The following is a 57,671-nucleotide window of genomic DNA, read 5'->3' on the forward strand; positions in this document are numbered from 1 at the left end:
CTGCGGGGGCCTCCCGCCTGCCGCCGTTTTACAGGCTGTTCACCGCCCGGGCGAAGAAGTCCCGCGCGCCGAAGTTGCCGGACTTCAGCGCCAGCGCCAGCGGCCGGCTGCCGCCGGAGACCAGCGCAGGCACGCCGGTGTCGATCTCCCGGCCGATGGTCAGCGCACCCAGATCCAGCGCGCTGACTACCGCGCCAGAGGTTTCGCCGCCGCCGACCACCAGCCGCCTGACGCCCGCCGCCACCAGCTGACGGGCGGTCTGGCCGAACAGGTCGTCCAGCGCGGCGGCAATACGTTCGCGGCCATACTCTTTCTGCAGCCGTTCGACGGTTTGCGGATCGCCGGACGAGTACACCAGCGGTGCCTCTCCCTGATGCATAAGAATAAATTCCACCAGCTGCTGCGGCCCGGTTGTGCCGTTCAGCACCGATTCCACCTCAATCATCAGCACCGGATGCTGCTTCTGATGCTCGTCGATTTGCCCGCGGGTTGCGCCGGAACAGCTGCCGACGAGGATCGCTTCAGCGCCGCCGAGGGGCGTAATGCCCGCCTGCCGGCCGTGCGCCCTGCCCTGAGCGATAAAGTTGTGCGGCAGCGCCAGCGCGATGCCCGAGCCGCCGGTCACCAGCGGTGCCCCCCGGCAGGCGCGGCCCAGGGTGGTCAGGTCGTGATTGCTGATGGCGTCCACCACCACCAGCGTTCGTTCTGCCTGCCCCTGCTGTGACAACGCCTCGCGCAGCGCCTCGCTGCCCTGCGCCACCTTGTGCCAGCCCAGGTGCGTTACCTTAAGCGAGGTCTGCCGCTGCAGCACCCGCCGCAGATCGGCATCGGTCATCGGCGTCAGCGGATGATGCTGCATGCCGGACTCATTCAGCGGCCGGTCATACACAAACAGGTGCCCCTGATAAACCGTCCGTCCCATCGCCGGAAAGGCCGGGCAGACCACCACGCTCCGCGCGTCAAGCTGCGCGGCCAGCGCCTCGGTCACCGGGCCGATATTGCCTTCGTCGGTTGAGTCAAAGGTGGAGCAGTACTTAAAGACGATCTGTTCACACCCCTGCGCCTGCAGCCAGCGACAGGCGGCCAGCGACTGCGCCACGGCCTCGGCGGCCGTGAGCGAACGGCTCTTCAGTGCGATAACCCCCGCCTCAACCCCCGCTGCGGCCGGGGTGGACGGCACGCCCAGATACTGAACGGTGTGCAGCCCGCCCTCACCCTCCAGCCCTTTTGACAGGGTGACAGCGATATCGCTGGCCCCGGTAAAATCGTCTGCAATCACGCCAATTAACATCATTTCTCCTCGCCACAGTGGTTAACAGTGGCCTTAATCAGGCTGACGGCGGCGTGTGGCGCGGTCAGCACCGGGATGCTGACCCGGCTGCGTACCGCCTCAGCCGCATTAGAGGTTGAAAAGTGCGCCAGCATGATCACGTCGCAGTGCGCCAGTTCGTGCGCCCGATCGGCCACCAGCCGGTTATGGCTCTCACGGTCACCTTTGCGCAGCAGATCGATGGCGTCCGCCACCAGCACCGTGGTCAGCCGTGCCTCACTGCCTGCCTGCGCCACAAACTCCTCAAATTCGGCGGTCATTGTCTCCACCGCCGGGCCGAAGGTGGCCAGCATGCCGATATTTTTGCCGCTGTTCAGCGCTTCGCGGAACATCGCCTCGTTGGGTTTAAGCACCGGGATCGACAGTTCAGCGGCAAGCCGGTCAATGGCCGGGCCGAACGCCGAGCAGGTGACCAGGATAGCCGCCGCCTGCATATCGTGGGCGTATTCGCCCAGTCGGACAAAGCGGTCGGTGAGTTCAGCGGTCAGCCCGGGGGTTTTCGCACGGTCAATCGTCAGGCCGTCGTCCAGCAGGTTAACCAGTTCCGCTTCCGGCCACAGATCGGTAAAGGCACTGTGGATCGGTGCCATCGCCACCGGCGTGGCGTGCAGTAAAACAATTCGTGAAGTCATGTCAGTTTCCGTTCAGTCGGGTTCAGCATAATGTAAGGGCTTACAAATGTTTCTGTAAAGTGATGCTCGTCACATAAAATAGCGATACTTCTCACCGCACAGTGTTGAAATTTTATGCCACAGACAGCAATATTGAAAGCGCTTACAAAAATTCCCGCCAGCCGCCGACGACGTAACCCTTGTCGTGGCGCGTGGCAGCACCGCCAATGGAGTGTGAAACCTGTTATGACAACCTCAGTCAGCCCCTCATCGTTGACCGCCGCGGCTCCGGCCGTGACAACAGCCCCAGAGCCGGCAAAGAAAACGCCGCGTGCGTTCCGCGATCTGCTGTCGCTGGACGACTTTGAGCGCCATGCGCGCCGCCGGCTGCCGAATATGATCTATCAGTACGTCGCCGGCGGCGTGGAGAGCGGCCAGGGGATTGCCGGTAACTTTGACGCCTACCAGCGCTTTAAATTTATCCCGCGCATGTTCCGCGACGTCTCGGGCCGCAGCCAGGCCACCACGCTGTTCGGCCACACGTATCAGCATCCGTTCGGCGTGGCACCGCTGGGCGGCGCCTCCTTTGTCGCCTATCAGGCCGATATTGCGCTGGCTAAGGCCGCGCGGCAGATGAACGTGCCGATGATCCTCAGCGCCTCGTCGCTGGTCAGGCTGGAGGACGTGCACGCCGCCAATGCCGATGCGTGGTTCCAGGCCTATCTGGCCGGCGATCAGCCGCGCATTGACCGCCTGGTGGATCGCGTTGAAGCCGCCGGATACCAGACGCTGGTGGTTACCGGCGACACGCCAATGCTGGGCAACCGCGAGCACAACATCCGCAGCGGTTTCAGCATGCCGATTAAAATCACCCCGAAGGTGGCGTTTGAAAGCGCCATAAACCCGCGCTGGCTGCTGGGCACCGTCGCGCAAACCTTCCTGCGCCACGGCGCGCCGCACTTTGAAAACACCGACGCCGAGCGCGGCCCGCCGATGATGTCCGGCAAGGTGCGCAACACCAACGCCCGCGACAAGCTGTGCTGGAAAAACGTTGAGGCCATCCGCAAAAAATGGCGCGGCAATCTGGTGATTAAGGGGCTGATGTCGCCGGAGGATGCGTTTATCGCCCGCGACCTTGGTGCGGACGCGGTGATCCTCTCTAACCACGGCGGACGTCAGCTCGATCACACCATTCCGCCGCTGTATACGCTGGCGGAGATCGCCGCCAGCAAAGGCGCAATGAAGGTGATTATCGACAGCGGCATCCGCCGCGGCACCGACGTGATGAAGGCGATGGCGCTGGGGGCCGACTTTGTGTTTCTCGGCCGTCCGTTCCTCTACGCGAGCGTTATCGGCGGCCAGCGCTGCGTGGAGCATGCGATGCATATTCTTCGCGACGAGATCGACCGCGACCTGGCGCTGATCGGCGTGCGAACCCCGGCAGAGCTGGATGCCAGCTACCTGCGTAAACTGTAAGGAGGCGGAGATGAGCGCCCAAAGACCCGTTAAGCTGTTCAGCGTACTGGCGATCCGCGCCGCCTTTGACCGGCTGCTGCCGCTGTGGCAGCAGCGCTGTCCGCAGGTGGAACTGCAGGTAGAGTGGGCCCCCACCACCCGCATTGAGCAGTGGATAGCCGATGGCCGGCGCGCCGACGCGGTGATTGTCACCACGGAAGCCATGGACCGGCTGGTGGAGCAGGCGGTGGTGGAGGTCGGCAGCCGCCGCGAACTGGTGGATTCAACCATCGGGGTGGCGACGCTGCCTGATGCCGCACAGCCGGACCTCAGCAGCGCGGCGGCGCTGAAGCAGAGCCTGCTCCAGGCCCGCTCGGTGGGCTATTCGCTCGGCGGTGCCAGCGGCATCTGGTTTAAAACGGTGCTGGAGCGGCTCGACATCACCCAGGCGGTGAACGCCCGCGCCAGCACTATCGACGAGGGATTTACCGCCCGGCTGCTGCTGGAGGGAAAAGCGGATCTGGCCGTGCAGCAAATCAGCGAGCTGCTCACCGTGCCGGGCATTAAAATCGCCGGGCCGCTACCGGATGAGCTACAAAAGGTGCTCTCATTCCCCGGCGCGCTGTTCCGCAACGCCGGCCGGCCCGCTGAAGCCGCCGCGCTGCTGGCGTTTCTGCGATCGGACGCAGCACGCGAGGTGTTTCAGGCCTGCGGCCTGACGCCACGAGCCTGATCGTACTGCGCGATGAAGCAGAGATAAGACAGGCCTCAGCGCGGCTGGCGCGGCGGTGAGCCGGTGCTACCGCGCACGATCAGCTCCGGCTTCAGCAGCGTCTGGCGCGGCGCGGGCTGGTCGTTCAGCGTCGCCAGCAGGTAGTCGGCGGCGATCAGGCCTATCTGGTCCAGTTCCACCCGCATGGTGGTCAGCGGATGCTCCAGATGTTCCGCGTACTCGTAGTCGTTAAAGCCGGTGATCGAAATGTCGTTTGGAATGCGCAGGTAGCGTTCGGCCGCCGCGCGCATCGCGCCAAACGCCAGCAGATCGTTACCACAAATCACCGCCGTTGGCGGCACCGGGCCGTCCAGCAGCCGGAACATGGCCTGACGGGCGTCATTCATGGTAAAAGCGCTGTTGATCAGATTCTCCTCCGCCAGCATCAGCCCCGCCGCCGACAGCGCTTCGCGCGTGCCGGTAATACGATCGGAGACGCGGTCGTTCGACGGCGGGGTCCCCACAATCACCGCAAACTGCTTATGCCCCAGCCCCAGCAGATGGGACGTTATCTCAGCGGCGGCCTGCTCGTTGTCGTAGCCAATGCTCGGGTGGCCCGCGTCGACCGAGAAGGTCTGGATGCAGGGGATCCCCAGCTGGTTGATGCGCTCCCTCAGGCGCGGGTGGTGAGAATTCCCCACCAGCATCAGCGCATCGATGCCGTACTCGATCAGCTTGTTGACCTCTTTCAGCTCGGTATCCGGGTCGAAATCGGAGTTGGCCAGCAGCAGCGTGTAGCCAGACTGGTGGATCTTCTGCTGAAACGCCGCCAGCGGCCGCGAGAACGTTTCCGTCGCCAGCGTCGGCACCACCGCGCCAATGGTCATGCTGCGCCGGGAAGCCAGCGTGCGCGCCGCGCGGTTAATCACGTATCCCAGCTCCTCGCAGGCGCGTTCCACCGCCTGACGGCTGGCGGCTTTCACCGAGGTGCTGCCGTTAAGCACCCGGGAGACGGTGGCCGTTGAAACCCCGGCGTGGTGGGCAACGTCTTCCAGCGAGACCCGCGCGGGGGCGGGGAACTTGTCGGACATGTTGGAACTCCTGACTGAAATTAGTGACCTCGCCCACAAAATTTGCAGACAATCTGAGGTTCATTTTGAAAGCGCTTACTTTTGGCTTGACTGATTTTTGTAATCGCTTACTTTTAACGACATGTTATCAGACACCCGGAAAATTTCACCCGATGATAACAAAAAAAACCGGGACAACGGCTTCCCTGCGTTTCCACCTCAGCCGTGGAAAACACCGAGATAATAAAGGAATTCACCATGCGTAGATACCCACGAATCCGATGGCTGATGATCGCCTTCTGCTTTTTCGCTATCGCCATCAACTATATAGACCGTATTAACCTGGCCATCGCCGCGCCACATATTAAAGCCGACCTCGGGCTGGATGACACCAGCATGGGGCTGATCCTCGGTGCCTTTTTCTGGACCTATGCGCTGATGCAGATCCCCGCAGGGCGCATGATCGACCGCCTGGGCGCACGCGCCGGTCTGGCCATCGCGGTCGGCTGGTGGTCACTGTTTACGGTGTTCACCGCGTTTGGCCGCGGCTTCACGTCCCTTTTCGCCTCGCGTCTGCTGCTCGGCATCGGTGAGTCCGGCGGCTATCCCGGTTGCGCCAAGGTGGTCTACTCGTGGTTTGCCAAAAAAGAGCGCGGAACCGCCAGCGGCATCTTCGACGCCGGCCCGCGCGCGGGAAGCGCTATCGCCCTGCCGCTGGTGGCCTGGCTGATCAGCACCTGGGACTGGGAGACCTCCTTCGTGGTCACCGGCGCGCTGGGACTGATCTGGGTGGTTATCTGGCTGATGTTCTACCGCGAACCGGAGGAGATGAAGAGCCTCGACGAGCAGGAGCGCCAGAATCTGCTGGAGGACCGCAGCGTCAACGTGGTCGACAAAAGTGAGAAAGTCAGCATCCGCGCGCTGTTCCGCTACCGCACCGTCTGGGGGATGATGATCGGCTTCTTCTGCATGAACTTCGCCACCTACTTCTTCGTGACCTGGTTCCCGACCTACCTGACCATCGCCCACGGCTTCTCACTGAAAGAGCTGGGGACGCTGGGTGCGATCCCGGCGCTGATGGGTATCCCGGGCAGCCTGCTGGGCGGTATCTGTTCCGACTGGATGTACCGCAAAGGTTTCTCGCTGACCACCGCGCGCAAAACCTGCCTGATCGCCGGCATGCTGCTCTCTTCGGTGATCGCCTTTGCCGCCTTTACCACCAGCATTCCGCTGATCCTGACGCTGTTCTCACTGACCTACGCGGGCCTGGCCTTTACCGCCTCCAACATCTGGACCCTGCCTGCCGACGTTGCGCCCAGCTCCGGCTATGTCGGCACGCTGGGAGGGATCCAGAACTTTGCCGGCAACCTGGCGGGGATCGTTACCGCTTCGTTCACCGGCCTGATGCTGACCCTGAGCCACGGCTCCTTTGTCGTGCCGCTGCTGGTCGCAGGCGGTATCTGCCTGTTCGGCGCGTTTAACTTTATGTTCATCATGGGCAAGGTTGAACCGCTGGTGCTGAAAAACGCGGATCCTGACGCCAGACCTGCCGCAACCCATTCATAACTAACGAACCGAGAAACGCGATGAACAATGAACAACAGCTTCGTGAAGAGATCGTCTGGGCCGGTGCCAGCCTGTTCCGGCGCGGCTATACCGTCGGCACCGCCGGCAACATCAGCGCCCGGCTGGATGACGGCTGGCTGATTACGCCCACCGACGCCTGCCTCGGGCGTCTGGAGGCGGCGAAAATTGCCAAAGTCTCTGCCACAGGAGAGTGGCTCTCAGGCGACAAGCCGTCCAAGACGCTGCTGCTGCATCGCCAGGTGTATGACCGAAACCCTGAGGTGAACAGCGTGGTGCATACCCACTCCACCCATCTGGTGGGGCTGACGCTGCAGGGCGTCTGGCAGCAGAGCAGCATTCTGCCGCCGATCACCCCGTATCAGGTAATGAAGGTCGGCCGCATTCCGTTAATCGGCTATCGTCGTCCCGGCGCGGCGGACGTTGCGCACCAGGTTGCGCAGCTGGCCTGCGAAGTACGCGGCGTGATGCTGGAACGTCTTGGCCCGGTTGTCTGGGGCGGCAGCGTCGTCAGCGCCTGTGCGGCGCTGGAAGAGCTGGAAGAGACCGCCCGCCTGTGGCTGCAGGCGGCGGAAAAACCGCAGCCCCTGAGCGAGCAACAGGTTGCCGAGCTGTGTGAGACGTTCGCCACCCGCTGGTAGGCGGACTGCCGAACCCTGCCCACAAGGAGTCATAATGAAAAAAATGCTTACCGCGGCCGCGCTTCTGGCGCTGACCGCAGGCTGCGCCCAGGCGCAGAGCCGGGTTTACGTCTCCAACGACGTCAGCGGTACGGTGACCGGCTACCGGCTGGACACGTCACGCGGCACGCTGGAGCCCATTGGCACCTTTCCTGCCGGGAAAAAGGCGATGTCGTCGGTGGTCTCACCGGATCATAAAATGCTGTACGTTTCGGTACGCAGCCAGCCTTACCGCGTGGTCGCGTATCACATTGAGGCCGACGGCCAGCTGCAGAAGCGCAGCGAAACGCCGCTGCCGCAGAGCATGGCGTATCTCTCCACCGATCGTTCTGGCCGTTTCCTGCTGAGCGCGTCGTTCGGCGGCGATCTGGTCAGCATCAACGCCATTGACGGCCAGGGTAATGTGGTGGAGAAGCCGGTGCAGGTGGTGCATACCGGCAAGCGCGCCCACGCCGTGCAGGTTGACGCGGAAAACCGCTTCCTTTACGTGACGCAGCTCGGCACCGACCAGCTGCTGCAGTTCCGCTTTGATGCCGGCAGCGGCCGCGTCACCCCGCTCGATCCGCCGTTTATCAATATCCAGCATGAGGCGGCCACCGGCCCGCGCCATTTTGTCTTCGCCCCGTCGCGCGACGGCCACGGCCAGCGCAATATGTACATCCTCAACGAGATGGCGGGCAATATTACCCGCGTCACGCTGGACGACCAGGGCCGCGCCACCGCGCATGAAGACGTTTCGTCCGTCTCACCGGATGAAGACATGCAGCGCGGCGAGGCGCGGCCGCTGACCGGCGATGACGATTTGCCGCCGTCGGCGAAGCCACGCATCTGGCAGGCGGATATCCACATAACGCCGGACGGCCGTTACCTCTACGCCACCGAGCGCACCAGCAGCACCCTGACCTCGTTCCGCGTCGATCCCACCGACGGCCATCTGACCCGCCTGGCCAGTATTAAAACCGAAGCGCAGCCGCGCGGATTTGCCATCGATAACAGCGGCCGGTTTCTGATTGAGTCCGGCCAGAAGTCAGATCACATCTCGCTGTACCGCATCAATCCGGCAGACGGTGCGCTGACGCTGGCCGGCCGCTATCCGGGTGGCGACGGTGCCAACTGGGTGACGCTGGTCGAACCCTGAACGTTCCTCCCGCCCGGCATAAGCAGCCGGGCTTTTCCCCTGCATTAAGGAGTTTTAATGAACCTCAAACCTCACGCCCTGCTCTGCGCCCTGCTTGCCACCGGCCTGATGACCGGCAGCGTTAACGCCGCCACCGCAGAGAAAGCGGCGGTGGCCGACGGCAAAGAGCAGGTGGTGGCGACCGATCTGGAGCCGCTGCACCACGTGATCCTGGAAAACCAGTACGTGACGGTAATGCGGGTGATGATCCGCCCGGGCCAGTCCACGCTGTTCCACGAGCAGCATCTTGACTACGTCAACACCCACGTTGACGGCAGCATGGTGCATATCTCCTACCCGGATAAACCGGCCAAAGACCACTGGATGAAAACCGGCGACGTGAAGTTTGGCCAGCACCAGGGCAAGTCGGACGAAGACAAGGTCACCAATACCGACACCACGCTGAACCACCAGGTTTCCTTTGAAATTAAGCAAAACGGCCCGCAGAACTTCGGCGACGCCAGCCGTCCGGCGGTAGCGCAGTTCCGCCAGGTGCTGGATGAGAAGACCGTACGCGGCTGGAAGGTTGGCCTGCAGCCGGGTGAAGTCGCGCCGGGCTACGTCCAGCACGGGCCGGGGGTGCGGGTGTTCTTTACCGAAGGCCGCCTGCTGCTGGCGGTGCCGGGTAAACCCAACCGCACGCGGGAGATTTGGGTACACCGCGGTGACGCCTTCCTGACCGAACCCGGCGAGGTGCAACTGACCAACGGTGGCGACACGCCGCTGCAGTTTAACGACTACGAACTGCTGTAACTCTTTTTTGCCCGCGCGCGGTGATGTGGCCACGCGTGGGCGTTTGCCGTACCGAAGTCCCTATAAAACTACAAAAGTTTTTTCATTTTACAGGAGCAAGTCAGGTGAGACGTCTTAGTCTTCCGCTGGCCGTCAGCCTGATCCTTTTCAGCGGGATGAGCACCGCTGAACCGGTTGATTCCGGGGATCGGGCGCTGATGGCCAGGGGACAATATCTCGCGACCGCCGCCGACTGCGGAGCCTGCCACACCTCGCCGCATCAGGGCGAGCCGATGGCCGGCGGTTATGCGATCGCTTCCCCGATGGGAAGCATATATGCCAGTAATATCACCCCCTCCCCCACCGCCGGTATCGGCGGCTACAGCGAAGCGGAGTTTGCCCGCGCGGTGCGTGAAGGGATCAATAAACAGGGTCAGCACCTTTATCCGGCGATGCCTTACCCCTCCTACGCGAAAATCAGCGATGAGGATATTCACGCCCTCTACGTCTGGTTTATGCACGGCGTCAGGCCGGTGGACGTTGCCGCACCGCAAACCCGCCTGCCGTTTCCCTTCAACCTGCGCGCGTCAATGGCGGTGTGGAACCTGCTGTTTGCTGAAAACACGCGCTTTGTCCCCTCACCGACGGCGAGCGATGAGGTCAACCGGGGTGACTACCTGGTCAACGCGCTGGCCCACTGCGATACCTGCCACACGCCGCGTAACCTGCTGATGGGCCAGCAGAATGACCAGCCGCTCGCCGGCGGCAGCCTCGGCAGCTGGTACGCGCCCGATATCACCCCGGATGTGCATTCGGGGATCGGCGGCTGGAGCAAGGCCGAACTGGTGCAGTATCTGAAAACCGGCCACGTGAAGGGTAAAGCCCAGGCCGCAGGCCCGATGGCCGAGGCGGTTGAACACAGCCTGCAGCACCTGACGGACCCGGATATCAACGCCATCGTGGCCTATCTGCAGCAGGTGCCCGCCTCCGGCGGCGGCGCGGCGCGTTCCCGCGATGGTTTTGGCCAGCCCTCGTCCACAGAGCAGCAACGGCGCGGCGATAACAAGGCGGATGACGCCGGCTGGCAGATTTACAGCAGCACCTGCGCCGCCTGCCACCAGCCAGACGGCCAGGGCACAGCCCGTTATCCTTCGCTGTTCCACAATACCGCCACCGGCGCAGAACAGGCCGATAACCTGATTGCCACCATTCTGTTCGGCGTGCAGCGCAAGGTGCAGGACGAAGCGGTGGCAATGCCCGCCTTCGGCCCCGCAGCGGCGTGGACCGACCGCCTCAGCGACCGTCAGGTTGCCGACGTCAGCAACTATGTGCTGCAGCAGTACGGCAATCCCGCGCTGCACGTCACCGAACAACAGGTACAAACCGTGCGCGAAGGCGGTGAAACGCCGCTGCTGGTCAGGCTGACCCGGCCATGGGTACTGACCGCAGTGGTTATTGTTGCGGGTGCGATGGTCGCGGGCGGCCTTGCCCTCACACGCAGAAAACGGAGGCGTTATGGCACAAAAAAATAATTCAGGCGCGGGATTAAGCCGTCGCCGCCTGCTGCAGGGGATGGCGGTGCTGTCGCTCAGCGCCGCCTGCAGCGCTCTGTTCCCCGCGGAGATGGCCCGTGCCGCGGCCAGCGTCGTTCCGGTACAGCGCTTCAGCGAAGTGTCTGCTTTCCTGGTCAGCCGCCCGGTCGGGGCGATCCTCAGCCGCCGCTATCTGGAGGCGCTGACCCGTCACTACCCGGACTTTCCGGCGCAGCTCGACGCGCTGGCCACCGCGCTCGGCCAGCGTAGCGATACGCACGTGGATGCGTTTCTGCAGGATACCGCCGCCGGTACGCCGCTGCACGACACCGCCACGCTGATCGTCAGCGCCTGGTACACCGGCGTGGTTGGCGAGGGGGCGAAGACGGAGCTGATCGCTTATGCGGACGCGATGATGTACCTGCCCACGCAGGGTATTCTGGCGGTACCCACCTACGGCGGCGGGCCGGATTCATGGGGCGAGAAGCCCGGGGTTTCAACGGCACAACAGGGAGCAACGGCATGAACCAGTATGATGCTGACGTGATTATTATCGGATCCGGGGTGATGGGCGGCCTGATCGCCACGCAGCTGGCGAAAGCAGGCAAATCGGTGATCATCGTTGAGGCCGGGCCAAGAGTGAAACGCCAGGACATCGTGGAGCGGTTCCGCAGTTCGCCGTTCAAGATGTCGCTGACCAATATGAAGCTGCAGGGGGTGGGTTCGCCTTATCCCGACCTGCCGCACGTACCGTCCACCTACGGCAGCTACCTGCAGCAGACCGGCCCGGTTAAGTACCCGACCAAATATCTGCGCGTGGTCGGCGGCACTACCTGGCACTTTGGTTCGGCGCTGTGGCGGATGATCCCCAATGATTTCAGACTCCACAGCCTGTATGGCCGCGGCCGCGACTGGCCGATTGGCTATGACGAGTTGGAACCCTGGTACGGCGCGGCCGAGCATGAGCTGGGCGTTTCCGGCGTCGACGGTCAGGATGAGAGCGGCCAGGGCGGTAAAGCATGGCCGCCGCGTTCAACGCCGTTTCCGATGCCGGGCCTGGAGCCGAGCTATCTGTTTAAGCGCCTTTCCGTGCTGCTGGGTAAGGGCGGGTTTAACCCGGTGATGGAGCCTAACGGCCGCGCCACCCGGCCGTGGAAGCGCCGTCCGGTGTGCGGCGGTAACAATAACTGCAACCCGGTCTGCCCGATCGCCGCCAAATACGATGGCTCGATGCACATTGATGAGGCGGAAGAGCACGGCGCGCGGCTGCTGGATAACTCGGTGGTCTGCCATATCGAAGCCGGTGACGACGGCGCGATCCGCGCTATCCACTATAAGAAGCCCGACGGCAGCCAGCACCGGCTGACGGCGAAGCATTTCGTGCTGGCCGCTTACGGCATCGAGTCGCCCAAGCTGCTGCTGATGTCCACCTCAGAACGTTATCCCAACGGCATCGCCAACCGCTCCGATCAGGTTGGCCGCAATCTGATGGGCCATACCGGCATCAGCATGAACGTGATGATGAACGAGGACGTCTGGCCGGGCCAGGGCCCGACCGAGCTGCTGGTGTATCTGAACAACCGCGACGGCGCGTTTCGCAAGGATTTCCCCAGCTATAAGATCAAGGTGCGCAATACGGTGCCGACGGCGGACTATGCGGCCTCGCTGATCCAGAAAGGCGTGCTGGGATCGCAGTTGGACGCCGGGCTGAAAAAACTGTCGGCACGCTCGCTTAACTTCGCCATCGATTTTGAGACGCTGCCGCTGGCGGAAAACCGCGTGGTGCCGAGCAAAACCAAAAAGGATGCCATCGGCATTCCGCTGCCGGAGATTTACTACAGCGTGAACGATTACTGGCACGCGGGTAAGGAGCAGGGGCTGAAGGATTTTGCCGAATTTGCCCGGCTGCTGAACGCGGACGTGTCAAAGATTGATACCGGCTATCAGGATCGCCAGCATATTATGGGTACCACCATTATGGGTGACGATCCGCAGGATTCGGTGGTCAACCGGCACTGTCAGAGCCACGACCACCCTAACCTGTTTATCGCCGGCACCAGCGTGATGCCGTCCGCCTCCTGCATGAACCCGACGCTGACCGGTGCAGCGCTGAGCCTGCGGCTGGCGGATTATCTGCTGAATACGGTGAAGGTGTAAACGTAAGGCGGGGAGCCGGGGGTTACCCGGCCCCCTGCCTCAGGGTTGCGCATAAAAACCGCACGCCTTTCCGTCAGAAGTTGTAGTACCACGTCATCCAGGTTGAGTTGGGCTCTTTACTGCCGCGCGCCGAGAGCGTCTGTTCCAGCGTCACCGAGACACCGTGACCAAAGTCAATGTTGGTTCCGAGATAGGTATGGGTTGCGTGGTACGGGTTTGAGCTGCCCAGCTGCAGGCTGTCTTCAGCCACGTAGGGTTGAATGCTGTTCAGGAAGGGTTTACCCAGCCTGAAGGTATAGCCGACATAGCCCTCCAGCCCGTAGCCCGAACCGGCAAAGTAGTGTGAGAGGTTTTTGCCACGCGTATCCGGCACAAAATCTTTGTAGTAGCTGGCGGTACCCACAATGTACCAGTTATCCGGCTGCCAGGTGGCCGCAAGGCCGGATAGCTGCTGCCGGTAGCTCTTCTTCTCTGAACGCCCCCGGTTCTCCATCACCGCATCGGTGTAACTGTAAGCCGCACTGAGCATCAGCGTTTTCGTGGCGCTGTAATCAAAGCCAAAACCGCCGCCGCGACGCCGCCGGTAGGTGTTACCGTCCGCCATATGCAAACCGTCCTCAGGCAGCAGGTAATTGGCATAGAGCGTTACCGGCCCAAAGGTATTGGTGTACATAAAGCTGCGTTTAGGGCGGTTGGCACCGTCGTAGTCGCCGCTGATGCCGTTAGCGGTGCCGCCCGCCAGGCCGTCGTTGTCCCACATATCACTCTTCATCCCCACCACCGAGTAGTAAATGCCAAACTGGTGGCCGTAGGTCAGCGTACCGAAGCGTTCATCCTTAAAACCGCCGTAGAATTTACGCTGCCATTCGCGCTTGCTGCTCTCGTCATAGTGACCGCCCCAGCTGAGCACGTGAGGCAGATCCACGCCCCACTCGTAGTGGACTATCGCGGAGGTCTGTGGGGTCAGCGCGTAATCACCACCAAAGCGAAAGCGCGTGCCGCCATCATGTCCGCGCCGATACCAGCCGGGTTCCACCCCCGCATTAGAGATCCACTCGGGGCGGATGCTGCCGCCAACGGTCAGGCTGAGGGGGGCCAGCAGCAGATTGCTGTCGGGGTTTTTATCTAAAACGGTAATTTCAGCACGCACGCCTGCAGAAAAAATTAACGACAGTGCTGAGATAGCAGTACAGAATTTAATTCCACGCATTGTTATCACTCCCTGTAAATTATTATCCAGACGCGTAACAGGCCGTCTGTCGGATCCCGGCGTAAACCGCGCGTCACCCTCATCAGGCGATGAGAATGAGAAATAACGCAGGGTAAAACCAGAGAATTGATAAGAAACAATATGATGCTCAAACTCTGCCCTCGATGAACCGGGGTTAAATTTGAGCCATCATCAACTAATCGTAATTAATCCATTTATTACGAAATTAACGCGGAGAATTTTATCGTCCCTGCCCTTAATTAGTATTCAGCCGGCAGAAATTGAATAAAAGCAGAAACAGGACGGACAGATAAGAGGTGATTGACGTTATTTAGCGTCAGCTCACAAAATTAATGTTGCGGCGAGAAGAAAAACGACGGCTATTTAGCTGGCTTACAAATTCGTATTCAAAATGACGGCAGATCGTCTGCGCCCGGGTTCGGAGAAACGCACAGCGATGATACGGCGGCCTTCCCTGGCGACCGTGAGGTGAAAGTTAAAGCACGCTGGCAAGAAACTCGCGGAAGCGCGGATGCTGCGGAGCATCCAGCAGGGTGCGGGCGTTGCCGCTCTCCACCACCTTACCGTCATCCATAAACACGATGTTGTCCGCCACTTCGCGGGCAAAACCGATTTCATGGGTGACCACCACCATAGTGATCCCGGAGTGGGCCAGCTGCTTCATCACCTGCAGCACTTCGCCCACCAGTTCCGGATCCAGCGCCGAGGTCGGCTCATCAAACAGCATCACCTCCGGCTCCATCGCCAGCGCGCGGGCAATCGCCACCCGCTGCTGCTGGCCGCCGGACAGCTCGCGTGGCCAGGCCATCGCGCGGTGCGCCAGCCCGACCTGCTCAAGCAGCTTCAGCGCGCGTGACTCGACCAGCGGCCGCTTCTGGCGACGAATGCGCAGCGGCGCATCCATCACGTTCTGCAGCACGGTGCGGTGCGGAAACAGGTTGAACTGCTGGAACACCATGCCAATGCTCTGGCGCTGCAGGGCCACCTGATGTTCAGGCAGCTCGACCAGCTGCTGACCTTTGCGGCGATAGCCGATCAGCGTCTCCCCGACGTGGATGGTGCCCGCGTCGAGTTTTTCCAGATGATTGATACAGCGCAGCAGGGTGGATTTTCCCGAGCCGGAGGGCCCAAGGATCACCGTTACCGAACCGGCGGCAATGTCCATATCGATGCCGTGCAGCACCGTTTTACCGGAAAACTGTTTGCGAATACCGCGCAGACGGATGGGCTGACTCATAAACGTTCCTCCTGGGTCCCCGGCGAACGTTTAAACCAGCGGCGCGCCTTAGCGGGCGCGTTGCCGCGGCTGTACCACTGCTCAACGTAATACTGCCCTACCGAGAGCACCGAGGTCATCAGCAGATACCAGGCGGTGGCCACCAGCAGCAGCGGGATCACCTCATAGGTACGCTGATAGATGATCTGCGCCGAGTAGAGCACGTCCTGCAGCGCGATTACCGAGACCACGGCGGTGGTTTTCAGCTGTCCGATCACCTCATTACCCGCCGGTGGCAGAATAGTGCGCATCGCCTGCGGCAGCACGGTCTGACGGAAAATCTGCCCCGGGCGGTAGCCCAGCGCCTTCGCCGCTTCCAGCTGGCCGGGGTTCACGCTCTGGATACCGGCACGAATAATTTCTGCCGCATAGGCCGACTGGTGCATCACCAGGGCTATCACCGCCGCGCTGAACGGGCTGATAATCTCATTGGTGGTGGCACTCCACACTTCCCCCAGCCCGGGAAGGCTGAGCGACAGCTTAGGATAAAGCGCGGCAATGTTGTACCACAGGAACAGCTGCACCAGCATCGGCACCGCGCGGAAAAACCAGGTATACGCCCAGCTGACGCCGACCAGCACCGGGTTCGCCGACAGGCGCATCAGCGCCAGCAGCGTGCCGCCGGCAAAGCCAAACAGCACCGAAATCAGCGTCAGCCTGATGGTCATCACCACCCCGGCGAGAATCGAATCCGCCGTCAGGTTCTCGGCCACCACGTCCCACTCAAACCGTGGGTTGCTGACCACCGACGAGGCCATCAGCGCCACCAGCAGCAGCACGATCAGGGCGCTGAACCAGCGCCCGTAGTGACGATGTCCAACGATCGGCAGCCCGGCGGTGTTGTCGTCAGGCCGCAGACTCATTTAGCAATCTCTTCGTTAAGACCGGCGGATTTCACCGCGCCAAAGCCGATTTCCCACTTGTCGAGGATCTGCTGATAAGTGCCATCCTTAATCAGCGAGTTCAGCGCCGCCTGAACCGGTTTTTCCAGCGGTGAGCCTTTCGGCAGCGCGATGGAGACAATGGTGTCTTCAATGGTGATCTCACCGGCCAGCGCCAGCGCTTTTACCTGGCTGGCCTGGTAGCGAAGGCCTTCGTACGGGCCAAAGAACATCGGCACGCGGCCGCTGATCACCGCCTGCACGCCCGCCGGGCGGTCCGGGAAGATCGGGATAGTTATCGCCGCTTTCTTGTCAGCGACGCAGGCGTCGCTGGCCTGCTGCAGGCGGGTCACCTGCGAGGTGCCGGCACCGGCGCCCACGGTCTGACCACAGAGTTCAGTAAAGGTGTTAAACGGCCCGAGGCCGGCATCCTTGCGTGAAACCAGCGCCAGTTTTGAGGCATTGTAGTAGCCGACAAAATCGACCTGCTGCAGGCGTTTCTTGTTGGCGTCAATGTTGGAAGCCGCCACGTCATAGCGGCCGGACTTCAGGCCCGGAATAATATTGTCAAAGCCGCCGGTATCGCGCCAGCGCACCGGAATACCCAGACGATCGGCCACCGCGCTGACGATATCAATTTCACGGCCCGCCAGCGTTTTATTATCCGCCTGATAGAAGGTGGTCGGCGGCGTGTTCGGGTTAGTCCCCGCCACGATATAGCCTTTTTTAAGGATATCCGCAGGCAGCGTGGCGTGCAGGGCTGCATCCGCTTTGGGCTTAACGCTGCTGCTGAAGGCCACGTCCTGGTCTGCGGCAAGCGCGGAGGTCACCGGGATCAGTGCCAGTACGGCAACGGTCAGGGCTTGATATTTCATTGCTTATTCCTTCTCAGTCGCCAGTGCGGGCACGGCGGCAAAATTGGTTTCCACGGACGGCAGGCCGAGGTTCTCACGCAGGGTCGCGTACTGGTATTCGGTGCGGAACAGGCCGCGGCGCTGCAGCTCAGGTACCACCAGCTCGACAAACAGCTCCAGCTGGTTTGGCAGCACGGCAGGCATGATGTTGAAGCCATCTGCGCCTTCCTGCTCCAGCCACTGCTGGAAGTCATCGGCGATGTCAGACGCGGTGCCGACAATCACCCGGTGACCGCGGGAACCGGCCGCAACGGCCGCCAGCTGACGCAGGGTCAGGTTTTCACGGGCGGCGAGGTCGGTTAACAGCTTGACGCGGCTCTGGCCGCCTTCGGTGCCGCCGATTTCCGGCACCGGACCGTCCAGCGGGTAAGCGGTCATATCGACGCCAAAGCGGGCAGAGAGCTGCTCAATGCCGTTATCGATATCCACCAGTTCATTGAGCTGGTTCCAGGTTTCCTGCGCCTCTTCCCGCGTGCGGCCAACGATCGGCATCACGCCCGGCAGGATCAGCAGATGGTCCGGGTGGCGGCCGGCGTCACGCACGAACTGCTTCTGGCTGCGGTAGAAGGCCTGGCCCTCTTCCAGCGAGGCGGCGGCGGTGAACACCACTTCCGCCGTCTCTGCGGCCAGCTTCTGCCCGGCAGGGGAAGAGCCGGCTTCGATAATCACCGGGCGGCCCTGCGGCGAACGGGCAATATTCAGCGGGCCCTGCACCTGGAAGTACTTCCCGGTGTGGTTAGCCGCGTGGATCTTCTCTTCGTCGGAGTAACGGCCGGTGGCTTTTTCACGCACGATAGCGCCCTCTTCCCAGCCGTTCCACAGCTTGAAGGTGACGTCGAGGAACTCACGCGCCATATCATAGCGCTCGGCGTGATTCGGCAGGTCGGCGCGGCTGAAGTTGCGCGCGGCGTCGGTGGAGAACGAGGTCACCACGTTCCAGGCACCGCGGCCACGGCTGATATGATCGACCGACGACAGCGCGCGCGCCAGGTGGAACGGCTGGTCGAAGGTGGTAGACGCGGTCGCCGCCAGGCCGATATGGCGGGTCTGTACCGCCAGCGCGGAGAGCAGCGTCAGCGGCTCCAGGCGGGACATGGTGGACGGCAGACGATGCACGCTGGTGGCCAGCGCATCGCCGACGAAGAACATATCGAATTTACCCTCTTCGCCCTTTCTGGCGATCCAGGTAAACCAGTCAACGTCGGTCGGCGAGCCTTGCGCACCTTCCGCGCGCCAGCCGCCAACGTGGTGGCCGAGCGCCTGAACAAACAGGCCAAGACGCAGCTGGCGGGGTGCTGGTTTTTGCACAGACATGGGAGATCCTTTTAATTATTTGCTAAGCAGTGAAATAAGGCGCTGCAGCGCCGCGTCGTCGGCGAGGCGGGCGTCTTCGAAGATGCGTTCCGCCAGCGAGGCGGGCAGTGCGCGAAGCTGGGTGTGCAGCTTTGCCTGTACGTTGGTGGGCAGCGCAGCGGTTTCACGACGGGTGACGCAGTGGCTCAGCCGCTGGCCGTTGCGCAGCAGCAGCGTGACGCGGTGGAAGCGCAGATCGGGATCCAGTTCGTCCGCCGGCGCGGTGCGGTCGGGATGGCGGCTGACGCGCGCGGCCAGCGCGGCAATATGCGGTTTAACCGGCTGTTCGGTGTAATTTTCCAGCGCCACGCTGCCGTTGATCAGCGCGTCGGCGATCACGTACTCCAGGCTGAAGCGCGCCTCAACGCCGTTACGCGGCGCGATGATGTTCGGTGCGGTATCGGCTCCGGGCGGGAAGCTGACCTCGATACGGTCGATCGCCCCGATATCCGGCCCGTCAGGCGTGAGCAGCTGCTCACGCAGTACAAACGCGGCCTCGGCGGCGCTGTGCGTGCCGCCACAGGTAGGGTAACGTTTGAACTCCAGTCCGGGCGAGACGATGCGCCAGGGCGCGCCCCAGCCTTCCAGCAGCTGCTGCGGCTGTTCGGCACCAAAGCCCAGCGCCTGCAGGAAGCTTTCGACCACGCCATCGGCCTGGCCGGCAAAGCCCGCCTGGGCCAGCAGCGCGCTGCCGACGGCGCTCCGCGCGGCCAGCCCGGCGTGCAACGGCTTGGCCGCGGAGCCAAACTGGCTGCGCAGGCCGGAGGCCTGGGTGGCGGCCAGCCCGAGGGCAATCTGCGTCTGGCTGAGGGTAAGGTTCAGCAAACGACAGGCGGCACCTGTCGCGGCAACGGTACCCAGCGTGGCGGTGCTGTGGAAGCCCGCGCTGTAGTGGCGGGTGCCGATCGCTTTGCCCAGCCGGCCGGCCAGCTCAACGCCGACGATATAGGCGTCAAGGAACGCCTGTACGCCCACCGCGGGCGCTTTATGGCTCAGGGCCATCAGCGCGGAGAGCACCACCGTGGTAGGATGGCCGCGGAACGTTGCGTGGTAATCGTCAAAATCCAGCGCGTGGCTGAGATAGCCAAACTGCAGCGCCAGGTTCTCCGTGGAGTGCTGAGAGGGATAGACGTGGATCACCGGTTCCAACCCGCTGTCATGCACGCTGCCGTACAGCACCGGCACCATGCTGGCCAGCAGATCGGTAACGCCGTCGCGGGCGTGGTGGCGCTCCTGTTCTCCAGGCTGGCGGGTATGCAGGAGTTCGGCAAGTTGTGCGGTAAGCGACATAACTGGAAAGCACCTTTATTAACAAGGTATTGACATAAATCAAAAGATTATAAATTATCACCATTCTGTTTCCTTCACTGCCGGACAGCCAATAACCAACGGTTATAGCTCATAGCAAAATAATCTAAGCGCCCCCGTTTTATAAATTCCCGTTGTTTCCGGTTGACCACGCCTTGTAAATGGCTGACGCTGTTCCCATATCAGGCACGACCACAAAGACGTTTTGACAGGAGTGACCAACGATGGCGACAGAATACGCAACGATTGCCGGCGGCTGTTTCTGGTGTACGGAAGCGGTGTTTAAGCAGATTAACGGCGTTGAATCCATTGAGAGCGGCTACATCGGCGGCCATACGGCCAACCCCACCTATCGTGAGGTGTGCGGCGGCGATACCGGCCACGCTGAAGCTATCCGCATTGGCTTTGACCCCGGCGTGATTGGCTATGGCGACCTGCTGGATATCAGCTTTGCCACTCACGATCCGACCCAGCTGAACCGTCAGGGCAACGACGTCGGCACCCAGTATCGTTCTGCGCTGTTCCCGGCCACGCCGGCACAGGCGTCAGAGGCGAAGGCGGCGATCGCCCGCGCGCAGGCCGACCACCAGGATCCGGTGGTGACCACCGTCGAGCCGGATGCGACCTGGTACCCGGCGGAAGAGTATCATCAGAACTACTGGGCCGGCGAAGGCCAGGAGAATCGTTACTGCCTGGCGGTGATCCCGCCGAAGCTGCAGAAACTGCGCAAGCGTTTTGCCGCCAGGACCATCGACGGCTAACCTGTGCTCTGGCCTGCCGCGTCCGTTCTCTCTGCCCGGACGCGGCGAGCCGAGCTCAGCGCCGTAAGCGCGCCTGCCAGCGCCAGCGCCGCCAGCAGCCACATCACCCACCGGTATCCTGCCCCTTGCCCCCCGGCCCGATAGATCTGCGTTGCCACCGACAGCCCCACTACCCCACCAAGGTTATGCAGCGTCCACGACAGCCCGATGCCCTGCGCATGAAGCGCTGACGGCATGGCGCCAAGCGCAGCGGCGACCGAGGGCCCGAGGATCGCCCCCCAGCCCACGCCCATCAGCGCAAACGCCGCGATGGTCAGCACCAGCGGTTGCCCGACGATGAAAAGACTTTGCAGCAGCGCCGAGGCGGCCAGCATAACAAACCCCAGCGTCAGAACCGGCCAGGGTCCGAAGCGGTCGCCGTAATGACCGGCCAGCGGGGAAACAATCGCCATCACCAGCGTCACCGGCAGTAACATCAGGCCCAGCCGTGCATCGCTCAGCCGGTAGATTTCCAGCAGCCTGAAGGGCATCAGCAGAAACGCGGCGCAGTAAAAGATCGCCAGCAGCACCGACAGCAGGCAGGCACGGCGAAACAGGCGGTTGCGGAACAGGCCGAAGGCTATCAGCGGTTCCGGCGTACGCTTCTCAATCCTGACCAGCGTAATGCCGGCCACGGTACCGATGACCATCAGCGCTGCCGTGGCCCAGGTCACAGCACCTCCCGGTGACAGCGTCACGCTTGCCAGCAGAACGGGGACCAGCGTGGCCACCAGCCACAGCCATCCGCGAAGATCGACGCTGCCGGCGTTCTCAGGACGCCTGGTGTTCACCACGCCCGCGCAACAGCTGTAGCTCAGCAGCAGCAGCGGGACGTTAATTAAAAACACGCTGCGCCAGCCGCTGAGGCTGACCAGCACGCCGCCGGCAACCGGGCCAAGCGTCAGCCCCAGGCCGTTGACCGCGAACAGCATCCCCAGCGCGCGCCCCCGTTTTGCCTCAGGGATAATCTCAATCAGGATCGCCGCACTCAGGGTATACAGTACCGCGCAGCCTGCCCCCTGTAACAGCCGGAACAGGTTCAGGGCAGCCGGCCCCGTCGTCAGCCCCGCCCCGAGTGAGGTCACGGCAAACAGCAGCATCCCGGCATAAAGCAGGCGGCCGCGGCCATACACTTCACCGAGCCTCGCGCTTAACACCATGCAGCAGCAGAGCGACATAACAAAAAGCGTCATCACCCAGTGCAGTTCATCCACGTTGCTGTTGAACTGACGCCCGATGGCGGGCAGGGCGGTATTCACGATGGTAAAATCGAGGCAGCCGAGAAAGCTGGCGAGGCAGATGCCCGCCTGCAGTCGGATTAGCGCGACGCGCGGCAGCGCCGTGGAGGGTGTGGACATACTCAAACCTCTGTAGAAAGTAAAGTATCAGAGTGACATAACGCGCGGCGACGATTGCCGCCATTTCATCGACGGACTGGCGAACGGAGTTCGCCTCTCTGGCACAACCCGCTCCACACGCGTTAAGGTAGAGCCCACTACAACGCTACAGCGCCCACGGCGAACCAGGTCAGTTATGGCCTGGCTAAGGATTTCATATGATCAACACTGACCGCCTTAACGGCATACGGGCGTTTGTTCAGGCAGCGCAGGCCGGTGGTTTCAGCCTCGCGGCAGAACAGCTGGGGCTGTCACGGTCGACGGTCGGCAAGGCAGTCGCCCGGCTGGAGGCACGTCTGCAGGTGACGCTTTTTCTGCGCACCACGCGCACGCTGTCGCTGACCAGCGAAGGACGACAGTTTTATCAGGACTGTGTGCAGATCCTGGCGAACCTGGATGCGGCAGAGAATCGTCTGACCACTCAGGCGCAGCAGCCCAGCGGTCGGCTACGCGTGGCGGCACCGCCGCTGTTTGGCGAAAAATGGGTGATGCCGCAGCTGCTGCCGCTGACCCGGCGCTGGCCGGGGCTGGCGTTAGAGATGCTGTTCTCGGTTAAGCGAATTGACCTTGCCTCGGGGGGAACCGACCTGGCGATTCGCATTGGCGATCCGGGTCCCCACAACGATCTTACCGCGCGGCTGCTTGGCCAGCAGCGGTTAGTGCTCTGCGCTTCCGCTGACTACTTCTGCCGGCTGTCCCAGCCTGCCACCCTCGGCGATCTCAGGGCGCATGCTCAGCTCGGCCTGCTGGAACGGGGCAGGAGCCAGCCGTGGCTGCTCCGCAGCGGCGATGAAGATATCCACTGGCAGCCCGCTGACCGGCTGCGTTTCAGCAGTATGAGTGCGGTCTGTTCCGCCGCGCTTGCCGGTTATGGCATCGCCCAGCTGCCACGCTGGCTGGTCGGCGACGATCTTGCCAGCGGCCGTCTGGTCGAAGTGCTAGCGGAGTCTGCCGGAGAGGGCCTGCCGGTTTATGCCGTCTGGCTGAAAACAGCCGCGATGCCACAACGCCTGCGCGTTGCGATTGATACTCTGATGGCGGCGCTGTCTGATACGGGATTTCGGGTATATCCACCTTCCGGTAATCCTAATCACAATAAGTCTGTCGCCTGCCGGAACGGTGAATGATAGCGTCTGCTGCATCAACATGGAGGCTATTGCATGACACAACAACTTCATCGCCCGGTGGCGATTGTCACCGGCGGCACCTGCGGTATCGGCCGCGCGGTGGTTACCGACCTGGCCACCGACCATCAGGTTTATGCGCTGGGCCGATCGCCACAGGCGCTGGCAGAGCTGGAGTCCGTTGCCGGCGTCATTCCGGTTCAGCTGGACCTGATCGATAACGCCGCGCTGCGGCAGTTTATCAGCCAGTTCAGCGCCATTGACGTGCTGGTACACTCTGCGGCGGTTTCCGAACGGCTGAGCCTCGAGCAGGCTACGCCGGAGCAGTGGCAAAGCCAGTTTGCCATTAACGTGTTTGCACCGGCAGAGCTGACGCGTCTTGCGTTGCCCGCCCTTCGCCAGCAGCGCGGGCAGGTGGTGTTTATCAACTCCGGCTCCGGCACGCTGGCGCTGGCCGGGCACACGGTCTACTCCGCCAGTAAATTTGCGCTCAGCGCGCTGGCACACTCGCTGCGTACCGAGGAGAGCGGGCACGGCGTGCGCGTCGCCACCGTGGCACCAGGGCCGACGGATACCCCAATGAATCGCAAAAGCCGTGAACGTGCGGGTGACTTTACCGACATCGATCCGCTGGCGTACAGCACACCCGGGTCGGTCGCTGCCGCCGTTCGCCTGGTGGTCAACGCCACCGAGGATACACAGATTACCGATATTGCGGTAAGACCGCGTCGGGATGTTGCCCGCCGCTGAACAGGAGAACAAATGGTCAACTCAGAACACCGGTGTCGCTCATTAAGGCACCTTCTGCGCTGCTGTTACTGGAACGAACTGTGCGCGTAGTCGTTTCCTAAGCCAGCCGGTCATATTTCCTGTCCTGCCTCTTATTTTTCAGGCAGGGGATATCGCCGGCTGGTTTACTTCTCACTCAACGCTTGCATCACGCTCTCTTCTGTTTTTTTGTACTCTCACCCTCTTCCCATCCGCTAAGCCCTTGCCACAGAACGATGCTGATTCCATGGAGATTTCACGGTGAAATCCCTCTGGCATTCATATCAAAGTCATTATATTTCAACAAGCTAACAATAAAATTCAACTGGAGAACTCAAGGAGTTTCACAGGGGTGTTTCATGTCCACTCGCCTGTGGCACGGGCTTATCCCTAAACGCCTGCGGGGGAACGTTGCAGGGCTAAGGGCATGCATTATCCGTAATAAAAGATGCCTTCCTCATTCGTCAGGCTGGCCTCTTTACAGCGTATAAGTACTTCCACCCTACAGCGGAAATGACGCTTTCACGCTCATCAGGTACGGTCATTCACGCTGAAAAGCGACACTGCTGCCGAGTAGCGTAAATCCGAGTCTCTTATAGATGGAAACACCTGCCTCTGAGGCCTCAAGGAAACACGTCTCAACGTTCTGAGATCTGGCGTATTCCAGTGCATGGCAAATAAGAGCGCTGGCGTAGCCTCTTCCCTGCAACGTGCTCCGGGTCCCGACGTCATCTAAACGTGCAACCCCGCTTTGCATGGATAACGTCAGCGAACAGACTGCCCGGTCTGCGACAAAAAGAGAAAAATGGCGCAGCTGCCGGCCGGCCTCAACAGCATGCTGATGTCTTATCCGATACTGCAGCATGACTCTGTCATCCGTTTCGAACGCACTTGTCAGCGGTGCTCCCCAGTCCTCGAGACGGTAATCCGTAGCACAGATGTGATAATCATCGCTGCGTGGCTTTTGCGTCGTTAACGTCTTCATCGTCAGCTGCATCGGTGAAGATTTCCAGGCGACGCTCAGACCCAGCTCTCTGAGCGAATGCCCGATCCTGTCAGGATCATTATCGGGCAGCACCACGGAGAACGGCACACCTGCAGCATCAAATAACCGCATGCCTTCTTTGATGATGGATTCTGTTTCAGCATCCCGCTGCTTCACAATCAGCAGATTCAGGCTGCCAGCGTCAACGCCAGTGAGATAAGCCGATGCCGTATTACCCAGAGAGTAAGTTTGCTGACTGACCGAGGAGAAGAAATAGTCTTCCATACTGTGGTAAAGCGTCATCCGCGAAACCTGGCCTGATACATTCATCATCGATGGTCCTGAAAAAATTTTGTCGAAGTAACACCCGGTTTATTCCGGGTTATCTGATGATATCAGTGTACCCGAATCTCTTCGTGTGGATCGGGTCTTTGGGTCAGGGCACAGGGTATATCCTATTACGCATGTTGACGGTCGCCAGGGGGCAGGATGAAACTCAGCATCGGCAGGAGTGAAATAGTGGAGATTTCATCGTGAAATCCCCACGTAAAAGCACTTTATTTCATGCAGTTAGCGACGAAAATCGCCGGGAGAGGAGAACTTATTTCAGATGCCTGGCCAGCACGTTTGCAATCGCGCCATCGATAGCATCCTGCAGTTCGGCGGGCAGCCGGTTGAACTCATAGCTGAACGCGCGTCCGCGACTCTTTTTACGCGCATAGCGGTTTTTGTCCGGAAACTGCCACAGCGGCGTGGTGACGACCTTCTCTCCGGCTACCGGCTGGACAATCAGCGCGGCCTCTTTGCGAACTTCAGCGACGATTTTGTTTTTTATCTCATCTTCTGCCAGCGTTGCCTGATCGCGAATGGCAGACACGGACTCGCTGATGCTGTCCGTCAGGTGGGATAAGGCAATCTGTTTCTCCTGCAGCAGCTCCTGCGCGGTCAACAGCGTCCTGTAGTCGCCGTAGGTCAGCTCGGACTGAACCGGGAACAGCGCCAGCAGCTCTGCTGACACGCTGGCGGCCTGCAGCGCACGGGTGACTTTCGCCTGAGACATATTCTCATCTTCGGCAATATCCTTCTGCGAAAGGCCGCTGTCGCGCAGCGCCATCAGGCGCAGGCCAATCTCGCGGATGTTATGTTCGCGGGCGGTCTGAATTTCCTGGGCCAGCGTGCGGGCTTCCGCAGCGCTGACCGCAGAGTCGGTCACCAGAACGTCAAGACCGGCGCCGATTAACAGCGCGGCAGCGCGACGTCGTGAACCATCAAGCACTTCAATTCTGTCGTCTGCCCGGCGGACGCCGATCGCCGGGAAGAACTGCTGCAGGCTCAGGGTGCGGGTAATATCTTTCAGCGACTCCGGCGTCAAACCCGCCTGATCGCGACCGTTGTTCTCCTGCACGACGTAGGTCTGTGACGCCACCTCGTCAGCACTCAGGGTAACGCGGCTGAATATCGCCTTCTTGCCTGAAGAGAGCGTAAAGACCTGTTTGAACGGTTCAGAGGCCGCTTCACTGTTCAGTACTGGCGCATTAAAGGTGCGTCCGATAGTGGTTCTTTTCATGGGTACCGGTGCCTCAGTTAATACGGATAAATTCGATACGGTCAAAAACCGCTTTGGCAAAATCTTCTGCCGCGGCGCGTGCGTTCTTCAATGCCTCACTGCTGCCAACGTAGGTCGACGGATTCGCTGAGATCACCGTGTCGAAGGATTCACCACAGCGCTCAAAGCCATCCAGACGGGGCAGGGCGGCGTCCAGCATGTCGCCGCCGAAAATCTCCTTGGCCAGGCTGTGACAGACTTTGTGATCGGGCTTATTCGACAGCTTGGACATAAAGCCGATATTGCCCAGCAGGCGGCAGTGGCAGCCCGATGACTCGATGATGCTGATCAGCTCAGGTAAACGGGTCAGATACTTAAGCGTTGAGTGGAAGTCGACCTGCGCGGGTGGAACCGGCGTCATCAGCAGATCGGCTGCGGCAATGGCGTTCTTAAGAAAGGCATCCAGATGCGGGCCGCTGTCGACAAAAATAAAGTCGTAATCTGACTTCAGTTTATCAATGATATTTTCACGCAGTACGGCGTGAGGATTCTGGCCCGGCAGATGTTCACTGCACAGCACCTCCCAGCCTGATGCGATGAAGGCATCATCAATTGACGCGGGTAATACATCAACGCCGGGCACCACCGATGAGACGATAAACTCTTCCAGCAACTCTTCACGCGTCACGTTCTGTAGCATTGCCTGCGCCGATGTGGTTTCCACCATACCCACAGCTCTTGTGTGGTTAAGGAACATCGTAGCGGATGACTGGGGATCGAGGTCGATCACCAGTATGCGCAGATCTTCAAACAGCAGGTGAGGGTGCGCGCGCATGGCGTGCGCCAGAGAGACGGTGGAGACCGTTTTAGATACGCCCCCCTTCAGATTACCGACAAACACGGTCAGGGCTTCATCATGGCGATCGCGATACTTAGGAACGCCGCGGTGATGGTAGATATCAACGATGTTCTGGATGGTCATCGCATATTTGGAGGACGATCCGGCGGCGCGTTTATCAAAGGCGTAACCGTTCTCTTCCATTTCGCTGACCGCGTAATCAACATTGGCACGGGTCAGTTTAGGCAACTTAGCGAGCGCCGCTTTGGCATAAACCTGAAAGTACTCGTTTTCACGCAGCTCTTCCTTCTGTGCCTGAATGTGCTCGGTCAGTGACGTGAGCATCTTTCCTGCGCGCTGGGCAATCTTGTCAGTCTGATGCGGATCGCTATTCATCATTGACTCCATTTATGTAGCATATCATCTTAAAATCAATAATCCTGCATATCAGTAATAATTGCAACATGATTTTGTTCATAAATAGTGCACTGAGCCGGATAAAGATGACGTTATCAGGTTTGCATCGCGCTGATGACCGACGGGTGCTGTCGATACGATGTCTGAAATATCCTCAGGGATTTATCCCCGTTATTCACCGATCAGATCCAATTATTTGATCCCAGAGAGATCCCGATAAGATCCTAAAGAGATCCCCGCACCCTCTCAGGCCTTGTCACGCCTGGTCTGGAGGCCTGTTACTATCCACTAAAGAGAGTAAGCCAACCGCTGTAAAGAGTAATATAACCGCTGTAGAGAGCACTGATAACCACGCTGGTGAGTGCTGTTTAACCACTGTAGTGAGCGGGCGGGGTATTGCTCTGTGATTAACTTTTCCGGGGTGAAATGCCGGCCAGACCGGATCTGTCGGGGATGTTCAGCGTGCAGACACGATCCTGAGATAAGTTATTCAGAGATATCCCCATTTTTAGTGGATCGGATAACCGTTTTTATTCACCGATACGATCCAATAACAGATCCTTTTAAGTTCCTGAAAGACCCATAAAGATCCCCGATCGCCGCAAGCCCCGTGCTGCCTGCCCTCAGAGGGGATCGTTAACCACTGTGAAGAGTAAATTAACCACTGAGGAGAGCAGATTAACCGCTGTAGTGAGTAGCCTATCCGCTATAGTGAGTGCTACTATCCACTGTATTCAGTAACGGCGACGCGTGCTTGTGAGTTAAGGGAAACCTGGAATGACAAAAAAAGAACCTGAAAACAAGATGATAGCTGAAGCTTTCAGTGAGACAGACAAAAGAACGGGTGAGGTTGTTACCCTGACGCCAAACAGCAATAACACCGTTCAGCCGGTGGCACTGATGCGGTTGGGGTTGTTCGTTCCTACCCTGAAATCCACGGCGCGCGGCAGAAAAAATCAGATGGCGACGATGGACGTCACCGATGAGCTGAAACAGCTGTCGATCGTGAAGTCAGAAGGCTATGAGAATATCAAGATCACCGGCGCCCGCCTGGATATGGATAACGACTTCAAAACCTGGGTGGGGATCATTCATGCCTTCGCCCGCTACAAGGTGCTGGGAGACAGCGTAACGCTGCCTTTCGTCGATTTTGCCAAACTCTGTGGGTTCCCCTCAGTGAGGTCCTCTGCGAAGCTCAGGAGCCGTCTGGACGCGTCTCTGACCCGTATCGCCACCAACACCATCGCCTTCAGCAGCAAAGAAGGGGAGTATTACATCACGCACCTGGTGCAGTCGGCTAAATACAGCACCAAATCCGACACGGTGACCCTGCAGGCCGACCCCAAAATCTTCGAACTCTATCAGTTCGATAAAAAGGTGTTACTGCAGCTGAGAGCGATTAACGAACTGTCCCGTAAGGAGTCGGCGCAGGCGCTGTACACCTTCATTGAAAGCCTGCCGCCTTCACCTGCGCCGATCTCGATGTCACGGCTGCGCGCGCGGCTTAATCTGACCTCGCGAACCATCACCCAGAACGCCACCGTCAGAAAGGCGATGGAGCAGCTGCGTGAGATTGGCTATCTTGATTACACTGAGATAAAGCGTGGGCGCTCGGTCTACTTCATTATCCACTACCGGCGGCCCAAGCTGAAGCCGGCGGATATTCCGCTCAGCCTGCCGGATCTGCCGGGTGACGACTTTGATGAAGGGCTGGATGCCATCGAGCCGGAGCCGGAGGGAGAGCTGGTGCTGCTTTCGCGTGAAGAGCAGGAACTGCTGGAGAAGATCCGCAGCGGAAAGATGAAGTAACCACTGTAGTGAGCAGCAACAGGCTTAGTATCCGCTGTAGTGAGCACATTTGTTTATCTTTTATCCTGTCAGATAGCGTTAAGCGCGATATTAACCACTGTAGTAAGCAGTATCTCTCTACAGTGGTTGTATGTATCTTCCGGTTGTTCTCCGTCTGCATTCTTCACTCGCTTATTGCAGCACCACTGTTCAGGTGCTGTCATCGTTCCCCTCATGTCAGTCCCGTTAACACCCCCTGTCATAACCAGCAGTAACCACTGTAGTCAGTTCTTTCTCACTACAGTGGATAGCGGCTTGCCAGAAAAACGAGGGACGTAACGGGCGGCATTCACTTCTGCGCGGAAGGGGAAGGGCATCGTCCTCAGGCCGGTCCGGCCTGCCTGCCACGGGCAACCGCTGCAGGGAGAGAAGTGCAGCCTGCTATGGCTGGCCATGGATACTGCTCTGCTGAATGGCGCGGCTACCGTTAACCACTGTGGTCAGAGAAATTCGCAAAATATCCACTACAGAGAGCTTCCGGCGAATTATTTCGTAAAATATCCACTGTAGAGGGTAACCCCCCATCAGCGATTTTTCGCTGAGTAAGGTCAGAACCCTGGTAACCACTAACCTGCAACACCCTGATATACAATATGTTAGCATTCACTAACTCTATGGTTGTCAGTGAAGATCTCGCGTTTGCCGAAGGTCTGATGTAAGCGGATTGTCTCTCCACAGTGGATATTTTCTTACTCCAGTGGATAGGGCTGCTGAGCCAGAAAACCTGTCCGGAGAGAGAGTTGGCTGATGCAACGTCAGTGATTTCTTACTACAGTGGTTACCAGGCGGACAGCTAACGAGGGGGTTCTCACTACAGTGGATAGCCGGATTGAATATTCTGACCGTTCTGACCACAGTGGATGACCGATCGGTAACAGAGCAACTCTTCTCACAACAGTGGATTTCCGCTGCTTAATTCCACAATATACGCTCACTACAGTGGATAGTGACCGGGTCACATGGGCAGCTGTTCTCATCCGGGAGGATCACCACCGTCTGAAACCTCAGCATTTACTCATTACAGTGGATGTTTATGGCTGAAAACAGTAAGCAGAATCTCACTACAGTGGATAAGGGTAAATCCTGTGTCTGATGACCCCTCTACAGTGGATGTTATCCCCTTCAAATCACATTTACACTCTTCATAGTGGATAGTTGTCTGTTGAAATGCGATCGGCATCTCACCTTAGTGGATGTTATCCACAAACGGCAGTGGCTTCCCTGAGAAGATATGAATGATTCGCCTCAGTAGCTGGCGATTGCCTTCTCACGCCAGTTACTCACTACAGTGGATAGTCTCCGGATCCTCACCACAGTGGTTATTGGTTCCGTTTACTCCCTGTAGTGGATATTGAAGATAACCGCTCCGTGCTGGTGCTGCGTTAAGCCTTGTCAGGGCATCGGTACTGCTTCTACACTACGACGCCTGACGCCCGCTGTTCTCTGGCGGGCGAGCGTTCGTTGATGCCGCAGGCTGGTAAACGGACGGCCTGCTGCTCTGATAAGGAGATTCTGTGTTCAAAGCCATTCTGATACGCCACGATAACGACCATTACAGTGCGGAGCTGACCGACGTCTGCGCTGCCGATCTGCCTGCCGGCGAGGTGACCGTTCAGGTTGATTACTCCTCCATTAATTACAAAGATGCCATGGCGATTACCGGGCGCGGCCCGATCGTGCGCAGTTTTCCGATGGTGCCGGGTATTGACCTCGCGGGGAACGTGCTGGCCAGCAGCAACCCGGCTTACCGGGCCGGGGATAAGGTGCTGCTGACCGGCTGGGGCGTCGGGGAGCGTCACTGGGGGGGCCTGGCGCAGCAGGCGCGGGTCAAAAGTGAATGGCTGACGCCGATCCCTGAGGGCGCTGACAGCCACCAGGTGATGGCGATCGGCACGGCGGGCTTTACCGCCATGCTCTGCGTTGACGCCCTGCTGGGGCACGGCGTGAAGCCTGCTGACGGCCCGGTGCTGGTCACCGGGGCCAGCGGCGGCGTCGGCAGCTGCGCCGTAGCCATTCTGTCCGGCCTGGGTTATCAGGTCAGCGCCTCAACCGGCCGGCCGGAGCGCAGCGGTGCGCTGCTGCAGGCGCTGGGCGCCGCAGAACTGGTCGATCGCGAAACGCTGAGCCAGCCGGGTAAACCGTTGCAGAAAGAGCGCTGGGCCGCCGTCATCGACACCGTGGGAAGCCACACGCTGATGAACGCCTGCGCCACCACCCGTTACGCCGGCATCGTCGCCGCCTGCGGCATGGCGCAGGGGCTGGATTTCCCGGCCAGCGTCGCGCCGTTTATTTTGCGCGGCATCACGCTGCGCGGTATCGACAGCGTGATGGTTCCTGCCGGTTTACGTGCGGCAATCTGGCAAAAGGCCTCTCAGCACCTGACGCGCGACGTGCTGGAAAAGCTGACGAAAACGGTGCCGCTGGACAAGGCCGTTGCGGCGGCCAGCCGCCTGCTGGACGGGCAGAGCCACGGGCGAATAGTGGTGGACTGTCGTTAAAGGGGGGGAGTTTCACTCTGCTGCGCCTGACGTAAACGGGCAGGCTGTATTCAGGCCCGGGGTTCAGCTGCCCGGTTGCTCCACCCTCTTAAATGCCGCGCGTAGCGTATCAGGCGTGACCGCGGTCGGCAGCGCATGAACCGACTCCTGCAGGCGCAGGGTGTGGGCGATTACCGCAACAATCTGCTCTGCGTTGTTAATATCCGCCGCCAGCGCGGCCAGGAGGCCGGCAGCCGGAAACGCTTACAGGCGGCGATCGGCTGGCGGTCTCTTTCTGCGACAGCAGCACGCACTGCAACAGCATACCCCAGGCCACTCTGGTGCCGTGCAGAGAGTCCGCGCTTTGCGTCAGCTACGTCCTCCCGGACTAATGCTTTTTTTTGAGTTACATATTCCTTTTACTTCTTTGTCAGTGGGTTAGCGGCTGTGAAAAAGTGTCCGGATGGCTCAGGCCACCCGTTTACGCACCGTGCGTTTTTCACCGTCAATACAGGGATCACTGCAATGAAATCATTCGTATCGTTACTGGCGCTGCTGGTTGCCAGCGCATTACCCGTGCACGCCGCCACGCCGGCGCCGGTCCCGCAGGCCATCGCCAGCCATGATGGCCCGGTGCGCATCGCGGTGATCCGCAACCTCGGCTCTGACGATAACACCACCCAGTTTGTGCAGGGCGCGGTGCAGCAGGCGAAAGCGCTGGGCTTTAAGGTCAGCACCTTTTTATCCAACGGTGACGACGCGCGTTTCCAGGATTTTGTTAACCAGGCTATCAGCCAGAAGTATGACGGCATTATTCTCTCGCAGGGACGTGCGCCTTACTCCACCGCGCTGGTGAAGAAGATCGCGGACAGCGGCATCGCCGTATCGGTATTTGATACCGCCGTCGACGGTGAGGTGGCCGGTGCTACGGTCACGCAACAGGACGATGCCTCCCTGACCGAACTCTCCTTCGGTCAGCTGATTAAGGATCACAACGGTAAGGCCAGTATCATCAGGCTGTGGGTGGCCGGTTTCCCGCCGATGGAGCGTCGTCAGGCAGCCTACCAGCAGCTGCTGAAGGCGAATCCCGGCATTCATGAGCTGGAATCGGTGGGTGCCGTCTCCTCTGACGTGCAGGGCGATACCGCCAACAAGGTCGGCGCGCTGCTGGCGAAATATCCAAAAGGTAAGATCGACGCCATCTGGGGTACCTGGGATGCGTTCACTCAGGGCGCGGTAAAAGCGCTGAAGGAGAACGGGCGCAACGAAATCAAACTCTACAGCATCGACGTCTCTGACCAGGATCTGCAGCTGATGCGTGAGGCGGGCAGCCCGTGGAAAGTGACCGCGGCGGTGGATCCGAAGCTGATTGGCGCAACCAACGTCCGCCTGATCGCGCTGAAGCTGGCGGGAGAAGCCACCCCGGCCAGCTACGAATTTAAAGCCACGGTGATCCCGCAGGCGCTGCTGGTCAGCCAGCCGGGGCCGGTTAACGTTGCCGGGCTGAGCAAGGTGATCCCGGGCTGGGGTCAGACCGGTGACTTTATTGCGCCGTGGTTTGCGACGCTGGAAGCGAAGGCGAAGAAGTAAGGAGCGGCGATGACGAACTTCTTACCAAAGGCGGACTACAGCCGCAACATGCGGCTGATCGGCCACAGCGATCAGGGTGGACGCCCTGACGGCGTGCAGGTGATGGTACACCGCGGCTACGCCTATATCGGCCATATGGTGTCGCAGGGTTTCTCAATCGTTGACGTGCGTGATGCGAAAAATCCGCGCAGCGCGGGCTACGTAGCCGCGCCGCCCGGCACCTGGAACGTGCATCTGCAGGCGCACGACGACCTGCTGCTGGTGATCAACGCCCGCGATCTGTTCGCGGACGTGCGCTTCGCCGATGAGAAAGTCTATTACACCCGTTCGGTGGGGGAGACGGTCAGCGACGTACAGGATCGCGGCTGGAGCGCCGGGCTGCGCATCTTTGATATCTCCTCGCCGGAAAAGCCGCGTGAAATCAGCTTCCTGCCGCTTAACGGTATCGGTATTCACCGCATCTGGTACGTCGGCGGGCGCTGGGCCTACGTCTCGGCGCTGCTGGACGGCTTCAGCGACTACATTTTCCTGACCATCGACCTGGCCAATCCGCAGAAGCCGGAAGTGGCGGGGCGCTGGTGGCTGCCGGGAATGAATACGGCGGCCGGTGAACAGCCGGGCTGGCCGGAGGGCAGGCGCTATGCGCTGCATCATGCCATCATCAGCGGCGACGTGGCGTACGGCAGCTGGCGCGACGGCGGCCTGACGCTGCTCGACGTCAGCGATCGCAGCAATCCGACGCTGCTCAGCCACCGCAACTGGAGCCCGCCTTTTGGCGGCGGCACCCACACCGCGCTGCCGCTGCCGGACCGCGACCTGCTGGTGGTGCTGGATGAGGCGGTGCTGGACAGTCAGGAGGACGGCGAAAAGCATATCTGGCTGTTCGATATCCGCGATAAAACCAGCCCGGTCAGCATCTCCACCTTCCCGCAGCCGGATGAAGTAGACTATGTCGCAAAAGGCGCGCACTTCGGCCCGCACAACCTGCATGAAAACCGGCCGGGCAGTTTTATCAGCTCAACGCTGATCTTCGCCACCTGGCAGAACGCCGGGGTGCGCGCCTATGACATCAGCAACCCCTATCGTCCGGTGGAGACGGGCGCGCTGGTGCCGGCAGCGCCGCAGAAGATGATGGATACCCGCCCGGGCAGGCCGCAGATTATCCAGTCCTGCGACGTGTTTGTTGATGCGCAGGGGATTATCTACAGCACCGACTACAACGGCGGGCTGTCGGTGATTGAGTACCTCGGCTGACTGGCGGGCGGCCATCGCTTCACGGCTGGTGTACGCGCGGCGGGCTTGTCCGTTTTCGGTCTCATCATGTCCCGAACCTGCCTTTTTTTCGCGTCCGGCCCGATCTAAGGTGAATGACCATTGCCTGAAGGATAAACACCGTGCTGACACTGCGCCCCAACTGCGAATGCTGTGATCGTGATTTGCCAGCGGAATCGACGCTGGCGGTAATCTGTTCGTTTGAATGTACTTTCTGCCGGGACTGTGCGGAGCAACGCCTGGACGGCCACTGCCCGAACTGCGGCGGTGAACTGGTGCGGCGTCCGATCCGCCCGGCGGTGAAGCTGGCTACTTTCCCCGCTTCGACGGTGCGGGTAAACAAAGAGCATGCCGCCTGTGGACAGGCGTAGCATAAAAAACGCCGGAGCGGCGGCCCGGCGTTAATGGCGGTTGCGTCCGATATCAGCGGGCCGTTCAGACCGGGCTGAAGCGCAGCGCCAGCTGCCCGCCGGACCCTGCGCTGACATGCACACCGCGCTCATCTTCGCTGAACGGAATGTCCCCCTGAGCTAAACTGTCATGCACCTGCGCCAGCGAACGGGTGCGGAACCCCAGGGCGATCATGCGCGTCGAACCGTCATAATCCGCCGGTAACGCACCCCACTCAGCGCTGGCCCGATCGCTGCTCAGGAAGCGCACGACAGCATCGCCTGCGCCAATCTGCCGCTCCCCGCTGTCCAGCACGTCCACCTGCTGCTCACCAAACAGCTGACCATACACCGCCGCTGCTTCGGCCGGGTCACGGCTGGCGATGACAAATTCGCTGATGTGCGTCACGCCATTCGGGTGCACCTGCCACGCCGGCTGCCAGACCGCGTCCGGGGTCAGATGCTGGCAGAAGAAGCTGCGCCCGTTCGGCACTTTTTCCGCCTGCAGCGCCACGGTGCGAAAGCGCGCTTCCTGCAGCGAACCGTCCGGCAGCGTCACCGGGCGGAAGAAGCTGGCGGCGGCATCGCCCGCCAGTTCACGCTGCTGCAGGTGGCGGTAAACCGCATCGGCGTCCTGCGTTTTCCACACCAGCCCGGAAAGGCCGGGGGGCGACTGCCACAGCGCTTTGCGCAGGTGGCCGCGGCCGGGTTCGAACCCCAGCAGTTCAAGGTAATTATTATGGAAAATGGCCAGATGGTTGCTGGAACCCAGCGAATGGTGGCCACGTTCGGTTAGCTGAAAGCCGAGGCGGCGATAGCGTTCGGCAGCCTCATCCAGCTGCTCACCCACGTTGATCACCACGTGATCCAGTTCAGGAATCAGTTCAGACATTACAGACTCTCCGGTGACGGGCAGGGCGTTGCGCCTGCCCGCAAAAGCGGCACGTCAGGCGGCCGGGATAAAGGGTTCGCCCAGCGTCAGCATCAGGCGGTTGGCCCAGGCAAAAAAGGCGGTGCTCTGCACCAGATCCACCAGCTCCAGTTCGCTCAGCCCCAGCTCGCGCAGTACGGTCAACTGTTGCACGGAAGCGGTCGGCGGCGTGGCGGACAGTGAGGCGGAAAACGCGATGATCGCCTGCCAGCGCGGCTGCTGGTCAACGGCCAACGGCTGGCCGGGGGCGGTGGCGATCAGCCGATCGATATCCTCTGGCTGCTTTGACAGCTGCCCAGCTTTGCGCGCATGCACCGAGGCGCAGAACACGCAGCCGTTGACCTTACTGGCCACGGTGGCCGCCAGCTCGCGCTCTTTGCGCGGCAGCCCGCCGGCGGTAAAGAAGATCCCCTTATCGGCCAGCGTGCGCTGCTCCAGCAGCGGCAGGTTGCGCCCGAGCAGGCGGAAGTAGTCGGAATCAGTGTGGCCAAATCTGGCCAGCGTTGCCTGTTCGTCCGCGTTGAACTCCGCCAGCGGTTTTGCCGGGATCCACGGCTCCCAGCCCAGCTCGTCGCGGGTGAAGGCCGGCGGGGCGTTCTTACCGCTCAGCGTCAGTGGTTCGGTACGCCACCCGGCGGCCACCGCCGGTTCAGCGCTGGCGGCGGCGCCGTTCTCGCCGGCCAGCAGACGATAACCGCGCAGCAGGCGGCTCTGGTAGCTGACGAACGCCACCAGCTGCGACAGGGTGACGATCGCGTCCAGGCTCAGGCCGCCGTCAGCCAGCGCATGCAGATGGGCCGGATCGGCGGCGGCCGGTTTAAAGGTCAGCAGTTCGGCGTGGTCGCGCAGCGGCTGCAGCCCGGCGTCAGGCTGACGCCCGTTCAGTTCGGCGGCATAGTGTGCGGCCAGCCGCTCTTCACCGTGCCAGCTGGCGACCTGCTGCGCCAGCGCCAGGCGTGAGGTCAGCGGCAGGCCGTGAGCGGCGGAGGGGCTGAACAGCACCTCGTAGCTGCCCTGGGTATTTTCGGTGGCGGCGTCGCGGGTCAGGCGGGCCTCGGCCAGCGCACTGCCGGGGGCAATATCGGCCAGCTGCTCTAACAGATCGGTACTACGGGTCATACGCGCTCCTTGTGGGTCACTCTGGATACGGGCTTACGCCAGCCGAGCGCCGGGGCAACCTCGCTGGCCAGCAGTTCAATGGAGGTGAGGATCTGTTCATGCGGCGGATCGATGGAGTGTACCTGGAATGACACATCGGTCACCCGTGCCAGGCTGCTGTCCTGCCGCAGCGAGGCCTCTACCTGTTCCGGCGTGCCGAGATGGACATCGAACGCGGCGATATAGTCATCAAGGGTGTCGCCCGCCACCTGATGGCCAGCGCGGCGATGATGCTCCGCCTGCGCGGTCAGCCCCGGCAGCGCCAGCCGCCGGGCCTCTGCGCCATCACGGCTGACAAAGGCGGTGCGTGAGGCGAGGATGCGCGGCTCCACCCCCGCAGGCAGGGCGGCGAGGTATGCGTCAATGATCGGGTTCTGGATCGCATCCAGCGCCAGGCGCGGCTGTCCGGGCGGGCGGGGCTGAGTGCGCGAGAGCATCAGCCCGTGGCCGGCGGCACCGGCGCGCGCCGCGCCCGCCACCGAGAAGGTGGCCTGCCACAGGCGATCGGCCAGCTGCGGGGCAGCAGGGTAGAGCCGGTTCTGTTCATGGCCGAGGGCGTCGCCACGCCATGCCTGTAACAGCGTCTCCAGGTTGGCAGAAAACGCCTCTGTACGCCGATCAAAAGTCAGACCAAACGGCAGAAACGAGTCCGGCGTGCCGCCGGAACCCAGCCCCAGCTCCAGCCGGTGGTCACTCAGCAGGTCCAGTACCGCCGCATCTTCCGCGACGCGCAGCGCATTCTCCATCGGCAGGGTGATGATCGCGGTGCCGAGGCGGATGCGTGAGGTCTGCGCGGCGACGCTGGCGAGGAACAGCAGCGGCGAGGGCAGGCCGCCTTCGGCCTCGTGAAAATGGTGCTGGGCAACCCAGGCGGTATCAAACCCCAGCCGCTCCGCGTGCAGGATCTGCAGGGTGGCGAGGCGGTAACGTTCCTGCGCGCTGGTTTGGTCCAGCAGGCGGGTAAAGAATCCAAGACGTTTGGCTGTCATGCGGTGTCCTTAGCGCGTGTCAGGGTGGGAATGGCGGCGATCAGCTCGCGGGTATAGTCGCTGACGGGATTGCTGAAAACATCGCCGGTGTTACCGTAATCGATCTGCTGCCCGGCGCGCAGCACCGAGACGCTGTGCGCCAGCTGACGCACGGTGGCCAGATCGTGAGAAATAAACAGATAGGTCAGCCCGAGGTCCTGTTGCAGCTGCCGCAGCAGAGCGAGGATCTGCGCCTGAATGGTGACGTCCAGCGCCGAGGTGGCCTCATCCAGCACCAGGATCTGTGGGCGCAGCACCAGCGCGCGGGCAATTGCCACCCGCTGACGCTGGCCGCCGGAGAGCTCGTGCGGTTTACGTTCCAGCAGCGGCAGCGGCAGCGCCACCCGGATGGCGGCCTCCTCCACGCGCTGACGGCGTTCGTCGCGGCTCAGGGGCTCAAAGTTCAGTAAGGGTTCTTCAATCACCCGGAACAGCGTCTGTGACGGATCGAGTGAGGCAAACGGGTTCTGATAGACCAGCTGAATTTTGCGGCGCAGCTGCCGCAGCGCTTCGCCCTTCAGCTGCGTGGCATCAATGCCGTCGATAGTCACCCGGCCGCTGTCTGCCTGCTGAAAGCCGAGCAGAATACGTGCCAGCGTGGTTTTGCCGGAACCGGACTCGCCGACCAGCGCGTGGGTGGTGCCGCGCGCGACGCTGAAGGAGACGTTATTCAGCGCCTGGAAACCTTCGCCGCCACCGAGAGAGAAGTGCCTGCTGACGCCCGCAATCTCAATCGCCGGCTGGGAAAAGTGCGCCGCAGGCGGCGGCGGAATAGCGGCAGAGAGCGCGGGCGCATCGGCAAACAGCTGGCGGGTGTAAGGATGCTGCTGCCGCCGCAGGATATCGTCGGTCAGCCCCTGTTCCTGCACTTCTCCCTGACGAAACACCAGGATGCGAACGGCGCGCGCGGCGGCCACCGCCAGGTCGTGGGTGACAAACAGCACGGCGGTACCTGACTCGCGGCGCAGCTCGTCAATCAGGTCGAGAATGCGTTTCTGCACCGTCACGTCCAGCGCGCTGGTCGGCTCATCGGCGATAATCAGCGCCGGTTTCAGTGCAATGGCGATGGCGATCAGCACCCGCTGTTTCATGCCGCCCGACAGCTGGTGCGGATACTGCCCGGCCCGCCGCTCCGGGTGCGACAGCCCGACGCGGGTCAGCAGGGCCACCACGCGCTGCTGACGCTCCTGACGCGACAGCCGCTGGTGCAGCTGCAGCACTTCCTCAACCTGCTGGCCAATGGTTTTCACCGGGTTCAGCGAACTGCCGGGATCCTGCGGGATCAGGCTGACCACCGCGCCGCGCACGCCGTCCAGCCGCTTCTGCGACCAGCCGCCGATCTCCGCGCCGTTCAGCCAGATTTCGCCGGACTCTCGCTCGCCATTCCCGGCCAGCAGGCCAATTATCGCCTGAGCGGTGGTGGTTTTGCCGGAGCCGGACTCGCCAACCAGCGCCACCACCTCGCCACGATTCACCCGGAACGAGACGTTATGCACCACGCGCTTGCGTTGCCCGCCGCTGCGGTAGGCGATGCTGAGGTTGTCCACCTGCAGCACCGGATGGATGGATTCACTCACCGGCGACCTCCTGAAAAGTGATGACTGATGCGGTTGGTGGCCAGCACCACCAGCACCACGACGACGCCGGGGAAGGTGGTCAGCCACCAGGCGGTGGAGATATAGTTGCGCCCTTCGGCAATCAGCAGGCCCCACTCCGGGGTCGGCGGTGGGGTGCCGTAGCCGAGGAAGCTCAGGGTGGAGATGGCAAGGATCGCGCTGCCAAACTGCAGGGCCGAGAAGGCCAGCACCGGCGTCAGCGAGTTAGGCAGAATGTGCCGCCACAGCACCGAGAAAAAGGTGCCGCCGCTGCCGTAAGCCGCTTCAACGTACTCCGCGTGGCGCACGCGTACCACCTCCGAACGTGCCAGGCGGGCAAAATTCGCCACCGAGGTGATGCCCACGGCGATGGCGGCGTTAACCGTGCCAAAGCCCAGCAGAATAATTATGCTCAGCGACAGCAGCAGGCCGGGTATCGCCAGCAGCACGTCCACGATGCGCATCACCACGCTCTCGCTGCGCCCGCCGAGCGCGCCAGCCACCACGCCGAGCAGCGTGCCCACGGTCAGCCCCAGCGCCACGGCTACCAGCGCGCCGCTCAGCGAATGTGATGCGCCCCAGACGATGCGCGCATAGAGGTCACGTCCCAGCTGGTCGGTACCGAGCCAGTGGCCTGCCTGCGGGGCCAGCCGCTGCGCGCCCGGCGTGCCCTCGGTCGGGCTCCACGCGGTAAACCAGCCCGGGGCCACCGCCCACAGGATCGCCAGCGCCAGCACCGCCCACGCCAGCAGCAGGCCCGGCTTCAGCTGACCGGGAAAGAGCGCCCGCACGCCGCGCACGGACTTGAGGCTGTTGTCTGCGATCAGACTCATGATGTTGCCCTCTGGTAATGCCGGATGCGCGGATCGAGCAGCGGTGAGACCACGTCGACCAGCAGATTAATCGCCACAAAGCCGGTAGCGGAGATCATCACCACCGCCTGCAGCACCGCCACATCCTGATTATTGACCGCCTGCTGGGTCAGCTGGCCGAGTCCGCTTAAGCCAAACACCGTTTCAGTAATCAGCGCGCCGGCGATCAGCTCGCCGAGCAGCAGCCCGGCAATGGTCAGCACCGGCAGCAGGGCATTGCGCGCCACGTGGTGCCACAACACCCGGCGCTGGCTTGCGCCTTTGGCACGCGCCACCGCGACAAACGGCTGGGTCTGCACCTGGTCGATGCTGCGGATCAGAATTTGTGCCAGCGGCGCTGAAATCGGTATCGCGAGGGTAAGCACCGGCAGGATCAGGCCGGCGATCTCTCCCGGATTAATCACCGGGATCCAGCGCAGCTGGAAGGAAAACACCTGAATCAGGGCGATACCCAGCCAGAAGGTGGGTATCGAGATAAACAGCGCGGGCAGCGACTGCAGCGCGTTACGCCACCAGCGCAGCCCGGTAAGGCTGGAGACAAAGGCGATGGTCACGGCAAGCAGGGCCGCCAGCAGAAAGCCGGGCAGCGCCAGGCGCAGCGTGGCTGGGAAATTCTCAGCCAGCAGCTCGCTGACCGGGACCCCCGCCTGCACCGAGAAGCCAAAATCCCCGTGCAGCATGCTGCCGAGCGTGTGCAGATACTGCTGCCACAGCGGCGTGGTCGCCCCGTAGGCCTGGCGCATCTCTTCGATCTGCGCCGGGCTGAGGCCGAGGTCCGGGTTCTGAAACTTAATCAGCACCGCATCGCCCGGCAGCACCTGCAGCAGGAAGAACGACACGGTAAACGCCGCCCACAAAACCAGCAGGGCCTGGCCCAGCCTGCGCGTGAAATAGCCTGTCATCATTACCTGCCTTACTGTTTATCCAGCCACACGCCGTAGAAGCTCGGGCGGCCTACGGCCTCAAAGCTCAGCCCTTTCAGCCACGGCGCGCTGGCGAACACCTGCGGCTCTTCGAAGATCGGGATGTTATAGGCGTTATCGATAAGGTAGCGCTGCGTGTCGCCGGTCAGCGCGAGCCGTTTCTGCGGATCGGTTTCCGCGGCAATGCCTTCCAGCAGCGCGTTCAGCCTGTCATCACGGAAGTTTTTCACCAGGCTGCTGGAACCGCCTTTCTGCAGCAGCGCATCGCGGTTGGTCGGGTAGAACTGGCTTTTCACCACGTCCGGGTCGGCGCGGCCGACTTCGGTGACGTTAACCGGGGTTTTCAGCGGAGCGAGGCTGTCGACGGTTTTGCTGCCGGCATCGCCGGCCTTCACCGCCAGCGCCACGCCGACCTGCTTCCACTGCTGCGCCACCAGCTGCAGAACCTCTTTGTTCTGCGGCTGCGGCAGGGATTCGTACACCGTCAGCGCCAGTTTCTGGCCGTCTTTCTGGCGGATGCCGTCGCTGCCCGCCTTCCAGCCTGCTTCGTCCAGTAATTTATTTGCCAGCGCCGGATCAAACTTCAGCCTGTCGCTGAGATCAACGTAGCCTGCCGCCGAGGCGGCCAGCACCGAGGTGGCGACCGGGTAGTTAGGCGAGAACAGCGTATCGACGATCTGACGGCTGTTGGTGGCGTGCAGCAGCGCCTGGCGCACTTTCAGTTCAGACACCAGCGGGTTATCCGGGCGGAAACTCAGGCTGTCATTGATGCCGCGGGTTGGTGCGGCGTAGATCGGGAAGTTCTGCTGCTGTGCCTGCTTCTCATCATAAGCCTGCACCTGACGGATCGCTCCGGCCTGGCCGGCCAGCAACGCGCCGATGCGCACGCTGTCTTCCGGCGTCACGATAATTTTGATCGCGTCGAGGTTAGCGCGGCCCTGCTGAGCGCCATTTTTCGGACCCCAGTTATAATCTTTGCGCACGCTGAGATCGACTTCACGTCCGAGCTTTTCGCCGGTGACCACAAACGGGCCGGAACCGATAATATGACGCGCATCGCCCAGCGCTTCAAAATTACGCGCGAGGGTGCTGAGAGAAACCAGACCGGAGCCTATCGTGGCTGTCCCCTGCAGAAAGCCCGGGGAGGATTTCTTAAAGTAGAATTTCACCGTCAGCGGATCGACCACTTCGCTGCGTTCATAGTTATTGATCACTTCTGATACCGGGAGGCGCTGCGCTTTATTTCCCAGACCATAGGTATCAAAGTTTTTCGCCACCGCACTGGCATCCAGCGGCGTGCCGTCGGAGAAGGTCACGCCCGGACGAATTTTAAAGGTATATTCCGTTTTCTCCGCGTTGCTGCTCCAGCTTTCAGCAATCCAGGGTTCCACCTGCAGCGTTTCGGGATTTTGCCAGGTCAGCTTATCGGTAATTTGATTAAGAATACCGCCGTTAGGATAAAACCCACCGGCAGGGGGGTAAAGATTGGTGTGTGCCTGTTGCTCTAAATAGATCAGCGTACCGCCCTGCACCGGCTTATCTGCCGCATGGGCGATAACAGAACCGGTTAAAAGTGCCAAAGCCCCGGCAAGTGCCTGAAGGCGAAACGTGTTGCGCATAAGGAATTCCTTTATTGTCAGTTTGATGTGCCTGCTGGCAACCAATATCAGGCCTGACAACGGTCAAGGTGAAGCAAGGAATTCTTCTGGCTATTTGCGTTTTGCGCATAAGGCTGTGAAGGAGAAAGCTGACAACAGAGCGTGTGACAGGGGAGGGTTAAAAAGGCAGGGCACAGATACCGCAGCAGAGGTGTCGATCGGACGGCAGTAGAGGGTAAATCTCAGGGACAACTGACGTGGAAAACTGAATGACGAGGGGAGTGGCAGGAAAAAAAACGGCCACCTGACGGGTGGCCGGTTTTGTTACTTGATCAGGAAATCTTCAAGTTTTTTGCCTGCGTCCAGCGCCTGCTTAATTACCGCCGGGGTACGGCCCTGGCCGGTCCAGGATTTGGATTCGCCGTTTTCGTCAGTATATTCATACTTAGCCGGACGCGGTGCACGCTTGGCACGGGTCTTGGTAGTGGTATTATCTGCAGCGGTCAGTTCGCTCAGGTCGATACCATCTTCCAGCAGCATCTGGCGGTATTTTGCCAGTTTCTGTTCTTTTTCTTTAATCTCAGAGGCGATAGCGGCATCTGCTTCACGTCTTTCGTTCACTACCGCTTCCAGTTTCTCCAGCATCTCTTCCAGCTCAGCTAAAGAAATTTCACGAGCCTGCGCACGCAGGGTGCGAATGTTATTTAATACTTTCAGCGTTTCGCTCATAACGGAATCCGTAACCTGTAAGGTGGTTTAAATTTAGTCAACATAGGTACCAGTGACAAGTGTACATTCAAATGAATGAGGAAAAAACAGTAATTTAAAAAAATGTTCAATTAAAGGTGAGGTTGTGCACATAAGTCAGTGAAGATGCAATCGGGGATGTAGCTATATTTACATCGAATGGGATGAATCTTAACACTATACTTCGAGGCCTTACGTGGCTTGTTGAAACTTTACACGGAAAGATGGGGTAAAACGCGTTGAATTACGTTAGCGAAGAATAACTGACTATCCTGCTGTTAATGATTGATTTTCTTCAGAGTATGCCACCTGTTCTTAGCGCAAAAAAAGCTGACTTTTTTTGCGGGTGTTACGCTGTCACCCGTGTAGCCTTATGGCAGGTGTGAAATAAACCGTCACCATCCCGTGTAAACCAGAAATCCCGCTATTCGTTCTCATTTTTGCGCATTCAATCTGATGATGCAGGCGTCTCTTAGCTGCTCAGCCCGCGAAGGTCGGCAGGGAGGAAAGTTAACCCAGGTTATTATTCCCGGTATCTGCGGGTCAGGTGAGCAGTCAGGTAACGGTCATTCTGGTTTGTCGGGGGGGGACGGTTTCGGACTATTCTGCTGACCGGATATAAAACGGCTTCAGTCGCTATATCCACTTTTTAGCCAGCGGATTGCCGGTAAAAAGATATCATCAGCGCGCGAACAGAGTCAGTTTACGTTAAGCCGGTATGAAATCCCGTTACGACATTAACTAGTTACAACATACTTTTAACTTTTTAATGCTCCGCCAACAACAGCGTGCCTGCCTGCAATATTAGGGTCAGACAGGCTCTGTTCATGCGGGTTACGCTCTCCTGCTCGCGTTATTTCTTAACCGGTAGCTGGCCGCAGTGGCAATAAGGATGATGAGTGCGCCGCAGAACTGCCCTAACGTAAGGCGGTGGGCAAAGACCAGCCAGTCTACAACGATAGTGACCACCGGATAAATAAATGAGAGCGCGGCCACCAGGCTGCCGCTAAGTTTACCGATCCCCGCATAAAGCAAGGTCGACATCAGCGCAGTATGTACCACACCCAGTATTAACAGCAGCGACCATGCCTTAACCGGGTTTTCTGCCTCTATCGGTGTCATAAAAGGCAGTAACAGCAGCGTCCCGGTAATCAGCTGGATGAGGACCAGCTTTTGGGGGGAGATCTGCTTTACGCTACGGGCCACAATCGCAACCAGCGAGTAACAGAACGCGGCACCCAGCGCCAGCAGCACCCCGGAGAGATAATGCTCCCCGCCTGACCGGACGGGCTGCCCTCCGCTGACGATCAGTACGACACCCGCGAACGCCACCCCCAGCCACAAAGCCGCCTGCCGGGAGATTTTTTCGCGAAACAACAGCGCACTCAGCGCAGTCAGCATAAAAGGCTGAGTGTGGTAGGTCACGGTTGCGACACTGACCGAAGCTGACGCGTACGCTGTAAATAGTAACACCCAGTTTAAAACCAGTGCGATACCGCCAGCGACAACCAGCAGCCACTGATGCAGGGTTATTCTCACTTGCCACGATCCGGGCAGGGTAAAACAGACCAGCGCCATCGCCACTGCGCCAAACAGGCAGCGGTAAAAAACGGCGGTTAACGCATCCTGCCCGGAAGCGATTACCAGCCAGCCGGTGGTACCGGCGACCAGCATTGCCGCGGTCATTTGCAGTGTTCCCGTGGTTGAGACCATTTCTTGACTCCTTATCAGGTCCGTAGAGGTATTCAGGTGTGGATTAACAGGTTAAATTGAACGAGCGGACATTATAATGAACGCATAAGAGGCGTTCGTCAAAAAGAACATTTGTACGATATGGAGAACACTATGAGTGATTTAACCCCGCCTGAATCTGCGGCAGGCTCACCCATACTGCTGCTGGCACAGGCGCTGCGCCGTGAACGGGAGCGGCTGGCGGTCAGCGTGACCGAGCTGGCAAAACGCGCGGGCATTGCCAAATCCACGCTTTCACAGCTGGAGAACGGCATTGGCAATCCGGGACTGGAAACCCTGTGGGCGCTGGCGATGGCGCTGAACGTGCCGGTCAGTCGCCTGATCGCCCAGCCGCGACAGCCGGTGCAGGTGATACGCGTCGGGGAGGGCACGCCGCTGGTCTCCGGCCAGGCAAACTATCTGGCCACGCTGCTGGCTACCTGCCCACCGGGGGCACAGCGTGATATTTATCGCCTGCAGGTGCAGCCGGGTGAACCGAAGATTTCTGCCGCGCATCAGCCCGGCACGCTGGAGCATGTGATCCTCAGCAGTGGCCGGGCGAGGGTGGGGCCGCTGGAGGGCTGGGTGGAGCTGACCGCCGGTGATTACATCAGCTACCCGGCTGATGAACCGCACCTGTTTGAGGCGCTGGAGGAGAACACCACGGCGGTGATGCTGATTGAACAGGGATAAGGACCACGCGGCTGCGCACTGCAAAATATCGCACAACCGGTTATTTGTCAGATATGTTGTCGCATCCATCAACGGGCGTTAAATGAACGGCTATCACATTCTCTCTTCCACGGTTAAGCGGGTAAAAAACCCCCCAGGATTTAACCCGGTTAACAAGGAGAGAAAATGAAAAAAACGGCTGTTTTACTGCTGTCGCTGGGCCTGACAGCGGTGGTTTCATGCCGGTCAGCGCAGCCCGCGTTTCAGACCGAGATGGACAGCGCTACCGCGCAGAAGGTGAACACCCTGCTGCGTACGGTGACGATCCCCGGACGGAACAAAAGCCACGGCGAACGGGTGCGCGACCTGTCGGCGGCCTTTCTCGGTACGCCGTATCAGGCCGACACGCTGAAGGGCTCTGCGTTAACCCCGGAAGTGCTGGTGGCAAATTTTAACGGCGTCGACTGCTATACGCTGATTGATTACGTCGAGGCACTGACGCGCGCAACCAGCGCGGATAACTTCCTGACCCGGCTCATCCGCGTGCGCTACGTCAACGATAAGGTCAGCTACCTGAGCAGAAAACATTTCTTCACCGACTGGTATGCCATCAGCCCGCACAACGCTGAGGATATCACCCGCAGCCTGAGTCCTGCGGCGATCGCGGTTGAAAAGACGCTGAACCGCAAAGCCGACGGCGGTGAATACATTGCCGGGCTGGGCAGCGTGCCGCGGACGATCGCCTACCTTCCCGGTAACGCCATCAGCCAGCAGGTCCTCGATAAGCTGCACACCGGCGATTACGTTGGCGTTTATTCTCCGCTGGCCGGTCTGGACGTCTCCCACACCGGGATCGTGATCAAACGGGATGGCCAGGTGTGGTACCGCAACGCCTCATCGCTGTCGCGTAATATGCGGGTGGTCGATACGCCATTTCTGGAATATATGGCGAAAAAGCCCGGCATCGTGGTGCTGCGGGTGAATTAGCCGCGGCATTATCTGCCCGCTGCCCGCTGGCGATCCACTTAACAACGGTATTGCGGCGTACGTGCAGCGGGCACAGGGTGGCAGGTTTAACCCGGCAGCAGCCATCACCCTGCAGAGAATTCTGTAAATAACAGGTGAGGTACCTGCCATTCAGTCATTCGTGGTCAGCCTCAGGTTGATTTACGCTGACAAGTAGGTAGACTGGTCTACCTACTTTTTACTGCAACAAGAAGGCGACAATGACCCCCGACCGCGAAAGCGCCCACGATAAGCTGCTCCGCGCCGCGCAGGTGCTGTTTTACGCCCATGGCATCAGCAGTACCGGCATTGATGCCATTATTAAGCGCGCAGGCGTGGCAAAGAAGAGCCTCTACAATAACTTCAGCTCCAAGGATGCGCTGATCGCCGCCTATCTGCAGGTGCGCCATCAGGAGTGGCTGGACTTCTATCAGCGGCGGGTGGCACAGGCGGCCACGCCGCGTGAGAAGGTGATCGCGGTATTTGCTGCCTACGGCGATCATGCCGAATTCGCCTATGAGCACGGCTTTCGCGGCTGCGGCCTGCTGAATGCCGCCGCCGAATTCCCGGCGGATTCCGCGGGGCGACGTGAAGTGCGCAAGCATAAAGAGCAGGTTGAAGCGATCCTGGTTACTCACCTTGCAGAACTGGCTAATCCGCAGGGCAGGGATATTGCGCTGCTGGCGAGGCATTTTTCCTTCCTGCTGGAGGGCAGCATTTGCCGCGCCGGGCTGGAGGGCAACAGCGCCTGTATCACTCAGGCCTGTGCGATGGCGCAGCAGTTAATGGAGGCACTGTGAGCAACACGGCAGAACAGCAAACCTCCACCACTACAGACGCCCGATCCGCGCAGCAAACCCTCGGCACGTTCGGCGTTCTGATTGCCGCCATTCTGTGGGGAACCACCGGTACGGCCGCGACCTTTGCGCCGGAGGTCAGTCCGCTCGCCGTCGGCGCGGTGGCGATGGGCTTCGGCGGTTTACTGCAGTGCCTGATTGCCCTGCGGCCGGTGGTGGCGCAGCGGCGTAAAATTCTGGCCCAGCGCCGTTATCTGCCGATCGGTGCGCTGGCCGTGGCGATCTACCCGCTGGCGTTTTATGCCTCGATGAACCTGGCCGGGGTAGCGGTGGGCACGGTGATTTCCATCGGCTCTGCGCCGCTGTTATCGGCACTGCTTGAGTACTTTTTTGACCGGCAGCGCTTAAGCCGCCGCTGGATGTGCGGTGCCGCCGTGGGCGTGGCCGGAATGGTGCTGCTGACGCTGGCGGAGAGCGGCCATGCCAGCGCCGGCGCAGAACGCCCACACGCGCTGGCCGGTATTCTGCTGGGGCTGGTGGCCGGCTTAACCTATGCGCTCTACTCCTGGTCGGCCCGGCAGATGATGCAGAAGGGGGTCAGCGGCCCGGCCGCGATGGGATCGACCTTTGGCGCAGGTGGCCTGCTGCTGATGCCGGTGCTGCTGCTGACCGGAGCACCGCTGCTGCAGTCGTGGAGCAATGCTGCGGTGGGGATCTATATGGCGCTGGTGCCGATGTTTATCGGCTATCTCTGCTACGGCTATGGCTTAGCCCGCATCCGCGCCAGTACCGCCACCACCATCACCCTGCTGGAACCGGTGGTGGCCGCGCTGCTGGCCGTCACGCTGGTGGGCGAGAAGCTGCCGGCCAGCGGCTGGGCCGGGATGGCGCTGATTGTGATCTGCCTGGCGATTATTACGCTGCCTGCGGGACTGTTTTCGGGGCGGCGCGTGCGGCCTGATCGTGAACCGGTCTGAATAAGCGGGTCAGCCCGGAGCTGACCCGCTTATTCTTCCGGCCGGAACCCGTTACACCGCTGCCCCCTCTTCCCGCCGCGCCGCAAACTGGTTTTCCGGTTCGCGAAGCCCCAGCTGTTCGCGCAGGGTGTTGCCTTCGTACTCGCGGCGATAGAGGCCGCGCGCCTGCAGGATCGGGATTACCTGGTCAACGAAGTCGTCAAACGCCGTCGGCGTGCCGCCGCGAACGATAAAGCCGTCCGCCGAGCCGCCGGTAAACCAGGCTTCCAGCCCGTCGGCCACCTGTCCGGCGGTGCCGGAAAAGGTCGGGCGCGGGGTGGCCTCTTCCAGCGCCACCTGGCGCAGGGTCAGGCCGCGCGCCTGCGCGTTGCGTTTGATGGTGTCGGTGGTGCTGCGGAAGCTGTTCTGGCCGAGATCGCCGATATCCGGGAAGGGCGCGTCCGCATCGTACTGACTGAAGTCATGATGCTCAAAGTAGCGGCCAAGGTACTCCAGCGCCTTTTCCAGTGATACCAGCTGCGCGGTCTGCTGGTAGCGCTCTTCTGCCTGCGCTTCGCTGTCGCCGATAATCACGCTGATCCCCTGGAAGACGCGGATATCATCGGCGTCACGGCCGTTGGCCACCAGCTGGCGGCGCACGTCTTCACGGAAAGCGCGTGCCAGTTCCGGCGTTTCCTGGCGGGTGTAGATGGCGTCGGCGGTTTCAGCGGCAAACGCCTTGCCGGACTCCGACGCGCCGGCCTGGAAGATCACCGGGCGCCCCTGCGGAGAACGGCCGACGTTAAGCGGTCCCTGCACCGAGAAGTAGTGGCCTTTATGGTTCAGCGTATGCAGCTTGTCGGCGGCGAAGAACTCGCCGCTCTCTTTGTTGCGCACGAAGGCGTCCGCCTCCCACGAGTCCCAGAGGCCTTTGGTCACCTGCAGATACTCGCTGGCGATGCGGTAGCGCTCGCTGTGCTCCGGGTGGCGATCGCGTGAGAAGTTTTTAGCCGAGCCTTCCAGCGGTGAGGTGACGACGTTCCAGCCCGCGCGGCCGCCGCTCAGCTGATCGAGGCTGGCAAACTGACGCGCCACGGTAAACGGCTCGCTGTAGGAGGTGGAGAGGGTGGCCACCAGGCCGATTTTCTCCGTCACCAGCGCCAGCGCGGACAGCAGCGTGATCGGCTCAAAGCGGTTGAGGAAGTGCGGGATCGACCTGGCGTTGATATACAGGCCGTCGGCGACAAACAGGAAATCGAATTTCGCCGCTTCGGCCTGTTTTGCCAGCGCTGTGACGAACTCAACGTTGATGCTGGCGTCGCTGACCGCATCCGGGTGACGCCAGGCGGACATATTGCCCGACGGGCCCTGTATAATTGCGCCGAGGCGCAGCTGTGTTTGGGTCTGACTCATGGCTGGTTTCCTTACGGGTTATTCAGGCAGCGCGGCCCGGCAGCGCCGGCAGCGCATCAAGAAGCTGTCGCGTCCACGGATGGCGCGGGTGGTTAAATACCTGGTTCACGTCGCCGCTCTCCACCACGCGCCCCTCCTTCATCACCAGCAGCTGGTCGGAGAGGTGGTGGATCACGCCGAGATCGTGCGAAATAAACAGCAGGGCGGTGCGGTGCTCCGCCTGCATATCGGCCAGCAGGTCGAGGATCTGCGCCTGCACCGACACGTCCAGCGCGCTGACCGGTTCATCGGCCACCAGCAGCGCCGGGTTGGGCGCAAAGGCGCGGGCAATCGCCACGCGCTGGCGCTGGCCGCCGGAGAGTTCACGCGGGTAGCGCTGCAGCAGCGACCGGCTGAGCCGCACTTCGTCAAGCAGCTGCAGCACCCGTTTACGCCGCTCCGCGCCGAAGATCTGCACCGCATCCAGGCTTTCGCCGATGATGCGCTCCACGTTGTAACGCGGATCGAACGAGCTCAGCGGATCCTGGGCTATCAGCTGCAGCTGCTGGCGGCGGCTGCGGCGCAGCGCTTCCGGCTGATGGTCCCAGCGCTGGCCGGCAATAACGATCTCGCCGCGCTGCGGTTCGCTCAGGCCGAGCAGCAGACGGGCCAGCGAACTTTTGCCGGAGCCGGACTCACCGACCACCCCCAGCGTTTCCCCGGCGCGCAGCGTGAAGGAGACGTTATTGACCACGTGGCGGTCGCCGTAATACTTATGGACGCCGTTGACCGCCACCACGATCTCTCCGGCCGGGGCGCGTTCGGGCAGCGCCTCCGGCTGCGGTGACGCCAGACGAAAACCGCGCGTCTCCGGGCGGGGGATAGCCTGCAGCAGGCGGCGGCTCCACGCGTGCTGCGGGGTACGCAGCACCTCACGGGTGGCACCGCTCTCCACCACTTCGCCGTCGCGCATCACCAGCACCCGGTCGGCCAGCTCGGCCACCACCGCCAGGTCATGGCTGATCAGCAGCAGCGCCTGGCCGTTATCGCGGCGCTGCTGCAGCAGCGACAGGATCTGTTTCTGCACCGTCATATCCAGCGCGGTGGTCGGTTCGTCGGCAATCAGCAGCGCCGGCTGCCCGGCCAGCGCGCAGGCGATCAGCACCCGCTGGCGCAGGCCGCCGGAGAGCTGATGCGGGTAAACCGCCAGACGCTGCTCTGCGTCGGCAATGCCCGCCTGCTGCAGCAGCTGAATGCTGCGCGGCACGATTTCGCGGGCGGGCAGCGGCTGGCTGGCCAGCAGGGCGTCGGCCAGCTGCTGGCCGACGGTACGCAGCGGATCGAGAGAAACCAGCGCGTCCTGCAGCACGTAGCCAATCTGCTTACCCCGTACCTGCCGCCACTGGCGCTCGCTGTTACCCAGCGCGGGCTGGCCGAGAATATCGAAACGGTCGGCGCTGATGATTGCGCCTTTGGCCTGCAACCCCAGCAGCGCGCGGGCGGTGACGGTTTTACCGGAGCCGGACTCGCCGACCAGCGCCACCGATTCCCCCGGCTGAATGGTCAGACTCAGCCCGTTAACCACCGTCTGTTCGCCAAAGCGGATGGCCAGGTTATGAATATCTACCGCAGCGGTCATGGTTGTTTTCCTTCAAAACGGGCCTGCCAGTAGCGGCCAACGGTATTCACCGCTACCACGGTCAGGGTAATGGCAACGCCCGGCCAGACGCCGGTCCACCAGGCGTTACGCAGATAGTTACGGCCTTCCGCCAGCATCAGCCCCCACTCCGCCGTCGGCGGCTGCGGGCCCATGCCGAGGAAGCTCAGCCCGGCGGTGCCGATGATCGCCGTACCCAGACCGAGGGTGGCCAGCGCCGGCACCTGCGCCACCGCGTGCGGCAGCACGTGACGCAGCACCAGCTGCCAGCGCGGCAGACCAAAGGTGCGCGCCTGTTCCACGTAGCCGGACTGCGCCACCAGAAACGTCTGCGCGCGCACCACGCGGGCAAAGCGCGGCACCGAAGCAACGCCCAGCGCAATAATCAGGTTAACGGTGCCGGGGCCGGTAAAGGCGATCAGCATCAGCGCCAGCAGCAGGTCCGGGAAGGCGGAGATGACGTCGACCGTGCGGCCAGTCACCTCATCCACCACGCCGCGCGCCAGCCCGGCCAGCAGGCCCAGCAGCGTACCCGCCACCACCGCCAGCGCGATCGCCGCTACCGAAATCAGCAGCGAGTAGCGGCTGCCGTAGATCACCCGGCTCAGCAGATCGCGGCCCAGCTGATCGGTGCCCAGCCAGTGTTGCCAGGAAGGGGGCAGCATGGCGTTGAGCGGGTCGGCCTGCAGCGGATCGAAAGGTGCCAGCCAGCCGGGAAACAGGGCGGCCAGCGCCAGCAGCAACAGGAATAACAGGGCGGCCAGCAGGCCGTAAGGCAGGCTGCGCGCAAGGCGCAGCGTTAAGATTTCAGACATGATTCACTCCCTGCCCGGCTGGTGACGCAGGCGCGGGTCGAGCAGCAGGGCGAGGATATCGACCAGCGTGCTCATCACCACGTAGATCAGCGCCGACAGAATGGCGACGGCCAGCACCACCGGCAGATCCTTGCTCAGCACCGCGTCCACCGTCACCTTGCCGAGGCCGGGACGGCTGAACACCGTTTCGGTGATCACCGCACCACTCAGCAGGCCGCCGACCAGCCAGCCGGTCAGCGTCACTGCCGGCAGCGCCGCATGGCGCAGCGCGTGGCGCAGGCGCACGGTGCTGCCCTTAATGCCCCAGGCGCGCAGCGTCAGCGAAAACGGCTGATCCAGCGCCTCCTCCAGCCCGCGCCGCAGCACCTGTGACACCACCGCCCCCTGCGCCAGCCCCAGCGCCAGCGCCGGCAGCACCAGCGCGGCAGCGTTGCGGTCGCCGGCCACCGGGAACCAGCGCAGGGTAAAGCTGAACACGAACAGCAGCACAATTCCCAGCCAGAATGAGGGCGTGGAGGCCAGCAGCAGTTCAATGCCGTTGGCAACGCGACGACCCCAGCGACGGTGCGCGGTACTCACCGCCAGCAGCACGGCAAACGCCACGCTGACCAGCAGTGCGGCGGCGGTCAGCTTCAGGGTTGGCACCAGCTGCGAGGCCATCAGCTGGCCGACGTCGACATTGAGCATATAAGAGCGGCCAAAATCGCCGTGCAGCACGCGCCACAGGTAGCTGAGGTACTGCTGCCACAGGGGCTGATCCAGCCCCCATTCGGCGCGGATCGCCGCTTCAATTTCCGGGGTGCGGATCTGTTCACCGATCAGCAGGCTGACAATATCGCCCGGTGCCAGCCAGACGCCGATAAAGGACAGCGTCACCGCTGCCCACAGCACCATCACGCCGCCGCCCAGACGCCCGGTCGCCCGCCACAGCAGGGAGGAGGGCGCCTTCAGGCGCAGGGCCGAAGGGCTTTTGATCAGGGGAGTGGTTTCGCTGCTCATGATGACTCCGTTATCAGTGTTTGCTCAGCCAGACGCCCCAGGCGTTTTCCGGCAGCTGCTTAAAGGCACGGAAACCGACGCCGTGGACATATTTCGCCGAGGCGATCTGGTCTTCCGGCTCATACAACGGTACCGCCACGGCCTGGTCCAGAATCACGAACTGCTGCAACTGCGCGTAGGACTCGCGTTTTTTCGCCTCGTCCAGGGTGGTGGAGGCAGCTTTCAGCAGCGGCAGGATCTCCGGTGCCGAGGTGCGGCTGTAGTTGATGGCCCCGCCCGCTTTCACCGGCAGGTAGTGGTTTTCAATGTCGATGCCGTCGGTAGGCGTGTTGGAGTTGGCAATCGAACCAAACTGGCCGCTGTTACGCAGCTCGACGTAGGTGCCGGAATCGACGTAACGGATGTTCAGATCCACGCCGAGACGCTGGCGGGCCTGCGCCTGCAGCGCCTGCAGCAGCACGCCGCGCTGGTCACGGACGGTCGCCTGTGCCTGGACGATATCGATGGTCAGGCGTTTACCCTCTCTGGTGCGGAAGCCATCGGCATCACGCTGAGTCCAGCCTGCTTCATCCAGCAGTTTATTGCCCAGCGTCGGATTGTTGCCGTATTTGCCTTCCAGCCCTTTGTCATAAAGCGGATCGATCGGTGAGGTGATGCCCCAGGTACGGGTGCGTTCGCCGCGATAGATCGATTTCAGTATGCCGTCGATATCCAGCCCCTGCAGCAGGGCCTGGCGCACCTTCTGCTCGCGGGTCGGGCCATATTCCACGTTAAGGAACAGCGAGTAAGGGGTGCCGGTGTTCAGCGCATGCCGGTAGTCGAAGTCCGGGTTATCTTTGAATTCACCGGCGTCATTACCGGAGATCCCCTCAATCAGATCCACCTGGCCGGAGAGCAGGGCACCGGTACGTACGGAAGATTCCGGCAGGAAGCGGTAAGTTACGCCATCGAGATACGCCGGGCCCTGGCGGCCGGCGTTGGCCGGTGCCCAGTTGTAGTCCGGGTTTTTCTTAAAGACGATCTGCTGGCCTTTTTCATAGCGCTGCAGAATAAACGGACCGGTACCGGCCACCTCAGCACCACCGGCTTTTACCGTTGGTGACTCCCAGGATTTCGGGGAAATCAGCTTCAGCCCGGCGGCGAACGACAGGAACGGCGTATAAACCTCTTTCAGGTTCAGCACCACGTGCTGCTCATCCGGGGTTTCCACGCTGGCCAGATGGCTGCCCAGCGCGTACAGGCTGGTACCCGCCGCGTAGGCCGGATCCTGAATGCGGCGGAAGTTTTCCGCCACCGCTGCCGCATTAAACGGCACGCCGTCGGTGAACTTCACCCCTTTACGCAGGGTGAAGGTGATGCGTTTCCCCTCGTCTTCCACCTTGTAGCTTTCGGCCAGCCAGGGTACGTAACTGCCGTCGGCGTTACGCGCCAGCAGCGACTCATAGGCGGCGCGCAGGATCAGCTCGGCTTTATCCTGGCCGTTCAGCTGCGGATTCAGCGGGCTGGGTTCAACTTCAACACCCCAGGTCAGGGTACCGCCGGTTTGCGGTTTTTCTGCGGCAAAAGCCGCGGAGACGGAAAGGGCCAGCAGTGAAAAGGTGGCCATCATGGCCACGTTATTATTTACGCGCATAGTTTTCCCGGAATAATGTTTAAGAAGCCAGTCAGGCGGTCAGTTTGTTATCAGTAAAATCGTGCAGGGTTTCTTTATTTTTAGCCTGCTCATAACGCTGCTGGTCGAGTACGCGGGTTAAATAAACCAGCTCCACGCCCAGCGGATTTATTGCCCGGTGGAACGGCTGATAGCCGCGACGCAGATAAAGCTGCGACAGCCACGGATGTTTAATCGCGGTTGCCAGATACACCGCCGGTGCCTTCAGCGTGTCGCGCAGAAAACTCTCCTCCACGTAACGGATAATGCGGCTGCCGTAGCCCCTGCCTTTAAAGTCCGGATCGACGGCAAACCAGTGCAGGAACGGCCAGGGCGCCACCTGCTTCTTATCCGGCGTCCACGGGAATCGGGCGGTCAGCGTCGCTACCAGCTGGCCGTCGCTTTCCAGTACAAAGGTCGATTCGCTGGCGATGACCGCCCGCACGTCTTCAACGCTGGAACGGGTAATGGTGAAATGTATTCCCTGCGGAATTAACGGCGCGTAGGCTCGCTGTAATAGAGCATGCAGAAATTCCGCCTCTTCAGGCTGGGCTAAACGAATACGCTCGGTCATAACGTGCCACCTTAACGGGTGTGAGAATGGCGTGATTATTAGCTGGCTGTTACGACACTGTGAACGATGAATATCTGATAAGGATACGCGGTTAAAAGCTTAATCCGTGGTTTAGCGCGGTAATGACCCCGGACGTTCACGGGGTCCGCGCGCGGTCATATGCCGCTGGCAGAGATAAAGCGTGGCCGATCCGCCCGCGCGGGTAAAAAAGCACTGCCCGTGGGCTCAGAGGTGATTGCCGGCAGCCAGCTCCCGCATCGCCTGCTCCAGTACCTGGAATACCCGCGGATCGCTGAGGTGCGCCACGTTAAAGCGCAGGAAATTTCCGGCGCTCTGCGAGACGCTGAACACGTTGCCCGGCGCGAGGATCACGTTCTCCTCACGGCAGCGGCGGGCCAGCGCGGTGGAGTCGATACCGGCGGGCAGCCGGCACCAGAGATAAAAACCGCCGCGTGGGATCAGCCACGGCGTCAGACCGCTCCGGGTCAGCCTCGCCACCGCCTCGCGCTGCGCCCGCGCCAGCCGGCGGGTGACGTCATCGAGGTGTTTGCGGTAGCTGCCGCCCGCCAGCACGCTGGCCAGCAGTTCGGTGGTCAGCGGACTGGGGCCACCGAAATTGCAGGCAATCTGCAGATCCACCAGCCCGTCGATCCACGGCTGGCGGGCGGCGATATAGCCGCAGCGCACCGAGGCGGAAAGCGTCTTGGAGAAGCTGCCCATGCGGATCACCCGCTCCAGCCCGTCCGGTATCGCCAGCCGCGCCGACATCTCCGGCTCAAAATCAGCGAAAATATCATCTTCCACGATGATCAGATCCTGGGCTTCGGCCGCGCGCAGCATCCGCCAGGCGGTCTGCGGCGACAGGCTGGCGCCGGTCGGGTTGTGCAGCGCCGAGTTGGTGATATACAGACGCGGCCGTTCCGCGGCGAGAACCTGCTCAAAGGCGGTGATATCCGGCCCGGTCGGGGTCCAGGGGACGCCGGCGATCTTCACCTGATGGATCCGCAGCTGGGTCTGAAAATTAAAGTAGCAGGGGTCATCAACCAGCACGGTATCCCCCGGCCGCAGCAGAAAGCGGCAGATCAGATCCAGCGCCTGGCTGCCGGAGCCGGTCAG

General features: G+C 61.1%; 50 protein-coding genes (1 of these 50 cut by a window edge). 21 read left to right on the top strand and 29 right to left on the bottom strand.

What is annotated here, in order from left to right:
- Nucleotides 1–28: 28 nt before the first annotated feature.
- Nucleotides 29–1,291 carry a 3-oxo-tetronate kinase gene (gene otnK / locus NV64_RS00775; RefSeq protein WP_056237550.1) on the bottom strand — a complete coding sequence of 421 codons (1,263 nt, stop codon included), beginning with the start codon at nucleotides 1,289–1,291 and terminating at the stop codon, nucleotides 29–31.
- Entirely contained in the window at nucleotides 1,291–1,962 is a 672-nt protein-coding gene (locus tag NV64_RS00780) for an aspartate/glutamate racemase family protein (protein ID WP_101505091.1), read from the bottom strand. Before NV64_RS00780 ends, otnK begins: the two co-directional genes overlap by 1 nt.
- A gap of 225 nt (nucleotides 1,963–2,187) precedes the next feature.
- On the opposite strand from NV64_RS00780, the gene NV64_RS00785 reads away from it, so the two are divergent.
- Together NV64_RS00785 and NV64_RS00790 are read left to right on the top strand one after the other, a co-directional pair.
- Nucleotides 2,188–3,417, top strand: coding sequence for an alpha-hydroxy acid oxidase (locus NV64_RS00785; protein ID WP_056237555.1), 1,230 nt, complete (start codon nucleotides 2,188–2,190; stop codon nucleotides 3,415–3,417).
- Nucleotides 3,418–3,427: 10 nt separating this feature from the next.
- The gene (locus NV64_RS00790) at nucleotides 3,428–4,129 is read left to right on the top strand and encodes a substrate-binding domain-containing protein (RefSeq protein ID WP_101505092.1); all 702 of its coding nucleotides are present in this window, start codon (nucleotides 3,428–3,430) and stop codon (nucleotides 4,127–4,129) included.
- A gap of 35 nt (nucleotides 4,130–4,164) precedes the next feature.
- Here the strand turns inward: NV64_RS00790 and NV64_RS00795 are convergent, their stop codons facing one another.
- Nucleotides 4,165–5,199, bottom strand: coding sequence for a LacI family DNA-binding transcriptional regulator (locus NV64_RS00795; protein WP_101505093.1), 1,035 nt, complete (start codon nucleotides 5,197–5,199; stop codon nucleotides 4,165–4,167).
- 237 nt (nucleotides 5,200–5,436) lie between these two features.
- Between NV64_RS00795 and NV64_RS00800 the strand changes: the two genes are divergently transcribed.
- The 7 genes from NV64_RS00800 (at nucleotide 5,437) to NV64_RS00830 (ending at nucleotide 13,040) form a co-directional block, all read left to right on the top strand.
- Nucleotides 5,437–6,744, top strand: coding sequence for an MFS transporter (locus NV64_RS00800; RefSeq protein ID WP_101505094.1), 1,308 nt, complete (start codon nucleotides 5,437–5,439; stop codon nucleotides 6,742–6,744).
- A 20-nt stretch (nucleotides 6,745–6,764) separates the two neighbouring features.
- On the top strand, nucleotides 6,765–7,403 hold the full coding sequence (locus NV64_RS00805) for an aldolase (RefSeq protein ID WP_056237565.1): 639 nt from the start codon (nucleotides 6,765–6,767) through the stop codon (nucleotides 7,401–7,403).
- 34 nt (nucleotides 7,404–7,437) lie between these two features.
- Nucleotides 7,438–8,580, top strand: a complete 1,143-nt coding sequence (locus NV64_RS00810; RefSeq protein WP_101505095.1) for a beta-propeller fold lactonase family protein — start codon at nucleotides 7,438–7,440, stop codon at nucleotides 8,578–8,580.
- Nucleotides 8,581–8,637: 57 nt separating this feature from the next.
- Nucleotides 8,638–9,372: a hypothetical protein gene (locus NV64_RS00815; RefSeq protein ID WP_233208887.1), complete on the top strand. Its 735-nt coding sequence runs from the start codon at nucleotides 8,638–8,640 to the stop codon at nucleotides 9,370–9,372.
- 155 nt (nucleotides 9,373–9,527) lie between these two features.
- A complete protein-coding gene (locus tag NV64_RS00820) occupies nucleotides 9,528–10,883 on the top strand; it encodes a cytochrome c (protein ID WP_369878848.1) in 1,356 nt (451 codons plus the stop codon).
- Nucleotides 10,867–11,409 (top strand): sugar dehydrogenase complex small subunit, encoded by a 543-nt coding sequence (locus NV64_RS00825; protein ID WP_101505097.1) that lies wholly within the window; start codon nucleotides 10,867–10,869, stop codon nucleotides 11,407–11,409. Before NV64_RS00820 ends, NV64_RS00825 begins: the two co-directional genes overlap by 17 nt.
- Nucleotides 11,406–13,040, top strand: coding sequence for a GMC family oxidoreductase (locus tag NV64_RS00830; RefSeq protein WP_101505098.1), 1,635 nt, complete (start codon nucleotides 11,406–11,408; stop codon nucleotides 13,038–13,040). Before NV64_RS00825 ends, NV64_RS00830 begins: the two co-directional genes overlap by 4 nt.
- Nucleotides 13,041–13,113: 73 nt before the next feature.
- Here NV64_RS00830 and NV64_RS00835 read toward each other — a convergent pair whose 3' ends face one another.
- The 6 genes from NV64_RS00835 to NV64_RS00860 form a co-directional block, all read right to left on the bottom strand.
- On the bottom strand, nucleotides 13,114–14,250 hold the full coding sequence (locus tag NV64_RS00835) for a porin (protein ID WP_101505099.1): 1,137 nt from the start codon (nucleotides 14,248–14,250) through the stop codon (nucleotides 13,114–13,116).
- A gap of 496 nt (nucleotides 14,251–14,746) precedes the next feature.
- Nucleotides 14,747–15,508, bottom strand: a complete 762-nt coding sequence (locus NV64_RS00840; RefSeq protein ID WP_056237581.1) for an amino acid ABC transporter ATP-binding protein — start codon at nucleotides 15,506–15,508, stop codon at nucleotides 14,747–14,749.
- Nucleotides 15,505–16,410, bottom strand: a complete 906-nt coding sequence (locus NV64_RS00845; protein WP_056237588.1) for an amino acid ABC transporter permease — start codon at nucleotides 16,408–16,410, stop codon at nucleotides 15,505–15,507. Before NV64_RS00845 ends, NV64_RS00840 begins: the two co-directional genes overlap by 4 nt.
- Nucleotides 16,407–17,303 (bottom strand): ABC transporter substrate-binding protein, encoded by an 897-nt coding sequence (locus NV64_RS00850; RefSeq protein ID WP_101505100.1) that lies wholly within the window; start codon nucleotides 17,301–17,303, stop codon nucleotides 16,407–16,409. The genes NV64_RS00845 and NV64_RS00850 overlap by 4 nt, the downstream gene beginning before the upstream one ends.
- Before the next feature lie 3 nt (nucleotides 17,304–17,306).
- Nucleotides 17,307–18,656 (bottom strand): LLM class flavin-dependent oxidoreductase, encoded by a 1,350-nt coding sequence (locus tag NV64_RS00855; RefSeq protein WP_056237594.1) that lies wholly within the window; start codon nucleotides 18,654–18,656, stop codon nucleotides 17,307–17,309.
- A gap of 15 nt (nucleotides 18,657–18,671) precedes the next feature.
- Entirely contained in the window at nucleotides 18,672–19,985 is a 1,314-nt protein-coding gene (locus tag NV64_RS00860; RefSeq protein ID WP_101505101.1) for an MmgE/PrpD family protein, read from the bottom strand.
- 242 nt (nucleotides 19,986–20,227) lie between these two features.
- On the opposite strand from NV64_RS00860, the gene msrA reads away from it, so the two are divergent.
- On the top strand, nucleotides 20,228–20,764 hold the full coding sequence (gene msrA / locus NV64_RS00865) for a peptide-methionine (S)-S-oxide reductase MsrA (RefSeq protein ID WP_056237599.1): 537 nt from the start codon (nucleotides 20,228–20,230) through the stop codon (nucleotides 20,762–20,764).
- On the opposite strand, the gene NV64_RS00870 is transcribed toward msrA, so the two are convergent.
- Entirely contained in the window at nucleotides 20,761–22,161 is a 1,401-nt protein-coding gene (locus NV64_RS00870) for an MFS transporter (RefSeq protein WP_101505102.1), read from the bottom strand. The two genes, msrA and NV64_RS00870, sit on opposite strands and share 4 nt — an antisense overlap.
- Nucleotides 22,162–22,358: 197 nt before the next feature.
- Here NV64_RS00870 and NV64_RS00875 point away from each other — a divergent pair, with 197 nt between their 5' ends.
- Nucleotides 22,359–23,327, top strand: a complete 969-nt coding sequence (locus NV64_RS00875; protein ID WP_101505103.1) for a LysR family transcriptional regulator — start codon at nucleotides 22,359–22,361, stop codon at nucleotides 23,325–23,327.
- A 33-nt stretch (nucleotides 23,328–23,360) separates the two neighbouring features.
- A complete protein-coding gene (locus NV64_RS00880) occupies nucleotides 23,361–24,074 on the top strand; it encodes an SDR family oxidoreductase (protein ID WP_101505104.1) in 714 nt (237 codons plus the stop codon).
- Nucleotides 24,075–24,633: 559 nt separating this feature from the next.
- On the opposite strand, the gene NV64_RS00885 is transcribed toward NV64_RS00880, so the two are convergent.
- The 3 genes from NV64_RS00885 to NV64_RS00895 form a co-directional block, all read right to left on the bottom strand.
- Nucleotides 24,634–25,410, bottom strand: a complete 777-nt coding sequence (locus NV64_RS00885) for a GNAT family N-acetyltransferase (protein ID WP_101505105.1) — start codon at nucleotides 25,408–25,410, stop codon at nucleotides 24,634–24,636.
- 268 nt (nucleotides 25,411–25,678) lie between these two features.
- On the bottom strand, nucleotides 25,679–26,644 hold the full coding sequence (locus tag NV64_RS00890) for a ParB family protein (RefSeq protein WP_101505106.1): 966 nt from the start codon (nucleotides 26,642–26,644) through the stop codon (nucleotides 25,679–25,681).
- A gap of 13 nt (nucleotides 26,645–26,657) precedes the next feature.
- Nucleotides 26,658–27,857, bottom strand: a complete 1,200-nt coding sequence (locus NV64_RS00895) for an AAA family ATPase (protein ID WP_056237615.1) — start codon at nucleotides 27,855–27,857, stop codon at nucleotides 26,658–26,660.
- A gap of 798 nt (nucleotides 27,858–28,655) precedes the next feature.
- On the opposite strand from NV64_RS00895, the gene NV64_RS00900 reads away from it, so the two are divergent.
- From NV64_RS00900 to NV64_RS00920, 5 genes are all read left to right on the top strand, one after another.
- Nucleotides 28,656–29,687, top strand: coding sequence for a replication initiation protein (locus tag NV64_RS00900; protein WP_056237616.1), 1,032 nt, complete (start codon nucleotides 28,656–28,658; stop codon nucleotides 29,685–29,687).
- Between the two features lie 1,553 nt (nucleotides 29,688–31,240).
- On the top strand, nucleotides 31,241–32,224 hold the full coding sequence (locus NV64_RS00905; RefSeq protein ID WP_056237618.1) for an MDR family oxidoreductase: 984 nt from the start codon (nucleotides 31,241–31,243) through the stop codon (nucleotides 32,222–32,224).
- Between the two features lie 504 nt (nucleotides 32,225–32,728).
- Entirely contained in the window at nucleotides 32,729–33,793 is a 1,065-nt protein-coding gene (locus tag NV64_RS00910) for a sugar ABC transporter substrate-binding protein (protein WP_101505107.1), read from the top strand.
- A gap of 9 nt (nucleotides 33,794–33,802) precedes the next feature.
- On the top strand, nucleotides 33,803–35,047 hold the full coding sequence (locus tag NV64_RS00915) for an LVIVD repeat-containing protein (RefSeq protein ID WP_056237629.1): 1,245 nt from the start codon (nucleotides 33,803–33,805) through the stop codon (nucleotides 35,045–35,047).
- 140 nt (nucleotides 35,048–35,187) lie between these two features.
- Nucleotides 35,188–35,436 (top strand): DUF1272 domain-containing protein, encoded by a 249-nt coding sequence (locus NV64_RS00920; protein ID WP_072166386.1) that lies wholly within the window; start codon nucleotides 35,188–35,190, stop codon nucleotides 35,434–35,436.
- Nucleotides 35,437–35,500: 64 nt separating this feature from the next.
- On the opposite strand, the gene NV64_RS00925 is transcribed toward NV64_RS00920, so the two are convergent.
- The 9 genes from NV64_RS00925 to NV64_RS00965 form a co-directional block, all read right to left on the bottom strand.
- The gene (locus NV64_RS00925; RefSeq protein ID WP_101505108.1) at nucleotides 35,501–36,346 is read right to left on the bottom strand and encodes a VOC family protein; all 846 of its coding nucleotides are present in this window, start codon (nucleotides 36,344–36,346) and stop codon (nucleotides 35,501–35,503) included.
- A gap of 54 nt (nucleotides 36,347–36,400) precedes the next feature.
- Nucleotides 36,401–37,504: an alkylhydroperoxidase domain protein gene (locus NV64_RS00930; RefSeq protein ID WP_056237633.1), complete on the bottom strand. Its 1,104-nt coding sequence runs from the start codon at nucleotides 37,502–37,504 to the stop codon at nucleotides 36,401–36,403.
- The gene (locus NV64_RS00935) at nucleotides 37,501–38,532 is read right to left on the bottom strand and encodes a putative FMN-dependent luciferase-like monooxygenase (RefSeq protein ID WP_056237634.1); all 1,032 of its coding nucleotides are present in this window, start codon (nucleotides 38,530–38,532) and stop codon (nucleotides 37,501–37,503) included. The genes NV64_RS00930 and NV64_RS00935 overlap by 4 nt, the downstream gene beginning before the upstream one ends.
- On the bottom strand, nucleotides 38,529–40,148 hold the full coding sequence (locus NV64_RS00940) for a dipeptide ABC transporter ATP-binding protein (RefSeq protein WP_369878844.1): 1,620 nt from the start codon (nucleotides 40,146–40,148) through the stop codon (nucleotides 38,529–38,531). The genes NV64_RS00935 and NV64_RS00940 overlap by 4 nt, the downstream gene beginning before the upstream one ends.
- Nucleotides 40,145–40,999: an ABC transporter permease gene (locus NV64_RS00945; protein WP_056237636.1), complete on the bottom strand. Its 855-nt coding sequence runs from the start codon at nucleotides 40,997–40,999 to the stop codon at nucleotides 40,145–40,147. The genes NV64_RS00940 and NV64_RS00945 overlap by 4 nt, the downstream gene beginning before the upstream one ends.
- A complete protein-coding gene (locus NV64_RS00950; protein WP_101505109.1) occupies nucleotides 40,996–41,940 on the bottom strand; it encodes an ABC transporter permease in 945 nt (314 codons plus the stop codon). Before NV64_RS00950 ends, NV64_RS00945 begins: the two co-directional genes overlap by 4 nt.
- Nucleotides 41,941–41,951: 11 nt before the next feature.
- Nucleotides 41,952–43,580, bottom strand: coding sequence for a TIGR04028 family ABC transporter substrate-binding protein (locus NV64_RS00955; protein ID WP_101505110.1), 1,629 nt, complete (start codon nucleotides 43,578–43,580; stop codon nucleotides 41,952–41,954).
- A 303-nt stretch (nucleotides 43,581–43,883) separates the two neighbouring features.
- Nucleotides 43,884–44,288: an H-NS family nucleoid-associated regulatory protein gene (locus tag NV64_RS00960; protein ID WP_056237642.1), complete on the bottom strand. Its 405-nt coding sequence runs from the start codon at nucleotides 44,286–44,288 to the stop codon at nucleotides 43,884–43,886.
- A gap of 852 nt (nucleotides 44,289–45,140) precedes the next feature.
- Nucleotides 45,141–46,019 (bottom strand): DMT family transporter, encoded by an 879-nt coding sequence (locus NV64_RS00965; protein WP_056237644.1) that lies wholly within the window; start codon nucleotides 46,017–46,019, stop codon nucleotides 45,141–45,143.
- A 132-nt stretch (nucleotides 46,020–46,151) separates the two neighbouring features.
- Between NV64_RS00965 and NV64_RS00970 the strand changes: the two genes are divergently transcribed.
- The 4 genes from NV64_RS00970 to NV64_RS00985 all read left to right on the top strand — a co-directional run bounded on the left by NV64_RS00970 (nucleotide 46,152) and on the right by NV64_RS00985 (nucleotide 49,488).
- Nucleotides 46,152–46,730: a helix-turn-helix domain-containing protein gene (locus NV64_RS00970; protein WP_056237647.1), complete on the top strand. Its 579-nt coding sequence runs from the start codon at nucleotides 46,152–46,154 to the stop codon at nucleotides 46,728–46,730.
- Nucleotides 46,731–46,895: 165 nt separating this feature from the next.
- Nucleotides 46,896–47,696 carry a DUF1460 domain-containing protein gene (locus NV64_RS00975; RefSeq protein ID WP_056237651.1) on the top strand — a complete coding sequence of 267 codons (801 nt, stop codon included), beginning with the start codon at nucleotides 46,896–46,898 and terminating at the stop codon, nucleotides 47,694–47,696.
- A 239-nt stretch (nucleotides 47,697–47,935) separates the two neighbouring features.
- Nucleotides 47,936–48,514 carry a TetR/AcrR family transcriptional regulator gene (locus tag NV64_RS00980; protein WP_056237654.1) on the top strand — a complete coding sequence of 193 codons (579 nt, stop codon included), beginning with the start codon at nucleotides 47,936–47,938 and terminating at the stop codon, nucleotides 48,512–48,514.
- On the top strand, nucleotides 48,511–49,488 hold the full coding sequence (locus tag NV64_RS00985; RefSeq protein ID WP_101505111.1) for a DMT family transporter: 978 nt from the start codon (nucleotides 48,511–48,513) through the stop codon (nucleotides 49,486–49,488). Before NV64_RS00980 ends, NV64_RS00985 begins: the two co-directional genes overlap by 4 nt.
- Nucleotides 49,489–49,539: 51 nt before the next feature.
- On the opposite strand, the gene NV64_RS00990 is transcribed toward NV64_RS00985, so the two are convergent.
- The 7 genes from NV64_RS00990 to NV64_RS01020 all read right to left on the bottom strand — a co-directional run.
- A complete protein-coding gene (locus NV64_RS00990) occupies nucleotides 49,540–50,880 on the bottom strand; it encodes an LLM class flavin-dependent oxidoreductase (protein ID WP_056237655.1) in 1,341 nt (446 codons plus the stop codon).
- A gap of 22 nt (nucleotides 50,881–50,902) precedes the next feature.
- Nucleotides 50,903–52,498 (bottom strand): ABC transporter ATP-binding protein, encoded by a 1,596-nt coding sequence (locus NV64_RS00995; RefSeq protein ID WP_101505112.1) that lies wholly within the window; start codon nucleotides 52,496–52,498, stop codon nucleotides 50,903–50,905.
- Nucleotides 52,495–53,331, bottom strand: a complete 837-nt coding sequence (locus NV64_RS01000) for an ABC transporter permease (protein WP_101505113.1) — start codon at nucleotides 53,329–53,331, stop codon at nucleotides 52,495–52,497. The genes NV64_RS00995 and NV64_RS01000 overlap by 4 nt, the downstream gene beginning before the upstream one ends.
- A 3-nt stretch (nucleotides 53,332–53,334) precedes the next feature.
- Nucleotides 53,335–54,330 (bottom strand): ABC transporter permease, encoded by a 996-nt coding sequence (locus NV64_RS01005; protein WP_101505114.1) that lies wholly within the window; start codon nucleotides 54,328–54,330, stop codon nucleotides 53,335–53,337.
- 13 nt (nucleotides 54,331–54,343) lie between these two features.
- Nucleotides 54,344–55,963, bottom strand: coding sequence for an ABC transporter substrate-binding protein (locus NV64_RS01010; protein ID WP_101505115.1), 1,620 nt, complete (start codon nucleotides 55,961–55,963; stop codon nucleotides 54,344–54,346).
- 31 nt (nucleotides 55,964–55,994) lie between these two features.
- Nucleotides 55,995–56,555: a GNAT family N-acetyltransferase gene (locus tag NV64_RS01015; RefSeq protein WP_056237663.1), complete on the bottom strand. Its 561-nt coding sequence runs from the start codon at nucleotides 56,553–56,555 to the stop codon at nucleotides 55,995–55,997.
- A 225-nt stretch (nucleotides 56,556–56,780) separates the two neighbouring features.
- Nucleotides 56,781–57,671: the 3' portion of a PLP-dependent aminotransferase family protein gene (locus NV64_RS01020; protein WP_101505116.1), read on the bottom strand. It continues 507 nt past the right edge of the window; only the last 891 of its 1,398 coding nucleotides appear in the window; its start codon lies off the right edge, out of view; its stop codon occupies nucleotides 56,781–56,783.

It is taken from the genome of Erwinia sp. B116, from assembly GCF_002865965.1.
Taxonomy (GTDB): Bacteria; Pseudomonadota; Gammaproteobacteria; order Enterobacterales; family Enterobacteriaceae; genus Erwinia.

Coding starts and splice junctions, on each gene's coding strand:
- otnK (WP_056237550.1), bottom strand. CDS start 1,291: ATGTTAATTGGCGTGATTGCAGACGATTTTACCGGGGCCAGCGATATC.
- NV64_RS00780 (WP_101505091.1), bottom strand. CDS start 1,962: ATGACTTCACGAATTGTTTTACTGCACGCCACGCCGGTGGCGATGGCA.
- NV64_RS00785 (WP_056237555.1), top strand. CDS start 2,188: ATGACAACCTCAGTCAGCCCCTCATCGTTGACCGCCGCGGCTCCGGCC.
- NV64_RS00790 (WP_101505092.1), top strand. CDS start 3,428: ATGAGCGCCCAAAGACCCGTTAAGCTGTTCAGCGTACTGGCGATCCGC.
- NV64_RS00795 (WP_101505093.1), bottom strand. CDS start 5,199: ATGTCCGACAAGTTCCCCGCCCCCGCGCGGGTCTCGCTGGAAGACGTT.
- NV64_RS00800 (WP_101505094.1), top strand. CDS start 5,437: ATGCGTAGATACCCACGAATCCGATGGCTGATGATCGCCTTCTGCTTT.
- NV64_RS00805 (WP_056237565.1), top strand. CDS start 6,765: ATGAACAATGAACAACAGCTTCGTGAAGAGATCGTCTGGGCCGGTGCC.
- NV64_RS00810 (WP_101505095.1), top strand. CDS start 7,438: ATGAAAAAAATGCTTACCGCGGCCGCGCTTCTGGCGCTGACCGCAGGC.
- NV64_RS00815 (WP_233208887.1), top strand. CDS start 8,638: ATGAACCTCAAACCTCACGCCCTGCTCTGCGCCCTGCTTGCCACCGGC.
- NV64_RS00820 (WP_369878848.1), top strand. CDS start 9,528: ATGAGCACCGCTGAACCGGTTGATTCCGGGGATCGGGCGCTGATGGCC.
- NV64_RS00825 (WP_101505097.1), top strand. CDS start 10,867: ATGGCACAAAAAAATAATTCAGGCGCGGGATTAAGCCGTCGCCGCCTG.
- NV64_RS00830 (WP_101505098.1), top strand. CDS start 11,406: ATGAACCAGTATGATGCTGACGTGATTATTATCGGATCCGGGGTGATG.
- NV64_RS00835 (WP_101505099.1), bottom strand. CDS start 14,250: ATGCGTGGAATTAAATTCTGTACTGCTATCTCAGCACTGTCGTTAATT.
- NV64_RS00840 (WP_056237581.1), bottom strand. CDS start 15,508: ATGAGTCAGCCCATCCGTCTGCGCGGTATTCGCAAACAGTTTTCCGGT.
- NV64_RS00845 (WP_056237588.1), bottom strand. CDS start 16,410: ATGAGTCTGCGGCCTGACGACAACACCGCCGGGCTGCCGATCGTTGGA.
- NV64_RS00850 (WP_101505100.1), bottom strand. CDS start 17,303: ATGAAATATCAAGCCCTGACCGTTGCCGTACTGGCACTGATCCCGGTG.
- NV64_RS00855 (WP_056237594.1), bottom strand. CDS start 18,656: ATGTCTGTGCAAAAACCAGCACCCCGCCAGCTGCGTCTTGGCCTGTTT.
- NV64_RS00860 (WP_101505101.1), bottom strand. CDS start 19,985: ATGTCGCTTACCGCACAACTTGCCGAACTCCTGCATACCCGCCAGCCT.
- msrA (WP_056237599.1), top strand. CDS start 20,228: ATGGCGACAGAATACGCAACGATTGCCGGCGGCTGTTTCTGGTGTACG.
- NV64_RS00870 (WP_101505102.1), bottom strand. CDS start 22,161: ATGTCCACACCCTCCACGGCGCTGCCGCGCGTCGCGCTAATCCGACTG.
- NV64_RS00875 (WP_101505103.1), top strand. CDS start 22,359: ATGATCAACACTGACCGCCTTAACGGCATACGGGCGTTTGTTCAGGCA.
- NV64_RS00880 (WP_101505104.1), top strand. CDS start 23,361: ATGACACAACAACTTCATCGCCCGGTGGCGATTGTCACCGGCGGCACC.
- NV64_RS00885 (WP_101505105.1), bottom strand. CDS start 25,410: ATGATGAATGTATCAGGCCAGGTTTCGCGGATGACGCTTTACCACAGT.
- NV64_RS00890 (WP_101505106.1), bottom strand. CDS start 26,644: ATGAAAAGAACCACTATCGGACGCACCTTTAATGCGCCAGTACTGAAC.
- NV64_RS00895 (WP_056237615.1), bottom strand. CDS start 27,857: ATGAATAGCGATCCGCATCAGACTGACAAGATTGCCCAGCGCGCAGGA.
- NV64_RS00900 (WP_056237616.1), top strand. CDS start 28,656: ATGACAAAAAAAGAACCTGAAAACAAGATGATAGCTGAAGCTTTCAGT.
- NV64_RS00910 (WP_101505107.1), top strand. CDS start 32,729: ATGAAATCATTCGTATCGTTACTGGCGCTGCTGGTTGCCAGCGCATTA.
- NV64_RS00915 (WP_056237629.1), top strand. CDS start 33,803: ATGACGAACTTCTTACCAAAGGCGGACTACAGCCGCAACATGCGGCTG.
- NV64_RS00925 (WP_101505108.1), bottom strand. CDS start 36,346: ATGTCTGAACTGATTCCTGAACTGGATCACGTGGTGATCAACGTGGGT.
- NV64_RS00930 (WP_056237633.1), bottom strand. CDS start 37,504: ATGACCCGTAGTACCGATCTGTTAGAGCAGCTGGCCGATATTGCCCCC.
- NV64_RS00935 (WP_056237634.1), bottom strand. CDS start 38,532: ATGACAGCCAAACGTCTTGGATTCTTTACCCGCCTGCTGGACCAAACC.
- NV64_RS00945 (WP_056237636.1), bottom strand. CDS start 40,999: ATGAGTCTGATCGCAGACAACAGCCTCAAGTCCGTGCGCGGCGTGCGG.
- NV64_RS00950 (WP_101505109.1), bottom strand. CDS start 41,940: ATGACAGGCTATTTCACGCGCAGGCTGGGCCAGGCCCTGCTGGTTTTG.
- NV64_RS00955 (WP_101505110.1), bottom strand. CDS start 43,580: ATGCGCAACACGTTTCGCCTTCAGGCACTTGCCGGGGCTTTGGCACTT.
- NV64_RS00960 (WP_056237642.1), bottom strand. CDS start 44,288: ATGAGCGAAACGCTGAAAGTATTAAATAACATTCGCACCCTGCGTGCG.
- NV64_RS00965 (WP_056237644.1), bottom strand. CDS start 46,019: ATGGTCTCAACCACGGGAACACTGCAAATGACCGCGGCAATGCTGGTC.
- NV64_RS00970 (WP_056237647.1), top strand. CDS start 46,152: ATGAGTGATTTAACCCCGCCTGAATCTGCGGCAGGCTCACCCATACTG.
- NV64_RS00975 (WP_056237651.1), top strand. CDS start 46,896: ATGAAAAAAACGGCTGTTTTACTGCTGTCGCTGGGCCTGACAGCGGTG.
- NV64_RS00980 (WP_056237654.1), top strand. CDS start 47,936: ATGACCCCCGACCGCGAAAGCGCCCACGATAAGCTGCTCCGCGCCGCG.
- NV64_RS00990 (WP_056237655.1), bottom strand. CDS start 50,880: ATGAGTCAGACCCAAACACAGCTGCGCCTCGGCGCAATTATACAGGGC.
- NV64_RS00995 (WP_101505112.1), bottom strand. CDS start 52,498: ATGACCGCTGCGGTAGATATTCATAACCTGGCCATCCGCTTTGGCGAA.
- NV64_RS01000 (WP_101505113.1), bottom strand. CDS start 53,331: ATGTCTGAAATCTTAACGCTGCGCCTTGCGCGCAGCCTGCCTTACGGC.
- NV64_RS01005 (WP_101505114.1), bottom strand. CDS start 54,330: ATGAGCAGCGAAACCACTCCCCTGATCAAAAGCCCTTCGGCCCTGCGC.
- NV64_RS01010 (WP_101505115.1), bottom strand. CDS start 55,963: ATGCGCGTAAATAATAACGTGGCCATGATGGCCACCTTTTCACTGCTG.
- NV64_RS01015 (WP_056237663.1), bottom strand. CDS start 56,555: ATGACCGAGCGTATTCGTTTAGCCCAGCCTGAAGAGGCGGAATTTCTG.